This window comes from Alcanivorax sp. IL2 (genome assembly GCF_047495475.1).
GTDB lineage: Bacteria > Pseudomonadota > Gammaproteobacteria > Pseudomonadales > Alcanivoracaceae > Alcanivorax.
In genome coordinates this window covers 2052031-2108481 of the sequence record NZ_CP179932.1, presented here as the reverse complement: position 1 = coordinate 2108481, position 56451 = coordinate 2052031, and the positions used below count along the sequence as shown (strand labels likewise).

General features: G+C 59.6%; 56 protein-coding genes (1 of these 56 only partly in view). 16 read left to right on the top strand and 40 right to left on the bottom strand.

Translation table 11 applies throughout. The features are described 5' to 3' along the window. The 11 genes from tmk to ACMG4N_RS09820 all read right to left on the bottom strand — a co-directional run. On the bottom strand, positions 1 to 405 hold the 5' portion of the coding sequence (tmk, locus tag ACMG4N_RS09870; RefSeq protein ID WP_290498111.1) for a dTMP kinase. It extends 222 nt beyond the left edge of the window; the window shows 405 of its 627 coding nt (coding positions 1-405); the start codon lies at positions 403 to 405; its stop codon lies off the left edge, out of view. Beyond that, on the bottom strand, positions 402 to 1460 hold the full coding sequence (mltG, locus tag ACMG4N_RS09865; RefSeq protein ID WP_414431478.1) for an endolytic transglycosylase MltG: 1059 nt from the start codon (positions 1458 to 1460) through the stop codon (positions 402 to 404). Before mltG ends, tmk begins: the two co-directional genes overlap by 4 nt. A 163-nt stretch (positions 1461 to 1623) precedes the next feature. Then, positions 1624 to 2424 carry an aminodeoxychorismate lyase gene (gene pabC / locus ACMG4N_RS09860; protein WP_414431476.1) on the bottom strand — a complete coding sequence of 267 codons (801 nt, stop codon included), beginning with the start codon at positions 2422 to 2424 and terminating at the stop codon, positions 1624 to 1626. Next, entirely contained in the window at positions 2424 to 3662 is a 1239-nt protein-coding gene (gene fabF / locus ACMG4N_RS09855) for a beta-ketoacyl-ACP synthase II (protein ID WP_414431475.1), read from the bottom strand. The genes pabC and fabF overlap by 1 nt, the downstream gene beginning before the upstream one ends. Before the next feature lie 236 nt (positions 3663 to 3898). Beyond that, the gene (gene acpP, locus ACMG4N_RS09850) at positions 3899 to 4132 is read right to left on the bottom strand and encodes an acyl carrier protein (protein WP_035247337.1); all 234 of its coding nucleotides are present in this window, start codon (positions 4130 to 4132) and stop codon (positions 3899 to 3901) included. A gap of 186 nt (positions 4133 to 4318) precedes the next feature. Next, complete coding sequence (fabG, locus tag ACMG4N_RS09845; protein ID WP_035247334.1) at positions 4319 to 5050, bottom strand: 3-oxoacyl-ACP reductase FabG; 732 nt, start codon at positions 5048 to 5050, stop codon at positions 4319 to 4321. A gap of 2 nt (positions 5051 to 5052) precedes the next feature. Continuing rightward, positions 5053 to 5982: an ACP S-malonyltransferase gene (fabD, locus tag ACMG4N_RS09840; RefSeq protein ID WP_272963461.1), complete on the bottom strand. Its 930-nt coding sequence runs from the start codon at positions 5980 to 5982 to the stop codon at positions 5053 to 5055. Positions 5983 to 6072: 90 nt separating this feature from the next. Beyond that, entirely contained in the window at positions 6073 to 7098 is a 1026-nt protein-coding gene (gene plsX, locus ACMG4N_RS09835; RefSeq protein ID WP_272963460.1) for a phosphate acyltransferase PlsX, read from the bottom strand. A 165-nt stretch (positions 7099 to 7263) separates the two neighbouring features. Next, positions 7264 to 7452: a 50S ribosomal protein L32 gene (rpmF, locus tag ACMG4N_RS09830; RefSeq protein WP_035247326.1), complete on the bottom strand. Its 189-nt coding sequence runs from the start codon at positions 7450 to 7452 to the stop codon at positions 7264 to 7266. A gap of 33 nt (positions 7453 to 7485) precedes the next feature. Beyond that, complete coding sequence (locus tag ACMG4N_RS09825; protein WP_035247324.1) at positions 7486 to 8001, bottom strand: YceD family protein; 516 nt, start codon at positions 7999 to 8001, stop codon at positions 7486 to 7488. Positions 8002 to 8013: 12 nt separating this feature from the next. Then, on the bottom strand, positions 8014 to 8223 hold the full coding sequence (locus ACMG4N_RS09820) for a hypothetical protein (RefSeq protein WP_414431472.1): 210 nt from the start codon (positions 8221 to 8223) through the stop codon (positions 8014 to 8016). Here ACMG4N_RS09820 and ACMG4N_RS09815 point away from each other — a divergent pair. Continuing rightward, the gene (locus tag ACMG4N_RS09815; RefSeq protein ID WP_414431471.1) at positions 8222 to 8812 is read left to right on the top strand and encodes a Maf family protein; all 591 of its coding nucleotides are present in this window, start codon (positions 8222 to 8224) and stop codon (positions 8810 to 8812) included. The genes ACMG4N_RS09820 and ACMG4N_RS09815 overlap by 2 nt on opposite strands. Before the next feature lie 123 nt (positions 8813 to 8935). Here ACMG4N_RS09815 and sppA read toward each other — a convergent pair whose 3' ends face one another. Genes sppA through ACMG4N_RS09800 form a run of 3 tightly spaced genes read right to left on the bottom strand, consistent with a single transcriptional unit; the run spans position 8936 to position 11538 of the window. Next, positions 8936 to 9910 (bottom strand): signal peptide peptidase SppA, encoded by a 975-nt coding sequence (sppA, locus tag ACMG4N_RS09810; RefSeq protein ID WP_297762992.1) that lies wholly within the window; start codon positions 9908 to 9910, stop codon positions 8936 to 8938. Next, the gene (locus tag ACMG4N_RS09805) at positions 9911 to 10588 is read right to left on the bottom strand and encodes an HAD family hydrolase (RefSeq protein ID WP_414431470.1); all 678 of its coding nucleotides are present in this window, start codon (positions 10586 to 10588) and stop codon (positions 9911 to 9913) included. It abuts the gene before it with no gap. After that, positions 10585 to 11538, bottom strand: a complete 954-nt coding sequence (locus tag ACMG4N_RS09800; RefSeq protein ID WP_297762986.1) for an RluA family pseudouridine synthase — start codon at positions 11536 to 11538, stop codon at positions 10585 to 10587. Before ACMG4N_RS09800 ends, ACMG4N_RS09805 begins: the two co-directional genes overlap by 4 nt. A gap of 738 nt (positions 11539 to 12276) precedes the next feature. On the opposite strand from ACMG4N_RS09800, the gene rne reads away from it, so the two are divergent. Further along, the gene (rne, locus tag ACMG4N_RS09795) at positions 12277 to 15564 is read left to right on the top strand and encodes a ribonuclease E (RefSeq protein ID WP_414431469.1); all 3288 of its coding nucleotides are present in this window, start codon (positions 12277 to 12279) and stop codon (positions 15562 to 15564) included. Positions 15565 to 15845: 281 nt separating this feature from the next. Here rne and murB read toward each other — a convergent pair whose 3' ends face one another. From murB to ACMG4N_RS09755, 8 genes are all read right to left on the bottom strand, one after another. After that, positions 15846 to 16877: a UDP-N-acetylmuramate dehydrogenase gene (murB, locus tag ACMG4N_RS09790; protein ID WP_414431467.1), complete on the bottom strand. Its 1032-nt coding sequence runs from the start codon at positions 16875 to 16877 to the stop codon at positions 15846 to 15848. Beyond that, a complete protein-coding gene (locus tag ACMG4N_RS09785) occupies positions 16874 to 17347 on the bottom strand; it encodes a low molecular weight protein-tyrosine-phosphatase (protein ID WP_414431466.1) in 474 nt (157 codons plus the stop codon). Before ACMG4N_RS09785 ends, murB begins: the two co-directional genes overlap by 4 nt. Further along, on the bottom strand, positions 17344 to 18102 hold the full coding sequence (kdsB, locus tag ACMG4N_RS09780) for a 3-deoxy-manno-octulosonate cytidylyltransferase (protein ID WP_414431464.1): 759 nt from the start codon (positions 18100 to 18102) through the stop codon (positions 17344 to 17346). Before kdsB ends, ACMG4N_RS09785 begins: the two co-directional genes overlap by 4 nt. A 165-nt stretch (positions 18103 to 18267) precedes the next feature. Beyond that, positions 18268 to 19251 (bottom strand): tetraacyldisaccharide 4'-kinase, encoded by a 984-nt coding sequence (gene lpxK / locus ACMG4N_RS09775; RefSeq protein ID WP_414431462.1) that lies wholly within the window; start codon positions 19249 to 19251, stop codon positions 18268 to 18270. Positions 19252 to 19258: 7 nt separating this feature from the next. Next, a complete protein-coding gene (msbA, locus tag ACMG4N_RS09770; protein WP_414431461.1) occupies positions 19259 to 21001 on the bottom strand; it encodes a lipid A export permease/ATP-binding protein MsbA in 1743 nt (580 codons plus the stop codon). Continuing rightward, positions 20998 to 21423 (bottom strand): ExbD/TolR family protein, encoded by a 426-nt coding sequence (locus ACMG4N_RS09765; protein WP_035247299.1) that lies wholly within the window; start codon positions 21421 to 21423, stop codon positions 20998 to 21000. Before ACMG4N_RS09765 ends, msbA begins: the two co-directional genes overlap by 4 nt. Further along, positions 21420 to 22049 (bottom strand): MotA/TolQ/ExbB proton channel family protein, encoded by a 630-nt coding sequence (locus tag ACMG4N_RS09760; RefSeq protein WP_297762965.1) that lies wholly within the window; start codon positions 22047 to 22049, stop codon positions 21420 to 21422. Before ACMG4N_RS09760 ends, ACMG4N_RS09765 begins: the two co-directional genes overlap by 4 nt. 56 nt (positions 22050 to 22105) lie before the next feature. Continuing rightward, a complete protein-coding gene (locus tag ACMG4N_RS09755) occupies positions 22106 to 24331 on the bottom strand; it encodes a DNA internalization-related competence protein ComEC/Rec2 (protein WP_414431458.1) in 2226 nt (741 codons plus the stop codon). Between the two features lie 298 nt (positions 24332 to 24629). On the opposite strand from ACMG4N_RS09755, the gene ACMG4N_RS09750 reads away from it, so the two are divergent. After that, positions 24630 to 25208 carry a DUF2062 domain-containing protein gene (locus ACMG4N_RS09750; protein ID WP_297762960.1) on the top strand — a complete coding sequence of 193 codons (579 nt, stop codon included), beginning with the start codon at positions 24630 to 24632 and terminating at the stop codon, positions 25206 to 25208. On the opposite strand, the gene lolD is transcribed toward ACMG4N_RS09750, so the two are convergent. Continuing rightward, positions 25188 to 25895: a lipoprotein-releasing ABC transporter ATP-binding protein LolD gene (gene lolD / locus ACMG4N_RS09745; protein ID WP_414431457.1), complete on the bottom strand. Its 708-nt coding sequence runs from the start codon at positions 25893 to 25895 to the stop codon at positions 25188 to 25190. The two genes, ACMG4N_RS09750 and lolD, sit on opposite strands and share 21 nt — an antisense overlap. Next, entirely contained in the window at positions 25888 to 27123 is a 1236-nt protein-coding gene (locus tag ACMG4N_RS09740; RefSeq protein WP_414431456.1) for a lipoprotein-releasing ABC transporter permease subunit, read from the bottom strand. The genes lolD and ACMG4N_RS09740 overlap by 8 nt, the downstream gene beginning before the upstream one ends. Positions 27124 to 27292: 169 nt before the next feature. Here ACMG4N_RS09740 and ACMG4N_RS09735 point away from each other — a divergent pair, with 169 nt between their 5' ends. The 4 genes from ACMG4N_RS09735 (at position 27293) to yecR (ending at position 30608) form a co-directional block, all read left to right on the top strand. Continuing rightward, on the top strand, positions 27293 to 28219 hold the full coding sequence (locus ACMG4N_RS09735) for a hypothetical protein (RefSeq protein ID WP_414431455.1): 927 nt from the start codon (positions 27293 to 27295) through the stop codon (positions 28217 to 28219). A 42-nt stretch (positions 28220 to 28261) separates the two neighbouring features. Next, positions 28262 to 29269 carry an agmatine/peptidylarginine deiminase gene (locus tag ACMG4N_RS09730; RefSeq protein ID WP_297762950.1) on the top strand — a complete coding sequence of 336 codons (1008 nt, stop codon included), beginning with the start codon at positions 28262 to 28264 and terminating at the stop codon, positions 29267 to 29269. Positions 29270 to 29291: 22 nt separating this feature from the next. Then, positions 29292 to 30185 (top strand): carbon-nitrogen hydrolase, encoded by an 894-nt coding sequence (locus ACMG4N_RS09725; protein ID WP_414431453.1) that lies wholly within the window; start codon positions 29292 to 29294, stop codon positions 30183 to 30185. A gap of 96 nt (positions 30186 to 30281) precedes the next feature. Then, a complete protein-coding gene (yecR, locus tag ACMG4N_RS09720; RefSeq protein ID WP_297762946.1) occupies positions 30282 to 30608 on the top strand; it encodes a YecR family lipoprotein in 327 nt (108 codons plus the stop codon). Between the two features lie 149 nt (positions 30609 to 30757). Here yecR and ACMG4N_RS09715 read toward each other — a convergent pair whose 3' ends face one another. The 3 genes from ACMG4N_RS09715 to ACMG4N_RS09705 form a co-directional block, all read right to left on the bottom strand. Beyond that, positions 30758 to 31507, bottom strand: coding sequence for a polysaccharide deacetylase family protein (locus ACMG4N_RS09715; protein ID WP_414431451.1), 750 nt, complete (start codon positions 31505 to 31507; stop codon positions 30758 to 30760). Beyond that, on the bottom strand, positions 31488 to 32666 hold the full coding sequence (locus ACMG4N_RS09710) for a glycosyltransferase (protein ID WP_414431449.1): 1179 nt from the start codon (positions 32664 to 32666) through the stop codon (positions 31488 to 31490). The genes ACMG4N_RS09715 and ACMG4N_RS09710 overlap by 20 nt, the downstream gene beginning before the upstream one ends. Before the next feature lie 201 nt (positions 32667 to 32867). After that, complete coding sequence (locus ACMG4N_RS09705) at positions 32868 to 34022, bottom strand: sulfotransferase (RefSeq protein WP_414431448.1); 1155 nt, start codon at positions 34020 to 34022, stop codon at positions 32868 to 32870. Between the two features lie 134 nt (positions 34023 to 34156). Here ACMG4N_RS09705 and ACMG4N_RS09700 point away from each other — a divergent pair, with 134 nt between their 5' ends. Beyond that, positions 34157 to 34948 (top strand): glycerophosphodiester phosphodiesterase, encoded by a 792-nt coding sequence (locus tag ACMG4N_RS09700; RefSeq protein WP_297762933.1) that lies wholly within the window; start codon positions 34157 to 34159, stop codon positions 34946 to 34948. Here the strand turns inward: ACMG4N_RS09700 and ACMG4N_RS09695 are convergent. Beyond that, entirely contained in the window at positions 34912 to 36081 is a 1170-nt protein-coding gene (locus ACMG4N_RS09695; protein WP_297762931.1) for a patatin-like phospholipase family protein, read from the bottom strand. The two genes, ACMG4N_RS09700 and ACMG4N_RS09695, sit on opposite strands and share 37 nt — an antisense overlap. A gap of 120 nt (positions 36082 to 36201) precedes the next feature. On the opposite strand from ACMG4N_RS09695, the gene ACMG4N_RS09690 reads away from it, so the two are divergent. After that, the gene (locus ACMG4N_RS09690; RefSeq protein WP_414431446.1) at positions 36202 to 37299 is read left to right on the top strand and encodes a peptidase C39 family protein; all 1098 of its coding nucleotides are present in this window, start codon (positions 36202 to 36204) and stop codon (positions 37297 to 37299) included. A 234-nt stretch (positions 37300 to 37533) separates the two neighbouring features. Here the strand turns inward: ACMG4N_RS09690 and nqrM are convergent, their stop codons facing one another. From nqrM to tesB, 11 genes are all read right to left on the bottom strand, one after another. Further along, a complete protein-coding gene (gene nqrM, locus ACMG4N_RS09685; protein WP_198030647.1) occupies positions 37534 to 37770 on the bottom strand; it encodes a (Na+)-NQR maturation NqrM in 237 nt (78 codons plus the stop codon). Position 37771: 1 nt separating this feature from the next. After that, a complete protein-coding gene (locus ACMG4N_RS09680) occupies positions 37772 to 38782 on the bottom strand; it encodes an FAD:protein FMN transferase (protein ID WP_414431444.1) in 1011 nt (336 codons plus the stop codon). Between the two features lie 173 nt (positions 38783 to 38955). Beyond that, positions 38956 to 40185 carry an NADH:ubiquinone reductase (Na(+)-transporting) subunit F gene (nqrF, locus tag ACMG4N_RS09675; RefSeq protein WP_297762923.1) on the bottom strand — a complete coding sequence of 410 codons (1230 nt, stop codon included), beginning with the start codon at positions 40183 to 40185 and terminating at the stop codon, positions 38956 to 38958. Between the two features lie 16 nt (positions 40186 to 40201). After that, the gene (nqrE, locus tag ACMG4N_RS09670) at positions 40202 to 40822 is read right to left on the bottom strand and encodes an NADH:ubiquinone reductase (Na(+)-transporting) subunit E (RefSeq protein WP_297762920.1); all 621 of its coding nucleotides are present in this window, start codon (positions 40820 to 40822) and stop codon (positions 40202 to 40204) included. A 12-nt stretch (positions 40823 to 40834) separates the two neighbouring features. Beyond that, positions 40835 to 41500 carry an NADH:ubiquinone reductase (Na(+)-transporting) subunit D gene (locus ACMG4N_RS09665; RefSeq protein ID WP_297762918.1) on the bottom strand — a complete coding sequence of 222 codons (666 nt, stop codon included), beginning with the start codon at positions 41498 to 41500 and terminating at the stop codon, positions 40835 to 40837. Further along, positions 41500 to 42297 carry a Na(+)-translocating NADH-quinone reductase subunit C gene (locus tag ACMG4N_RS09660; RefSeq protein ID WP_035247256.1) on the bottom strand — a complete coding sequence of 266 codons (798 nt, stop codon included), beginning with the start codon at positions 42295 to 42297 and terminating at the stop codon, positions 41500 to 41502. The genes ACMG4N_RS09665 and ACMG4N_RS09660 overlap by 1 nt, the downstream gene beginning before the upstream one ends. Beyond that, a complete protein-coding gene (locus tag ACMG4N_RS09655) occupies positions 42298 to 43530 on the bottom strand; it encodes an NADH:ubiquinone reductase (Na(+)-transporting) subunit B (RefSeq protein WP_414431442.1) in 1233 nt (410 codons plus the stop codon). It lies immediately after the preceding gene. 2 nt (positions 43531 to 43532) lie between these two features. Beyond that, positions 43533 to 44879, bottom strand: coding sequence for a Na(+)-translocating NADH-quinone reductase subunit A (locus ACMG4N_RS09650; protein WP_297762913.1), 1347 nt, complete (start codon positions 44877 to 44879; stop codon positions 43533 to 43535). A 269-nt stretch (positions 44880 to 45148) separates the two neighbouring features. After that, on the bottom strand, positions 45149 to 46588 hold the full coding sequence (locus ACMG4N_RS09645; RefSeq protein WP_084573447.1) for a glyceraldehyde-3-phosphate dehydrogenase: 1440 nt from the start codon (positions 46586 to 46588) through the stop codon (positions 45149 to 45151). A 413-nt stretch (positions 46589 to 47001) separates the two neighbouring features. Beyond that, positions 47002 to 47589 carry a uracil-DNA glycosylase family protein gene (locus ACMG4N_RS09640; RefSeq protein WP_414431440.1) on the bottom strand — a complete coding sequence of 196 codons (588 nt, stop codon included), beginning with the start codon at positions 47587 to 47589 and terminating at the stop codon, positions 47002 to 47004. Next, positions 47586 to 48464 carry an acyl-CoA thioesterase II gene (tesB, locus tag ACMG4N_RS09635; protein WP_035247246.1) on the bottom strand — a complete coding sequence of 293 codons (879 nt, stop codon included), beginning with the start codon at positions 48462 to 48464 and terminating at the stop codon, positions 47586 to 47588. Before tesB ends, ACMG4N_RS09640 begins: the two co-directional genes overlap by 4 nt. A gap of 282 nt (positions 48465 to 48746) precedes the next feature. On the opposite strand from tesB, the gene ACMG4N_RS09630 reads away from it, so the two are divergent. From ACMG4N_RS09630 to ACMG4N_RS09605, 6 genes are read left to right on the top strand one after another with little or no spacing between them, the layout of a single operon-like run. Continuing rightward, positions 48747 to 49991 carry a hypothetical protein gene (locus ACMG4N_RS09630; protein ID WP_414431435.1) on the top strand — a complete coding sequence of 415 codons (1245 nt, stop codon included), beginning with the start codon at positions 48747 to 48749 and terminating at the stop codon, positions 49989 to 49991. Then, entirely contained in the window at positions 49991 to 50764 is a 774-nt protein-coding gene (locus tag ACMG4N_RS09625) for a hypothetical protein (RefSeq protein WP_414431434.1), read from the top strand. Before ACMG4N_RS09630 ends, ACMG4N_RS09625 begins: the two co-directional genes overlap by 1 nt. Before the next feature lie 7 nt (positions 50765 to 50771). Then, positions 50772 to 51185 (top strand): phage tail protein, encoded by a 414-nt coding sequence (locus ACMG4N_RS09620; RefSeq protein WP_035247242.1) that lies wholly within the window; start codon positions 50772 to 50774, stop codon positions 51183 to 51185. A 13-nt stretch (positions 51186 to 51198) separates the two neighbouring features. Next, the gene (locus ACMG4N_RS09615; protein WP_414431433.1) at positions 51199 to 51609 is read left to right on the top strand and encodes a phage tail protein; all 411 of its coding nucleotides are present in this window, start codon (positions 51199 to 51201) and stop codon (positions 51607 to 51609) included. A gap of 8 nt (positions 51610 to 51617) precedes the next feature. Beyond that, positions 51618 to 52034 (top strand): phage tail protein, encoded by a 417-nt coding sequence (locus tag ACMG4N_RS09610; RefSeq protein WP_035247238.1) that lies wholly within the window; start codon positions 51618 to 51620, stop codon positions 52032 to 52034. Continuing rightward, positions 52034 to 52507, top strand: coding sequence for a GNAT family N-acetyltransferase (locus ACMG4N_RS09605; protein ID WP_035247236.1), 474 nt, complete (start codon positions 52034 to 52036; stop codon positions 52505 to 52507). Before ACMG4N_RS09610 ends, ACMG4N_RS09605 begins: the two co-directional genes overlap by 1 nt. Here ACMG4N_RS09605 and ACMG4N_RS09600 read toward each other — a convergent pair. Continuing rightward, positions 52482 to 52769 carry a DUF6916 family protein gene (locus tag ACMG4N_RS09600; protein WP_414431431.1) on the bottom strand — a complete coding sequence of 96 codons (288 nt, stop codon included), beginning with the start codon at positions 52767 to 52769 and terminating at the stop codon, positions 52482 to 52484. The two genes, ACMG4N_RS09605 and ACMG4N_RS09600, sit on opposite strands and share 26 nt — an antisense overlap. A gap of 99 nt (positions 52770 to 52868) precedes the next feature. Between ACMG4N_RS09600 and mfd the strand changes: the two genes are divergently transcribed. Then, a complete protein-coding gene (mfd, locus tag ACMG4N_RS09595; RefSeq protein WP_297762896.1) occupies positions 52869 to 56360 on the top strand; it encodes a transcription-repair coupling factor in 3492 nt (1163 codons plus the stop codon). Positions 56361 to 56451: the final 91 nt, after the last annotated feature.

Genomic DNA, 56451 nt, shown 5'->3' with positions numbered 1-56451 from the left:
AAACAGCAACGTCATGTCGGGCTGGGTATCGCGAACCACCAGTTGCTCCAGACGGGCAATGGCGTCGCGATTGAGGCCTCGCCCTGCCCCCTGATAGGCCCAGGTGGCATCCACAAACCGGTCACTGAGCACCCAGTCGCCACGCTCCAGAGCCGGACGAATCTTTTCTGCCAGGTGCTGGGCCCGGGCCGCGAACACCAGCAGCAACTCGGTATCATCCGCCATTTTTTCATCGCTGGGCGCCAGCAGGACATTGCGAATGGATTCCGCCAGCGGCGTACCGCCCGGTTCACGGGTTACCAGCACGGTCTTGCCTGCCTCGCGCAAGCGGGTGGCAAGCCAGTCCAGGTTGCTGCTCTTGCCGGCGCCCTCGCCCCCTTCCAGGGTGATGAAACGGCCCCTCACTGTGAGCCCCCCGGCGAGGAGCGATACCCCTCGCGACGGCGTAACTGATAGTCACGAACGGCCTTGCGGTGTTGTGCCAGGGTTTTGGAGAAGTAATGACTGCCATCGCCCCGGGCAACAAAAAACAGGGACTCGGTTTCCGCCGGATTGACCGCCGCCTGAATCGCTTCACGCCCGGGCATGGCGATGGGGGTGGGAGGCAACCCGGAGATCGTATAGGTGTTGTAGGGGGTCGGTCGGCGCAGATCGGAACGGCGAATATTGCCATCATAGGCCTCGCCCATACCGTAGATCACGGTGGGATCGGTCTGCAGTCGCATACCTTTGCGCAAGCGGTTGGTAAAGACGCCGGCAATTTCCGGGCGCTCGTCCGGTACCCCGGTTTCCTTTTCAATGATGGAAGCCAGGATCAGCGCTTCATAAGGGCTATCAATGGGCAGGTCATCCGCTTTCTGTGACCAGGCCTCTTCCAGCAAGGCTTCCTGCCGTTCCAGCGCCCGGCGCAGGATGGTCAAGTCAGAGGTGCCACGGGTATAAAAGTAGGTTTCCGGCGCAAACCAGCCTTCCGGATGCAGGTCCGGGCGGCCCAGCTTTTCCATGATCTGGTCATCGGTGAGACTGTCCAGGCTATGGCTCAAGGTCTCCTGAGCCGCCAACCGCAGGCGCAGCTCACGGAAGTTCCAGCCTTCCACCAGCGTCAGGCTGCGCTGAATCACTTCACCACGATCCATTTTTTCCAGCAGGCTGAGCAGGGAGTCACCGGGCCGCAAGCGATACTCGCCCACATGCATGCGCCCGTCCATATCCGTCAGGCTGCTATAGAGCCGCGCCCCTACACGGCGAAAATCCGCCTGATAGCCTTCGCCCAGCAAGCCGCGTTTTTTCAGCGCATGCAGTACCTGACTCAACCCAGCACCACGGGGAACCTCAACCACACTGGGCTCTGTCAGCGGCAAGGGCTGGTGCAAGTAGCTGCTGACCCAGGCCGTCACCAAAGGAATGGCGACCACCAGCAACACCACCAGGAGTCCGAAAATTCGAATTTTTTTACGCATGAGAGAAATTGTAGGGCCTGTGTTGCGGAATGAAATAAATACTTTTCCAGAGCAGAACGATCACCCAGCGGGCGCGTGAGTCAGGGGAAAAACTCCACCTCTCAAGGCGCCAATCACCGGGTAGCTCAGGGATCCTGATGTCTCAGGCAGGTTGGCAGCGGTGTTACCGTGGCAGAAAAAGGGCATCCACAGAGTGCTGCAATTGCAGCACTGAATCCAGCACCGGCCACTGCCATTGCGCCAGTTTACGCACCGGGAGCACGCCGACAACACTGTTACACAAAAACAGCCCCTGAGCGTCAACAAGCTGTGACAGCGGCCGCAGATCGCAGACCACCCTCTCCCCTTGCTCCGTCAAGTGCTCATCAAGCCACTCACGCATCACCCCCGCCACGCCCGCCCGGGCCGCCTGCAGGTCCGGCGTCCACCAATAGCCATCAAACCGGGCGAACAGGTTCATCGAGGTGGCTTCCAGCGGTTGGCGACGGGGACTGAGCAACAGCCCTTCGTGCCAACCCTGGCGAGCCACTTCGCGGCGAGCCTGTACCTGGGGAAGACGATTGAGGTGCTTGAGCCCGGCCAGGGCCTCCGGGTGCAATGGCTCACCACACAGGCCCAGCACAATGCCCTGCTCACGCAGCGGGTGAGACCAGGCTGGCAGCGGACCGGCCTGCCATAACAACGTTGGCTGTGGGTTCGAGGGAGGCAGATAACCGCGCCCCCCCGGCCCCCGGGTCAAGGTCAGCTTGACTACACCGGGCTTTCCGCCCAGAGCGGCAACCCCTGCTTCAACAGCAGACAGATAACGGGTTTGCGGCAGGGATGGCAGCCCCAACGCCTTGGCACCGCGCAGCAGACGCCGCAGATGCCAGGGCCAGAGCGGCACTGCGCCATCCGCCGTCACCCTCAGGGTTTCAAACAGCCCGTCGCCATAGGCCAGTCCGCGATCACGGGGGTCGACCATCACACCTTCTTGAACAGCAGGGTACCGTTGGTACCGCCGAAACCGAAGGAGTTGGACAGCGCATAGTCGATATTGCACTGCTGGGCGGTGTTTGCCACCAGATTCAGATCACACCCCTCATCGGGTTCATCCAAGTTGATGGTGGGCGGCGCAATGGAGTCACGAATGGCCAGAATGGAGAAGATCGCCTCTACCGCACCGGCCGCTCCCAGCAGGTGACCGATCATGGACTTGGTGGAGCTCACCGCCAGTGTCCCGGCATGCTCGCCAAACAGGGACTTGATGGCAGCAATTTCCGCCAGGTCGCCCATCTGTGTGGAGGTGCCGTGGGCATTGATGTAATCCACTTCGTCCGCGGCCACTCCCGCATTGCGCAGCGCATTTTCCATGGCTTTCATGGCACCCACACCACCCTCTGCTGGTGCGGTGATGTGATAGGCATCATCACTCATGCCGAAACCTGCCAGCTCGGCGTAGATGGTAGCGCCACGGGCCTTGGCGTGTTCGTACTCTTCCAGCACCACCGCACCGGCACCATCGGCCAGCACAAAGCCATCACGGCCCTTGTCCCAGGGGCGGCTGGCGCCCTGAGGGTCATCATTACGCGTCGACAGCGCTCGCGCTGCAGCAAAGCCGCCCATGCCCAGCGGCGTGGAGCCTTTCTCGGAGCCCCCCGCTACCATCACGTCTGCCTGACCCAGCATGATCTGCTGGGCGGCAAAACCGATGTTATGGGTACCCGTGGTACAGGCTGTGGTGATGGCAAAGTTGGGCCCCTTCATGCCGTACATGATGGCCAGATTACCCGCGATCATGTTGATGATGGTGCCAGGCACGAAGAACGGGGACAGCTTGCGCGGGCCGGAATCCAGCATCTTGCGGTGGTTGTCTTCAATATTGGTCAGGCCACCGATTCCCGATCCGAACGCCGCACCTACACGGTCGGCATCTTCCTTCTCCATATCCAGACCGGCATCGCGGATGGCCTGAATCGCCGCCACCAGACCATACTGGATGAAGACATCCATCTTGCGGGCATCTTTCGGAGACAGGTAGTCGGCGATGTCGAATTCCGGCACAAGGCCTGCGAAACGCGTGGCGAAGGATTCCGTATCGAAATGCTCGATGTTACGGATGCCGCTCTTACCTGCTTTGATACCTTCCCAAGTGGAAGCCACATCCGCACCCAGCGGGGTCAACATTCCCAGACCTGTAATCACTACTCGACGTGACGTCACCCGAATACCTCCCATCCTTTATTGTTGGGGCACTACGCACAAGATTACTACAAAGAATCCCGATGCTCGTCGCCGTTGTGTAAGCAAAAATCAACGTTCAGCCATGAATTAGCTCGAAGAACACCCTTCACTTTGGCCACTCATGATGGCAAAGCCAGTGTGACTTCAGCGGCAACAAAAAAGCCGCAAGTTCATAGAACCTTGCGGCTTTCCTGGTACTGCTTCAACAACTGAAATCAGCTGTGGGCTTTGATGTAATCCACAGCGGACTGAACGGTGTTGATTTTCTCCGCTTCTTCGTCCGGAATTTCAGTTTCGAATTCTTCTTCGAGGGCCATCACCAGCTCAACGGTGTCCAGGGAGTCGGCACCCAGATCTTCAACGAAGGACGCTTCTGGTTTTACGTCTTCCGGCTTAACACCCAGTTGTTCAACGATGATTTTGTTTACGCGATCTTCGATGCTGCTCATGATCCTATAACTCTCCTGATTAATGGTGTGCTAGCACCTGTCAGCGGCTATTCTAGGTGAACGCTGTTTGCGCTTGCAACCCAACTGAGCCAGTGCCGTTACCTGAAGTTTTTCCAAATATTTTCTTCTGTAAAAACAGCGTATTAGACCGCTTTTTCAGAAACCCTCCGGTGCCCGTTTTTTGAGCTACCCGGTAAACATGCCGCCATTGACATGTAAAGTGGTCCCGGTGACGTAGCCGCCACCGTCGCTGGCAAGCCAGCCAACTGCACTGGCAATTTCCCCAGGCTGACCCAAACGACCCAGCGGAATACCCGCCAGAAGCGCCTCTTTCTGCGCCTCGGGCAGGGCCTCCGTCATGTCCGTCTGAATAAAGCCCGGCGCCACGGAATTCACTGTGATGTTACGTGAGCCGAGCTCCCGCGCCAATGCACGGGTGAAACCTTCTACTCCACCCTTGGCAGCGGCATAGTTCGCCTGGCCCGCGTTCCCCATGGTACCGACCACGGAGCTGATATTGATAATGCGCCCCCAACGGGCCTTGGTCATGCCTTTCAGACAGGCCTTGCTGACCCGATAGAGGGAATTCAGGTTGGTGTTGATGACATCTTCCCACTCGTCATCTTTCATCCGCAGCATGATGTTATCGCGGGTAATCCCTGCGTTATTCACCAAGACCAACGGGGCACCGAACTCGTCATTGATGCTCTTCACCGTGCTGGCCACGGATTCCTTGTCGGTCACGTTCAGCACCTTGCCGGCACCGTTGGCACCCAGTGCATCACCGATAGCCGCAGCGCCTTTTTCCGAGGTGGCAGTGCCAACCACGAAAAAGCCATCTGCCACCAGCTGCTCGGCAATGGCACGACCGATACCGCGACTAGCACCGGTAACCAGCGCGACTTTCTTTTCTGACATCCTTATTCTCCCTTCAGAGCTGCCTCGAAGGCCTCTCCGGTTTCCAGCGGCCGGGCAGCGATGTCCCGGTCAATCCGTTTGATCAGACCACTGAGCACCTTGCCCGGCCCGCATTCGTATACGTGGCTGACACCCTGCTCTTTCAGGGCCTGAATGGTTTCCACCCAGCGCACCGGCGAATAGAGCTGGCGAATCAGCGCTTCGCGGATCTGCTCCGGCGCGGTTTCCATGGCCACATCCACATTATTGATGACCGGCATTTCCGCTGCATGAAAGCTGGTGGCCTTGAGAGTCTCTGCCAGTTGATCCGCTGCCGGCTTCATCAGCGCACAGTGGGAAGGTACGCTGACCGGCAAAGGCATGGCGCGTTTGGCGCCGGCTTCCTTACAGGCGGCGATGGCACGCTCCACCGCGGCGGCTGAACCGGCAATGACTACCTGGCCTGGGGCATTGAAGTTCACCGCTTCAACCACATCGCCATCGGCGGCCTGCTCACAGGCCGCGCGGACCTGATCATCATCCAGACCCAGCACGGCTGCCATCTTGCCCTCACCGGCGGCCACGGCCTGCTGCATCAGCTGTCCACGGGTACGCACCAGACGCACCGCATCGCCCAGGGTGACCACACCGGCACAGGTCAGGGCGGTGTATTCACCCAGGCTGTGGCCAGCCAGCAGATTGGGGCGCGGACCACCGCTCTGCTCCCACAGCCGCCACAGGGCAACACCTGCCGTCAGCAACAGGGGCTGGGTATTTTCAGTCTGGTTCAGAGCTTCCTGAGGACCATCCTGACAGAGGGCCCAGATATCCAGGCCGAGGGCGCCGGACGCTTCTTGAAAGGTCTGCCTTACCGCCGGACGGTCGGCAAAGTCAGCGAGCATGCCAAGGCTCTGGGAACCCTGACCGGGAAAAATAAAAGCAGTTTTGGACATTCACTATCCCCTTAACAATGCAGGTCGCAGTATGCCGGCTTTGCCACTGGCTGTCCGGCCCACCCTGCAACAAAGTATTAATGTACTGTTTCAGGCGTCCGCGCTGCTGCCCACTGGTGCCAGGGCATCGCGGATCAGTGCCGGCACATTGCGGCGAGCTTCCAGTTCGGCCACTTCCAGGGCACTGGCGAAGCCTTCCACCGTGGTACCGCCATGGCTTTTCACCACCACACCGCGCAGACCAACCAGGCTGGCGCCGTTGTATCGGTCCGGGTCCATGCGCGATTTCAGACCGCGAAATACCGGCAGGGCCAGCAAGGCGGACAGTTTGCGCAGCCAGGAACGTTCCGCCTCTTCACGGATCATGTTCTTGAGCATCTTGGCCACGCCTTCCATGGTCTTCAGCGACACATTGCCCACGAAGCCATCGCAGACCACCACATCCGCTTCACCGGCAAAGATGCCATCACCCTCGATAAAGCCGGCGTAGTTAATGTTCGGGGCATCACGCAGCAGGCCGGCGGCCTCCTTGATCTGCTCATTGCCCTTGATGTCTTCCTCACCGATGTTGAGCAGGGCCACCCGGGGGTGGCGCACGCCATCCACCGCATTGACCAGCGCCTGCCCCATCAGGGCAAACTGCAACAGGTGTTCGGGTTCGGAATCCACATTGGCGCCCAGGTCCAGCATATGGCAGTGGCCAGACACGGTGGGAATGGCGGTACAGATGGCAGGACGATCCACCCCGGGCAGGGTCTTGAGCACGAAGCGGCTCACCGCCATCAGGGCACCGGTATTACCGGCACTGACCGCTGCCTGAGCGCGCCCTTCCTTGACCATATTGATGGCCACACGCATGGAGGAGTCTTTCTTCTGGCGCATCGCTACAGCCACAGAATCATCCATGGCCACCAGTTCGCTGGCGGGCTGGACTGTGATGCGGGCATGGCCATCGAGACCAGCCTTCTTTATGGCGTCCGCCAGCGGTTCAGGCTGGCCGACGAGAATGATGTGCAGATGTTCCTGGCGGGAAAGCATTGTTGCCACGGCGGGCACTGTCACGGCAAGACCGTGATCTCCCCCCATGGCATCCACCGCCAACGTCACAACCGACATGGGCTGTTTCCTTGTTATCAATTCAGCGGCGGCTATTCTGACAAATTTCCGCCCATGGAAACATGGTGGCTATCATCCACTTACAAAAAATCCTCCCGGAGGAGGATTTTCTGGGTGCCTACTACAGGCACACAGCAAAACGGGAGCCCGAGGCTCCCGCGTCACTTATTCGTCGTCGGTCTCGACCTGACGAATCACCTGGCGGCCACGGTACATGCCATCAGGGGAAATGTGGTGACGACGGTGAACTTCACCGGTATTGGTATCTTCGGTCAGCGCGGCAGAAGTCAGCGCGTCGTGAGAACGGCGCATGCCGCGCTTGGAACGGGTTTTACGGTTCTTCTGAACAGCCATTTCGAACTCCTCGGGCGTTTATTCAGCCTGAATTTACTTGCCTTGACCTTTTAATTTGGCCAGAACGGCAAAAGGGTTATCCGCGTTTTCCTGTTTCTCAGGTTTACCGCTTTCGTGCGGTAACACTGTCGGGCAAGAGTCATGCAGTGCCACCAACGGCATGGCCAGCAACAGCTCTTCTTCAAGCAGGTCGGTGAGTACCATGGGATCATCACCCACTAGCCAGGGATCCAGTCGCTGCGGCAAGGCTTTCGCCTGATCCTCGTTCCGTACCAGCGCCACATCAATGGTCGCGTGCACGTCACAAACTACTGGCTCCAGGCAGCGCTGACACGGCAGCACCAATTGCGTGCTGACCTCGCCCTCGATACGCCGATGCCCCTCTTCATCACGACCGAACGCCAGCGAAATTACTACTGGCTGGTCCAGACTTTCGCGGTAATCCTGCAGGCGAGGCAGGTCACTAACGGTAAGCCGGCCCTCAACGACGCGACCCTGATCCGCATATTTGCGGGGATCGAGGAACTGTGGCAGTTGCCCTGAAAACATAAGCGCGCAATTCTAGGGCCGCAAGGCCCGCCTGTCAAAGTTAATGTGGCCAGCTAAATCGCTGACAGCAAAAGAGTTTTTCGTATCCAGGAAAAAGATTACCGGGCTGAGTGCATAAATCAGGCCGAACCCGCTCATTTTGGCAGCTTTATCTGCCCTCAACCCTTCTTCCATCAAGGGAAAATCACTACACTCTGCCGCGCCAGAAGCGGAGATAATCATGACTGACACCCCTGCCCTGTTACTTGCCTCGTCCTCGCCCTTCCGTCGCCAGTTATTGGACAAACTGGGGCTGGATTTTATCCATCAGAGTCCGGATATCGATGAATCCCGCCTGGCGGGCGAATCCCCGGTGGCACTGGTAATGCGCCTGGCCAGGGAAAAAGCCGCCGCTCTGGCCGACTCACACCCGGATACCCTGATCATCGGCTCTGACCAGGTGGCAGTGATTGGCGACCAGGTGCTGGGCAAGCCCGGCACCCGGGAAAAGGCCATTGAACAGCTCAGCGCCGCCAGCGGCCAGCGGGTGACATTCCTCACCGGCCTGTGCCTGCTCAATACTGCCACCGGGCGCACCCAGGTGGCCTGCGACCCCTTCCATGTGCAATTTCGCACTCTTCGTCCCGCGCAGATAGAACGCTATGTGGATGCAGAACAGCCGCTCAACTGCGCCGGCAGCTTCAAATCTGAAGGACTGGGTATTGTCCTGTTCAAGGCCCTGGAAGGCCGGGACCCCAATACCCTGGTGGGCCTGCCATTGATTCTGCTGACCGAGTTTCTGGCAGCGGAAGGAGTCGCCCTGCCCCTTTAAAGGCAGGAGCGCGAGCTCCGAGAGCGATGCCGCTTTTCGGAACTCGTTTTTCTAGCTTCTAGCTTCTAGCTTCTAAGCTCGCAGCTCGCAGCTAGTAGCTAGTAGCTAGTAGCTGTCATTATCTCAACGAATTTCCGGCGCTGCGGAAAGACCCAGCTTATTAGCCACGCCCTCACCGATGGACACACCAAAACGGCGAACAAACTCTTCGAAGGGCGAGCGACTGACGGTGTAGTTCACCATCTCTTCCAGGCCGACTACATCCCTGGCCACATTACCGGGGCTCTTCAGGCCATCCACCAGGCCCAGTTCCATGGCCTTCTCGCCGGTCCAGAACAGGCCAGAGAAGATTTCCGGATGGGTGTCCGCTTTCAGACGATCACCGCGACCGTTTTTTACGGCCGTAATAAACTGCTGGTGGATTTCATCCAGCATCACCTGCATGTGTTTACGGTCTTCCGGGCTGATCGGGGAAAAGGGATCCATCACCGCCTTGTTTTCACCAGCGGTGAGCACGCGACGCTCTACACCCAGTTTCTCAGCGGCTTCCTCAAAACCGAAGCCGGCCATGATCACGCCGATGGACCCAACGATGCTGGCCGGGTCCGCGTAGATTTCATCAGCGGCTGAGGCGATATAGTAGGCGCCAGACGCCCCCAGATCGGTGATCGCAGCGTAGACCTTTTTCTCGGGATATTCGGCGCGCAGGCGTTTAATCGCGTTGTACACCTGATTGGACTGCACCGGGGAGCCACCCGGGCTATTGATTTTGAGAACAATCGCCTTGGTATTTTCCGCTTCGAAAGCCCGCGTCAGCCCGGTAACAATCATATCCGCACTGGCATCCTGATCCGGCGCGATCACACCGGAGACCGTCACGAAGCCCACATGCTCTTCAGTGACCTTCATGGTCTCTCCCGCCTTGCCCGGCAGCATGATAAATAGCAACACGAACAGGTAAACGAAGGTCAGAATCTTGAAGAAAATCCCCCAGCGACGGGATTTACGGTGTTCTTCCTGGGCCTGACCCAGCAGCTTCTCGATGAGTTTCCACTCACGCTCGTTCCCGGGACGGGATGAAGGGGGCTGATTTTCCATTTACAGACTCTCCGTAACCAGTTCAGTCGCTGCCAGCCCTAGCACTGGCAGCAGATGATGCAATCTATCAATGACAGCCAGAGGCTCACAAGGCAACAGTTTCTCTACCGGATGAGCGCCATAACTGACTGCCACACGGTCAACACCGGCGGCTCTGGCCATATCCAGATCAAAGGTGGTATCGCCGACGACAATGGCTCTTTGCGCTGGCACCGCCATCTCCTCAAGCAGCTCCAGCACCATGGCCGGGTGCGGCTTGGAGTGGCTCTCGTCGGCACAACGGGAGGCGTCAAAATAGCGATCAAGTCCGGTGTTGCCCCATACCCGTTGCAAGCCCTTGCGGCTCTTCCCCGTGGCCACCGCCAGCTTCATGCCCGCTTCCCGTAGTCCAGTCAGCAACGATTCGGCCCCCGGATAAAGTGCGCTGGGAGTGACTTCCGCCGCAATAAAGTGAAAGGCATAACGTTCGCGCATGGATTCGACACCCACACCGTCCAGTACCGGGTAAAGGGACCCAATGGCCTCCGGTAACCCCAAACCGATAATGCCGCGCACGGTTTCATCGGGCAATGAAGGCAGCCCCAGATCCACCGCCGCCAGCTGCATGCAGCTGACAATACGCCCGGTGGAGTCCATCACGGTGCCATCCCAATCAAAAATCACCAGATCGTAGTTCACCGGGCACCCCGCAGCGTCTTCAGGATGGCCTCGAAATCCTCATCCAGCGGCGCGGTGATGGTCAGCTTCTTGCCGGTATTGGGATGGGGAAAGACCAGAGTCCGGGCGTGCAGACACAGACGCTTGTGACCAATGCTGGCGAGTAACGCGGCCCCCTTGTCGGTGCCGTATTTATCGTCCCCGAGCAACGGAAAACCGCCAAACTGACTGTGAACGCGAATCTGATGGGTGCGGCCGGTTTCCAGGGTCGCCTCCACCAGCTGCACATCCGCCAGCCGCTCCAGCATGCGAAAATGGGTGACCGACGCCTTGCCCTCGCGGGACACCCGGACAATCCGCTCGTTGCCGTTCTGCATTTTCAGCAGTGGCGCGTCCATGGTGCGCTCTTTGCCCTTGAAGCCCTGACAGAGCAACCAGTAGCGCTTCTCTACCTCTCCTGCCTGCATCAGTCGCTGCATCTTGCGCAGGAAGGCACGCTTGCGAGCCACCATGATCAATCCACTGGTATCGCGGTCCAGCCGGTGGACCAGCTCCATCTCCTTTTCCGCCGGATGAATCACCCGCAGGGCCTCAATCAACCCCAGGCTTACTCCGCTGCCACCGTGCACCGCCAGACCGGCGGGCTTGTTGAAGATGAAAAGCTGATCATCCTCATAGATACAGGCCCGGCTGAGGCGCTCGGTGAGACCACTGCTGACCACCGGCGGGGCCTCGGATTCGCTGGTGCGGATTGGTGGAATACGCACCACATCTCCGGTGGCGAGCCGGGTGGTCTGCCGGGCGCGCCCTTTGTTCACCCGCACTTCCCCGGAACGAATGATCCGGTAGACACGGGATTTGGGCACCCCTTTGAGATGGGTGAAGAGAAAATTGTCCAGGCGTTGACCATGCCGGCCTTCGTCGATGGTCACGAAGCTGACACGGTCCGCTGCGGGGGTCTCGTCTGACATGGCGGCGATTCTATAGAAAAGCAGTTAATAGTGAACCGTTAACAGTGAATAGTTCCGCGCAAAAGTGCGTTCCCACCTAAAATGCCGCCAGCCCACGCCCAACTCACAAGCGCGGGCGCATGCCTATCAACAACACAGAATCGATACCGCGAAGCTATTAACTGTTAACTATTAACTATTCACTGCACTGTTCCTATCTGATTGATCCCCCTTGTCTTTTGCTGCTATAGTCAAGCGTCGACCTGAATATAGGCGACGGCGACGCGCAGCGAACATTCGCCGTCTGGCCCACTCCGGCATAGCCGAGAAGACAGAGCCCGCCTCAGGTCTACAATAAAGCGTTATCGCCCATTCGCAGATTGCAGTGTGGGCAAACGCTGCAGATGAACCCGTTTAAACAGCGTCCGATGACGGACCCTGAACATTAACGATGGTGGCTGCAGCGCCGGTCAAACGACCTGGAAAACAGACAGACAAGAGTTTACACATTGCTGTGTGACGACAAACCACGGCAATCGCGTGAAGCATTACAGGCTGGCCTATTGCCAGTACGATTACGCACTAAACATTGCACACAACTCGGAGAGCCGCTGACTCAGGCACTATAATCACCCAGGAAAGCGATTAAACACGCCCCGCGTGCGCCCTGCCCGTGACAAGCCTGCCAGCACTCCCCCTGGTCTGCTACCGGTTACATTCCGGCCCTGCCTCATGCCACCACAAACTTGTGGTAGCACCATGAAACGTATGCTTATTAACGCCACTCACCCTGAAGAGGTTCGGGTGGCACTGGTCGACGGCCAACGGCTGTATGACCTGGATATCGAACACAGAACCCGTGAACAGAAAAAAGCCAACATCTATAAAGGCAAGATCACCCGGGTGGAACCGTCCCTGGAAGCCGCGTTTGTAGACTTCGGCGCTGAGCGTCACGGCTTTCTTCCCCTCAAGGAAATTTCCCGCCAGTACTTCCAGAAAGACCCGAAAGACATCCAGGGTCGCATCAACATCAAGGAAGTGATCAAGGAAGGTCAGGAAGTCATCATCCAGGTGGCCAAGGAAGAGCGTGGTAACAAAGGCGCCGCCCTCACCACCTTCATCAGCCTGGCCGGTCGTTATCTGGTATTGATGCCCAACAACCCCCGTGCCGGTGGCATTTCCCGTCGCATTGAGGGCGAAGAACGCCAGCAGCTCAAGGAAGCCCTGGGCGCGCTGACCATCCCCGATGAAATGGGTGTGATCGTGCGTACCGCCGGGCTGGGCCGCAGCGCCGAGGAACTGCAGTGGGATCTTAACTACCTGCTCAAGCTGTGGAATTCCATTGACGATGCCTCCCAGGATCGCAAGGCACCCTTCCTGATCTATCAGGAATCCAACGTTATCATCCGTGCCATCCGCGACTACCTGCGCAAGGACATCGGCGAAGTCCTGATCGACTCCAAAAAAGTCTACGACGAAGCCCAGGGCTTCGTGCAGCAGGTGATGCAGGACTTCCAGCACAAGATCAAACTGTACAGCGACGAAACCCCGCTGTTCTCACGCTTCCAGATCGAATCCCAGATTGAGACCGCCTTTGAGCGTGAAGTGAAGCTGCCTTCCGGTGGCTCCATTGTTATCGACCCCACCGAAGCGCTGGTGTCCATCGACATCAACTCCTCCCGGGCCACCAAGGGCGCGGACATCGAGGAAACCGCCCTGAACACCAACCTGGAAGCGGCAGATGAAATCGCCCGCCAGTTGCGGTTGCGCGATATCGGCGGCCTGATCGTAGTGGACTTCATCGACATGGGTCCGGCCCGCAACCAGCGGGACGTGGAAAATCGCATGCGCGATGCCCTGGAGGCCGACCGCGCCCGCATCCAGCTGGGTCGCATTTCCCGCTTCGGTCTGCTCGAGCTGTCCCGTCAGCGGCTGCGCCCGAGCCTGGGGGAAACCTCCAGCATTGTCTGCCCGCGCTGTAACGGTCAGGGCCACATTCGTGATGTGAAATCCCTGGCTCTGAGCATCCTGCGCCTCATCGAAGAAGAGGTAATGAAAGAGCGCACTGGCGAGATCCAGGCCCAGGTGCCGGTGGCAGTCGCCACCTACCTGCTCAACGAAAAACGCGAGCCCCTGCGCGCCATCGAAGATGCGCACAATGTTCGCGTGGTCATCATCCCCAACCAGAATCTGGAAACCCCGCATTTCGAGGTAGAACGGATTCGTGATGATCAGACCATCGCCCAGCCCAGCCATGAACTGGAACTGCTGGAAGGGAACAAGGATGCGGATATCGCCTCCGCCCAGGACACCGAAATCAAGACCCAGGAGCCGGCCGTCAAACTGATGGCGCCGGACACCGCCCCGCCACCACCGAAACCGGCTCCGGCACCCGCGGCTACCACGACAGAAAACCTGGGCATCCTGGCCCGTTTCTTCACCTGGCTCGCGCAGATCTTTACCAGCGAGCCCAAGCAGCCCAAGGCCAAGAAACCCCAGCCCCAGGGCAAGAGTAGCCCGCGCCAGCAGAACACCCGCGGTGGTCGCGGTGGCAACAACCGCAACCGTAACGACAACCGTAACAAGCAGGATGCCAGCAAGAGTGGCGGCAAGGGTGGCGATAACGATAATCGCAACCCGCGCAACAAACGCCAGAACGACAAGGACGGTGGCAATCGCAAGAGCGACAACCGCCAGTCTGATAATCGTGGCGACAACCGTTCTGCAGAGCGCTCCGGCGACAACAAGGACGACAACCGCAACGAGCGTCGCGGCCGTAACGACAATCGTCGTAACCGCAACGACAACCGTGGCGGCGACAACCGTAACGACGGTCGTAACAATGAAGGCCGCAATGACGGTCGCAACGACAACAAGGGCGACAAGAGCGATGGCGGCAACAAGCCACGTAACAAGAAGCCCCAGCAGCAGGACATCACCGAAGGCAACAGCGACAGCAAGGGTCCCAAGGCGCCCCGTCGCAACGAGGCCAAGGATGACCGTCCGCTGCGCGAACGTCAGCGTCCAGCAAAATCCGCAGCCAATGGCGACAAGCCCGCTGGCGAGCAGAAGGCCCAGCCGGCCCGCAACGTAAAGCAGGACGACAAGCCGCAATCGACTCGCGCCCCTGCCCAGCCAACGGTGATGGACAACGAAGGCCACCCGCCGGCGAAGCTGGTTCCGGCACAGGAACCAACTGCTGGTGAGCAGCCTCAGGCAGCCACCAAGGTTGAGAAAACCGAGAAAGCTCAGACTGAAAGCGCTGCCAAGCCGGAACAGCCGCAAGAAACGGCCAAAGCCGAAACGGTAGAGAAAGACGCCAACGCGCAAACAGCAGAGCAGCCTGCCGCCCCGGCCCCGGTTGCGGAAAAGCCGCAAGCGCCGAAAGCAGAGCCGCAACCCGAGCAGCAGGTAAACGAAGAGCCGCCAGTAAAAGCTCAGGCGGAACCGCAAGCTGAAGCGCCCGAGAAGCGGGAAGAAAAACCGGCAGCGCCAGCGCCTGCTGCAGAGAAACCCGCCCAGGAAGCTGACGCTCACCAGGCCGAAACACCGAAAGCCGACGAGCCCAAAGCAGAGCAGCCCGCAGCTGCACCGCAACCGGCCGCAGCCAAGGCACCTGAGCAACCTGAGCCGCAGCAAACGCAGGACACGGCCAAGGCAAACACTCCAGCCGAGCCGTCAGCTGCACAAGCCCCTGCTCCGGCTAAAGCGGAAGACAAGCCTGCTGCCAGCGAACCAGTGGCAGAAGAAAGCGCCGCCGAGGAGGATGCCACGGTCAGAGCCAGCAATGATCCGCGTCAACCGGGCTACCAGCGCACCGCGCCGGCTCCCCGTGAAGCGGAACAGCCGAAAGAGGCCCCCAAGCCGGAAGCCAATGAGCTACCCAGCCGGGCCACCGAGGTGAAAGCGGTACGTGCCGAAGCCAAACCCGCCGCCGCAGAAATGGGCCGGGCCAGCAACGACCCGCGCCAGCGCCGCCGGCAGCAGCAGGCAGAAGCGGCAGCCGCCGCCAAAGCTGCAGAAGAGGACGCTTCCTCGGAATCCTGAGGCAAGCTGATACTTCGCCCATAAAAAAAGCCCCGCTCTTTAGCGGGGCTTTTTTTATGGGTACTGCTCCCAGCATCTTTCCAAGACGTAGGGTGCACTGAGCCTAAGGCGAACTGCACCAACCCGGCGTTTGAATGGTGCAGTTCGCTTTAGGCTCAGTGCACCCTACGCAATCTGTGACGGCAGGGAGGAATTCAGTATCTGACGTTCCGTTGCAGGAGGGAGCCTGCAGCCGAACCTTTCCCTGCAAGCAGCTGCTTCAGCGGCTTAGTTGCGCGCTTCTACGGTAGCAGGATCGGTTCCTGCTCCAAGTTGACACCAAAACGCTCCCACACATCCCGACGCACGGCAGACGCCAGTGCCAGCACATCCTCGCTGGTAGCGCCGCCATGATTGACCAGCACCAGGGCTTGCTCACTATGCATGCCCACGGGACCCAACCTGCGACCCTTCCAACCAGCCTGCTCGATCAGCCAGCCAGCGGCCAGCTTGATGCCCTCGGGCTGCTCGTAGCCCACCAGACCCGGAAAGCTCTTTTTCAGTTGCCCCGCCTTGTCGATACTCACCACCGGGTTCTTGAAAAAACTGCCGGCATTGGCCAGTACCGCGGGGTCGGGCAATTTGCTCTGGCGCACGGCAATCACCCGCTCTCGCACCACTGCCGGCAACACATCCTCCACGGGTAGATGGCCAAAGTGATCCTTGAGGGGGCCATAACTCACATTGCATGCCGGCACCTTGTTAAGGCGCAACTCGATACCGGTAATCACATAGCGGCCCCGGTCGCGGCTCTTGAAGCGGCTGTCCCGGTAAGCGAATTCACAGTCTCCAGCGGCAAAGTGCGTCACCCGGCCGGTGGCCACTTCCATTACCGTGACCTGTTCCAGCACCTGGGACAGCTCCACCCCATAGGCACCAATATTCTGGAATGGTGCCGCCCCGGCAGTGCCGGGAATCAGCGACAGGTTTTCCAGCCCCTGCCAGCCCTGCTCCACCGTCCAGGCCACCAGGTCATCCCAGTGCACCCCGGCCCCAGCGGCGACCCAGACGAACTGCGCGTCCTCTTTCACCCAGGCCATACCGTCCATGGCCGGACACAGCGTAAGACCGGGCAAATCGTCATTGATAACCAGATTGCTGCCCTCGCCGATCACCTGTAACGGCTCGGCCGGGTCACGCTCGGCCAGCACCTGTTCCAGGGCATCCAGGGTCGCCGGCCTGGCCAGTCGTCGGGCACGGGCAGGCAGGCGCAGGGTATTGAGTGCGCTCAGATCCGCATCCGCTTCCACTAACGGTGGCTGGGGCTGACTCATAGGCGCCCTCGCAGTGCATCCAGCAGTCCGTCGGCACCGCCTTCAATCAAATCCAGCACCCGGTCAAAGCCGTCCTCGCCCCCATAGTAGGGGTCCGGCACTTCACGCACTGACGCCCCGCTGGAGTAGTCCAGAAAGCGCCCCAGGGTCACGGTCACATCCGATGGCTGCATGGCCTGCAGGTCCGCCAGATTGGCATTGTCCATGGCCAGCACCACGTCGAACTCATAGAAATCCTGCGGGCTCACCTGACGGGCACGCAGGGCATCCATCTGGTAGCCCCGGCGGGCCGCCGCTTCCCGGGTACGAGGATCCGGGGCGCGACCGATATGCCAGTCTCCGGTGCCGGCGCTGTCGATACGGATTTGCTCTTCCAGGCCGGCGGCAATGACACGCTCACGAAAGACGGCTTCAGCGGTGGGCGAGCGGCAGATATTACCGAGACAGACAAAAAGCACAGAAACCGTCATGCCTGCCCTCCCAGCGCCGCGCGCAGACGTTCCAGATCCGCTTGCGTATCCACACCACCCGGTACGGCCTCAATGGCCGGTGCCACATGAATGGCAACACCATTGGCCATGGCCCGCAGCTGCTCCAGGGATTCCAGTTGTTCCAGTTTGGCCGGGGGCCACTGCACATACTGGTGCAAGAAAGACACCCGATAGGCATAGATGCCGATATGCCGCCACCATTGGCCGCCACTGATATCCCGGCCGCCTTCGGCAAAGGCATCGCGATGCCAGGGAATCGGCGCCCGGGAAAAATACAGCGCGCGACCATGGTCATCGAATACCACTTTCACCACGTTGGGATTGAACAGGTGGTCCGCGTCGTCGATGGGCTCGCAAAGCGTGGCCATCTGGCAGGAGGGATTGGCGGCCAGGTTGGCAGCCACCTGGTTAATCACCGACGGCGGGATCAGAGGCTCGTCACCCTGCACATTGACGATGATGTCATCGTCCGCGAGCTCCAGTTTGGCAGCCACTTCCTGCAGGCGGTCGGTGCCGGAGGGGTGATCCTCCCGGGTCATCACCACCGGCACCTGCCCCTCCAGCGCATCCGCTATGCGGCTATCATCGGTGGCGACATAGACCTGCCCCGCCTTACTTTGCTGGCACCGCTCGGCCACCCGTACCACCATGGGCTTGCCGGCAATATCGGCCAGCGGCTTGCCTGGCAAGCGGGTCGATGCATAACGGGCAGGCACCACCACATAAAAACTCATCAGAAAACCTCATTCAGTAAAGCTTCAAGCTACAAGCCGCAAGCTACAACGCGAACAAAAGGTTGTTGTTTCTGAAACGCATCAGCCGCGGCCAGAGATTAAGCGCGGCCAGCAACACTCAAAATAAAACAAACCCCATTCCGCGTTGTAGCTTGCAGCTTGTAGCTATTCCTTTCCCAGCGCCCGGTCCAGCATCTGCTCCAGCAACCCGTCCGGCAGACTGGCCGTCACCGGCAGGTACCACCAGTGCGGCTCGGCGAAGGGGGCGCATTTTACCGCATCCTTTTCGGTCATCAGCACCGGCAGACCATCGGCAAACGCCAGATCCGCAGGCTGGAAAGCATGATGATCCGGGAACACATGGGGGGTGGCGCTCAGGCCGAGAATGCTGAGCAGATTGAAAAACCGCTTGGGGTTGCCGATGCCGGCCACCGCGTGGACCTGGGGATGCTCGCGCAGGAATGTCTGATGATCCAGTGTTTCGCCCGTGGCCAGGGAGGTGATGTCTGCAGGGCGCATGATCATCGGGTGCGCACCACTCCAGCCGCCACCGGTGCTGACCACGAAATCCACTTCCTTGAGGCGGGTAGCCGGCTCTCGAAGTGGGCCTTCCGGCAGGCAGCGGCCATTGCCCAGGCCTCGCTGTCCATCCACCACGACAATTTCTGCGCTGCGCGGCAAGGCGTAATGTTGCAGCCCGTCATCACTGATCACCAGATCCGGAGCGTGATCGCGGATGGCCACGTCCAGTGCATTGCGACGATCCGGGTCCAGAATCACCGGCACGCCGGTGCGGCGGGCGATCAACACCGGCTCATCCCCCACATCGAGGGCATCGCTGTCGCCAGTAACCAGACAGGGGTATTGATCGGTCTTGCCGCCGAACCCCCGGGACACCACCGCCACCTTCAAGCCACGGGCAACGGCGGCCTGCGCCAGGGCAATCACCAACGGCGTCTTGCCAGTACCGCCCACGGTAATATTGCCGACCACCAGCACCGGCACCGGCGGCGACGGCTTGTCCTTGCGAAACCGTTGCAGACGCCGTTTCGCTTCCAGGGACACCAGCATGGAGAGCGGCCGCAGCGGCACCAGCCAGGGGCTACCCTTATACCAGCCCTGTTGAATCCATTCGCTCAATGAGCCCATGGCCGACTTACTCCTCGGCAAAATCCATGCGGTACAGCTGGGTGTAAAGGCCATTCTTGTCCAGCAGTTCCTGGTGTGATCCCTGCTCGATCAACTGGCCCTGGTCCAGTACCAGGATCCGGTCGGCCTTCTCGATGGTGGACAGGCGATGGGCGATCACCAGGGTGGTGCGCCCGGCCATGACCTGTTCCAGCGCCTGCTGGATATGATGCTCGGATTCCGTATCCAGGGCACTGGTGGCTTCATCCAGAATCAGGATCGGCGCGTCTTTCAGCAACGCCCTGGCAATAGCGATACGCTGGCGCTGACCACCGGAAAGCTGAACACCATCCTGCCCAAGCCGGGTATCCAGGCCATGCTCCAGCTGCTCGATAAAGCGCCAGGCATGAGCGTCACGGGCGGCCTGTTCAATCGCTGCATCATCCACGCCACGAAGCTCACCATAGGCGATGTTGTTGCGCACGGTATCGTTGAACAGCACTACCCGCTGACTGACCATGGCAATCTGGTGACGCAGGTCGGTAAGCTGGATTTCCGGCAGCGGTACGCCATCAAGCAGAATGCGGCCCTGATCCGGATCGAAGAAGCGGGGCAGCATGGCACTGATGGTGCTCTTCCCTGCCCCGGATCGCCCGACCAGTGCCACGGTTTCACCGGACTTGATGGAGAAACTCAGATTTCTGAGAACCGGTTGCGCCGGATCATAACCATAGGTGACGCCGTCAAACTCGATATCCCCACGTGCCTTGGTTGGCAGTACATAGGTACCGGCATCCTCTTCCTGTTCGGTATCCAGCAATTCGAACAGACTGGACGCACCGGTCACCCCACGCTGCACTTTCACGTTCACATCCGTGAGCTGCTTGAGCGGTTTCTGGATCATGCCGGCAGCGGCGATATAGGACAGAAACCCACCCACGGAAAGATCTTCGCCCATCAGGTTTATGTAGAGAAAGGTGATCGCACCGATGCCCACCGCCACAAACAACTGCACGATCACCGTGCTGGCAATCTTGCTGGCGTTGAGTTTCACATTCTGCTTGGCAAAGCTGCGGCTGACGCCGTGAAAACGATCGGCTTCCTGCTCCTGGGCACCAAAGATTTTCACTTCCCCACTGCCCTCGATAGCTTCGCCGAGAAAATGGGTAATGTTGGCCATGGAAGACTGGATACGACGACTGATCTTGCGAAAGCGCTTGCTGGTGACATTCACCACCAGAGCAATCAATGGCGCCACTGCCACCAGGATCAGAGTCAGCTTCCAGTTCTGCCAGAGCAAAAAGGAGGTCAGCCCAATCACCGTAAGCCCTTCGCGGATAATCACGATGATGGCATCGGTACCGGCACTGGTGACCTGCTGGGCGTCGAAAATGATTTTCGACATGATGCGCCCGGACGCATTGCGATGATATTCCGACTGAGGCAAACGCAGCACATGGCCAAACACGTCATTGCGTAATACATACACCAGCTGCTGGGCCACCCAGTTCATGGAGTAGCTGCCCATGAACTGGCCCAGACCCTGGAAAATCACCAGTACCAGTGGCGCGATAGATACCAGTAAAACCCGGGTCTCAGTGGGCTCGACAATGGTTTCACCAAGGAAGCCGGCAAGCTGGGCAGCGCCGGCCTGAGTCGCCGCGTAGAGCGCATAACCAATGACGCTGATGACCAGCATCAACCAGTACGGTCGAACATAACTGAGCAGCCGCTTGTAGGTCGGCCACACGTCCACAGAGGATTGACTCATTGTGCCTCGTTGGGAGATTCGCGAGTAGTGAGCGACAGCTTAACAAAACCCAGCTGTCCGGCCACGTCATAAACGCGAACCACCGACTGATAGGCCACATTGGCATCCGCATAGATTTGCAACGGCAAGTCGGTTTTTTCCTGCCCCAGTTTCAGCAGCGCGGTGCGCAGCGTCTTGCTATCACTGGCCGCCAGCTTTTCGCCATTGACCAGATAATCGCCGGTCGACGTGATCGTCACCTCCACCTGGTCCGAAGACTGCGCCAGCGGCGCCGCTTCAGCCTCCGGCAACGTGATGGACAACTGGGTCTTGTCATCAAACGTGGTAGAAACCATGAAAAAAATCAGCAGCAGGAACACCACATCAATCAGTGGTGTCAGGTTAACGCTGATTTCCTCCTGGCTGGGCCGGGGAAACTTCACGCCTTGCCCCCCGGATCCGCCTCACGATCACCGTGTACCAGATCCACCACATGTACGGCGCTTTGCTCCAGTTCCATGGTGATTTCTTCCACGCGACGAACAAAGAAACGGTGGAAGAAAATGGCAGGAATCGCCACCACCAGGCCAGCAGCAGTAGTCAGCAGCGCCTGGGAAATGCCGCCGGCCAACTGGGCCGCATCACCGGTGCCGTGCATCATGATGGCGGCAAACACATCGATCATGCCGATCACTGTGCCCAGCAAGCCAAGCAGCGGCGTGATCGCCGCGATGGAGCCCAGAGTGCTGAGAAACTTTTCCAGCTCATGCACCACGCTGGTAGCACTTTCCTGGATACTTTCTTTCATGATGTCGCGACCATGGCGGGCATTGGCTAACCCGGTAGCCAGAATGCGACCCAGCGGCGAGCTGTCACGCAGCTTGACCAGATTGCCCTCGTTGAGAAGACCCCGCTTGAGCAGCGTCTGCACCTGCGGCACGGTATCTGCCGGCGCCAACTTGCTCGGACGCAGGGTCCAGAAACGTTCCACCACAATGGCAAGAGCCACCACCGAACAGATCAAGATCGGGAGCATCATCCAACCCCCGGACTGCACAAGATCCTGCACCTTAACTTCTCCCCTCACTCACGGCGTCGCTTTAAGAGCGCGCGTCGGGTTAATCGTTACCAGAAACGCCAGGCCGCTGGCCGATGCCAGGGTCTTTCACGAAATTGGCGCCATGTTGTTATAAGCGGCACATTATCAGCGGCACCCCAGCGAAACACAATCATGCCATCCCGGTCGGTGCGTAGAACTGTGACCCCGGCATTGCCCAGCCGTTGCAGCACCTGCGGGTGCGGGTGATGAAAACGATTCCGATAACCGGCACTGACCAGCGCATAGGCGGGCCGCACCTGTCGCAACAGGGCTGCACTGGTACTGCTGTTGCTGCCATGGTGCGCCACCACCAGCAAATCCGTGCGCGGCAGCGAACCCAGCAATCGATATTCACTCTGTTTGCCAATATCACCCGGGATCAGCAACGATCTCCCTGCGCCGGACACCTGCAATACACAGCTTGACTCGTTGCCCGGCACCTCCTTCGGCCCGGGCCACAGCAGCGTAAACGTCACGCCATCCCAGCCCCACTGCTGCCCCGCCCTACATGCCTCGCTATTCGGCACACGTTGCGGCTCACCACTCAACACCGGCGCCATACCGGCTAACACCTTCATGCCACCGGCATGATCATTGTCCCCGTGGCTGATAATAATGCGATCCGGCGTCAGTCCCTGGCGGGCCAGCCACGGCAGGATAATGCGCCGGGCCATACTGTCACCGGGCCATGAAGCCCCGGTATCGTAAATCAGTAGATGCTCCCGGGTGCGCACCGCCAACGCCAGCCCCTGCCCCACATCAAACGCCACCAACTGCCACTCCCCCTCGGGTAATGACGCGGGTCTGTGACACAACCAGGGCAACAACAGGATCGGCAGCAACCGCCGTGGAAACGGCACTGCCGGCACCAGCAGCAGAGCCAGTGCCACCATCGCAAACAGCCCACTGGTTGCCGTTGGCAACGGTAACCGCCAGGCACTGGTCGAGGACGCCAGCGATGCCATCAGCCACGCAGACAACTCCGTGCCAGTGGCCGCCCCCTGCACAAGCCAGCCCTGCTGCAACAGGCTACCCAGCAAGGCCAGCGGCACCACGATGCAGGTATACAAGGGGATCAGAACCAGGTTGGCCAGTGGCGCACTGATTGACCATTGCTGAAATAGAATGGCACCTAGCATGGCCATCATCACCGGCAGCAGCACCAGTAACCAGCGGGCCCCATGACTGGTCACCAGCATGGCAATGGCGGCCACGGCGCCGAACGACAACCACAGGCTTTCCGAAAGCGCCGACAAAGGGAACAGCAGTAGCACCATCAGCAGCGCCACCCCGAGGCTCTTCCACAATGGCACTGATACGCGGGCACACTGCGCCACCGCCACCACCGCCAACATGATCACCGCGCGTACTGTGGGCAGGCTGAATCCGGCCAGGGCGGCATAACCCAGAGCCGCCAGCAGTGCCGGCCCCCAGGCCAGTTGCTGCAAGGTAAAAGCGGATAAAGCCGGACTCAGCCGCTGCGCCACCGGCCCCAGCAACCAGCGACCCAACCACCAGAACCAACCGGCCACAATGGCGATATGCAGCCCGGAAATGGCCAGCAAGTGGGCACCACCGGTGAGCTGAAATTGTTGCCATAGCTGGCTGGACAACCTCGACCGATCACCCACCACCAGGGCCGGCAGGATCGCTCTGCCCGCCGGCGACACGGATACCTGCTCTACCACCCAGTCCGACAACCACTGTCGCCAACGATCCAGCCCCTTATCACTACCTTGCACGGTCCACGACTGCACCGTTCCCCGTGCATCAATGCCCGCAGCCAGGTCCCGCCGGGCCGCATCCACCCCGGTGACATTGTAGACGCCACGGGGGGCCTTCAGCTTCACCATCAGTGCAAGCCGCTGATCTGCCGTCACCTGCACCGGCAGCTCATAGGCATTCACCCGAATACGGTGGATCCCGGGCCAGCGGCTTGAGCCCCAAACATGCAGCGTCAGCGTCTGGCGATATCGCCAACGGCCGAAACGAAACTCGTTAATCGTGGCCGGCAGCCCCACCACCTCGCCTTGCATGGCCAGGGTTTCCCCTTCCAGGGAAGCAGGCAACCTTGCTGACACGCCACTGTGCAGTTGCACCACGCCGTAACACCACAGCAGCGGCAACCATACCAGCCAACGCCGCCCGCGCCGCCAACCCAGAACCGCTACTACCAACAGTACCGGCAGCGGCCACAACACGCCCAACCAGCATGCTGTCGCCAGCGCTGCCGATAAACACCACAATCGCATCCCTGCTCCCGTGGAAAATAGTCGCTTTATTCACGGTCACCCTTTGTATGATGCTCAGGAGACACAAAGGCCCGTGTAGGTGTATGCCTTTTTTTCCGATCCGGGCATAATAGCCAGCCGCGGGGTGCAGCCAGGTAAGTTTCTGACGCTATCTCATGCCCGCCATGCGCCATGAAACCTCTGACGAGGCTTCCAACGCATAACACAAGTCGGGTGGTACCCCGCCTGCCGGGCACCTACGCTGATACCGACACGACATTTACGGGATTTTCCCGACACGGTCTGCAGACGTGAGTTCATGCCAAAACGGATCTTCCGAAAATACCTGCCAAAACCGGATCGCCTGCGCGAACACAAAGCGTTGAGCTTTCTGGGTGAGGTATTGGCCGATCCGAACCTGTGGCATATCAACCGGCGCTCACTGGCCGGTGCCGCCTTTATCGGGGTCTTTACTGCCCTGCTGCCCATTCCCTTGCAGATGGGCCTGGCCGCCCTGCTCGCTGTGCGCTTCCACTGCAACCTGCCGCTATCGGTGGTGCTGGTGTGGATCTCCAATCCGGTCACCTACGTACCGATTTTCTATTTCACCTACCGCATTGGCGCCTGGATGCTGGGCATGCCGCCCCATACCGGCGAAGGCATCACCGTGGCCTGGTTTGTGGAGCAGCTGGTGCCGCTATGGCTGGGGTCAGTGATTTGCGCGATGGTATTTGGCGGGCTTGCCTACGCCGCCGTGAAAGTGGCCTGGCGACTAGCCGTGGTACGCAGCTGGAATCTGCGTGCCCACCGACGCGCCAGAGTGCTGCGACGGGAAGCGCGCAAACAGGAAGAAGAAAAAACGACAGAGGGCGACGACTCAGTCGAGCCGCCGCAGTAAGCCATCATGCAGCTCGTATTGCTGCGGGCAACGGGAAGCAAATTCCCGGTCGTGGGTAACGATCATGAACGCGGTACCCAGAGTGTCGTTGAGCTCCAACATCAGTGCCTGCACCTGGGCAGCGGTTCGCTCATCCAGATTGCCGGTGGGCTCGTCCGCCATCACCAGGGCCGGCTCCGTCACCAGAGCCCGGGCAATGGCTACCCGCTGACGCTCCCCGCCACTCAGTGCCGACGGCTTGTGCTTGAGACGATGCTCCAGCCCTACCTTCTCCAGAGTGGCCGCCGCCTTCTCCTGGCAGCTTGCCGGGCTGTCACCACGAATCAGCAGTGGCATGGCCACGTTCTCCAACGCAGTGAATTCCGGCAACAGGTGATGAAACTGGTAGACGAACCCCAGATAGCGATTGCGCAGCTTGCCAGTGTCACGATCACTCATGGTCGCCAGCGCATTGCCAGCAATGGAGACACTGCCACGGGTTGCCCGATCCAGGCCCCCCAGTAGATTCAGCAAGGTGGACTTGCCCGAGCCGGAAGTGCCAATGATCGCCAGGATATCTCCCTGAGTCACGGTCAGATCCACACCGCTGAGCACTTCCAGCTCGTTGTTGCCTTCGTCGTAGCTCTTCACCAGTTTCTCGGCTTGCAGCACGACACCGGTGCCGGTGGCATTGCGGGAATCATTCATAACGCAGGGCCTCCGCCGGTTGCACCCGGCTGGCACGCCAGGATGGGTAAAGGGTGGCAGAAAAGCTGATCACCAGGGCAATGGAGACGATAGTGATCACATCCGACCACTGCAGCTCCGAAGGAAGATAGTTCACAAAATAGGCGTCAAACAGGCGGGTATTGAAAGTCTTCTCCACCCACTCAGCCAGCTTGCTCACATTGGTGGCCAACAGCACACCAAGGCCAGTGCCCAGCAAGGTACCGGCAAAGCCGATCACGGTGCCCTGCACCATGAAAATTCGCATGATGGTACCCGGCGAAGCCCCCAGGGTACGCAACACTGCAATATTGCCGCGCTTTTCGGTGACCAGCATCACCTGACTGGAAATGATATTGAACGCCGCCACCGCCACGATAAAGCTGAGCAGCAGCGTCATCATGGTCTTTTCCATCTTGATAGCCTGGAACAGATTACCGTGGCTGCGGGTCCAGTCCCGAGTGTAGTAATTGGGGCCCAGTTCCTGCTGCAGCGTCCAGCCCATGGCCGGGGCGCTGAACAGGTCATCAAGCTTCAGCCGCACGCCCTGCACGGTACCCGCCTGGCGTGCCAGCTTGGCAGCGTCCTGCACATTGACGTAGGCATACAGAGAATCCACTTCCGCCCGCACCCGGAATATCCCGGTGACGGTAAAACGTTTGAAACGGGGCATCACCCCGGCAGGGGAAATGGTGGCTTCCGGCAGTACCAGGGTAATCTTGTCCCCCAGTTCGGCGCCAAGACGACGGGCCAGGCCATAGCCGAGCACCATGCCAAACTCACCGGGCTCCAGCTTCTCCAGCTCGCCCTGCTCCATGAAATCGCCAACGATGGATACCTTGCGCTCGGCCCGGGGCTCGATGCCGTTGATCATGGCACCGGCAACATTGCCACGATGGCTGAGCATGCCCTCCAGCTCCACAAAAGGCGCCACGGCTTCAATCTCATCGTGATGCCCCAGCCGGTTGGCCAGCGCCTGCCAGTCCTGGACCGGCTCGCGCCCCTGCACGGACAAATGGGTCACCATGCCAAGAATGCGCGTCTGCAATTCCCGGTCAAAACCATTCATAACGGAAAGGACCGTGATCAGTACGGCAACCCCCAGCATCAGACCCAATGCGGAAATCAGCGTAATCACGGATATAAAACTGTTGCGGGCGCGGGCGCCGGTGTAGCGCAGCCCCACATAAAAGGATAGAGGTCGAAACATGGAGCGCATTTAACCCGAAACCCGGGACAAATACCACGGGTCTGGAAAACTGCTACATTACTCATTCTGCTTTGTGAACAGTGTCCGCGCTCATGATCTAGCAAAATGGTTGAATAAGCGTCTGTAACTTTCTAATATCGAAAGAAAATACATCTCGCCGGGGGAAAAAATGAAGATAAGAATAATGACGCTGCTGGCCTCGGCAGCGCTGGCCATGCCGGTTACAACCCAGGCCGCAGAGGCTCCCCAGCGCGGCATGTCAGAAGCGCAGGTACGGGCAGACTTCGGTTCACCCGCCTCCGTCCGGGGCCCGGTGGGCTCACCGGCCATTACCCGCTGGAACTACGACGGCTTCACCGTCTACTTCGAAAACGGCATCAGCCTGCATACTGTGGTCGACCGCCCGGCTAGTGCCGCACCGGATGTGGTGTCCGGCACTCGGGAACTGCCTGCTATTGAGGAAACCCCAGCCGACACCGAACAGGAACAGCAAGCAGCGCCGGAGAGCGCCGCCCCGCCCATGTTCGATCCGGTAACCGGCAGCTTTGTTGGAGCGGAAACGGAACAAGACGCCCCGGCCAAGCCAGAACCTGCCACCAGCAAGACTGCAGAACCAGAAGCCTCGCAACAGGCCCCTGAACCGGCGCCAGAGTCCGAACCGACTCCCAAGCCACAAGCCAAGGTTACAGAGGATGCGCCAGAGGCGGTGACAGAACCGGCCACCCCACCCCAATCCACAGAGCACCCCCCGGCCGACGGCGAATTTCGCTTTGACCCGGTTACCGGTCGCATCATCATCGCCGGCGAAGTGACTCCCGAGCAGGCTGCCGCCAAAAAGCAGCAACAGGCCGAAGAAACCGCTGAGGCAGCAAAAGCCGAAGCCAAGCAGGTAGAAGCAAAAGCGGCTGACGCGACTGCTGATGCCGAGCAACAGACCGACCAGGCCGCCGCTGACGCAGAGCAAAAGGTCAACGAAGCCGAACAACAGGTAAAGGCCGACGTACAGGAACAGGCTGACGAGGCCGAGCAGAAGGTCGAGGAAGTGGAGGAAGAATCGCAAGGCGGCTTCTCTATTGACTGGGATGCACGCCGGTAGCAAACTCGCGCGCATCGCCCCCTCCCAGCGGACTTCCCGAGCATGCGCCGACTTCTTCCTGAATGGCACCCCCAATGGGGGGTGCTGCTGGCCTGGCCCGACACCCACACCGATTGGGTGAATCATCTGGCCGACGCCGAACACTGTTATCTGGATCTACTCGCCGCCCTGCTGGACCATCAACAGGTGCGGCTGGTATGCCGTGATACTGCCAGCGAACAACGCGTCAACACCCTCGTCGCCGATCGCGGCCTGGATACTGCCCGCCTTGAACTGATCATTGCCGATTACAACGATACCTGGGCCCGGGATTTCGGCCCTATTGCAGTGGAAGATAACGGCAACGTTGAGCTGCTGGATTACACCTTTACAGGCTGGGGCGGCAAGTTTGACGCCGACATGGACAATACCCTGAACCGTCGCCTGCCCTGGCAGCTACCACTGCACAGCCCCTCGCTGGTATTGGAAGGCGGCGCCATCGACACCGACGGCCAGGGCAATCTGCTGACCACCCGCCACTGCCTGCGCAATCCCAACCGCAACCCGGACCTGTCCGAGGCAGAACTGGTCGCATTGCTCAAGGAACAACTGGGCGTTACCGATATCTGGTGGCTGGATCACGGTGAGCTGGAAGGCGACGACACGGACGCGCATGTGGACACGCTGGCCCGCTTCGTGGATACCCGCACCATCGCCTATGTGCAATGCCGGAACCAGGCAGACAGCCACTACGCCAGCCTGGCCGCCATGGAGCACGAGCTACAGACACTGGCCCGGCAACACAACCTGACACTGGTGCCCCTGCCCCTGCCCACCCCGCAGTTCAACCGGGAAGGCGAGCGACTGCCGGCCACCTATGCCAACTTCCTTATTACCAATGAGAAAATCCTGCTGCCCATTTATGGCTGCGATACGGATCAGCAGGCCATTGATGCCTTGCAGAGCGTATCCGGTGACCGCCAGGTGACTCCGGTAAACTGTCGGGTATTGATCGAACAACACGGCAGCCTGCATTGTGTCACCATGCAACTGCCCCGTGGCGCGGTCTGAACAAGGTTTTTAGGAGATACTCATGCGCGTGGCCGTTATCCAGCAGAAAAACCACAGTGATCTGCAAGCCAACCTGGATCATTCCCTGGCATTGGTTCGCGAGGCCGCTGACAAGGGGGCCGAGCTGGTACTTCTGCAGGAATTGCATCGCAGCCTGTATTTCTGCCAGACCGAAGACACCGCCGTGTTTGATCTGGCAGAAACCATCCCCGGCCCCAGCACCGACACGCTGGGAGCGCTGGCCAAGGAACTGGGCATTGTCATCGTCGGCAGCCTGTTCGAAAAGCGAGCCACCGGCCTCTATCACAACACCGCCGTTGTGCTGGAAAAGGACGGCAGCCTGGCGGGGATCTATCGCAAGATGCACATCCCCGATGATCCGGGCTTCTACGAGAAGTTCTACTTCACCCCGGGGGATGCAGATTTCAACGATGGCCGTAGCGGCTTCAGCCCTATCGAAACCAGTGTCGGCAAACTGGGCCTGCTGGTCTGCTGGGATCAGTGGTACCCGGAAGCCGCGCGGCTGATGGCCCTGGCCGGTGCCGACCTGCTGCTCTACCCCACCGCTATCGGTTGGGACCCCAGTGACGATGACGGGGAAAAACACCGTCAGCTCAACGCCTGGATCACCATCCAGCGCGCCCACGGCATCGCCAATGGATTGCCAGTACTGGTCGCCAATCGCACCGGTTTCGAACAAAGCCCTGAAGATGACGGTGGCATCCAGTTCTGGGGTAACAGCTTTGTTTGCGGTCCCCAGGGCGAGTTCCTGGCCCAGGCAGACAATGATAGCGAACAGGTGCTACTCGCCGACGTGGACATGCAGCGCAGCGAGTCCGTACGCCGCATCTGGCCCTATCTGCGTGACCGGCGAGTGGATGCCTACAGCGATCTGACCAAACGGTATCGGGATTGACCCGACCCGGTCGACAACATTACAGAAAGCCCCTTGAGGCCAATGCTCACGGAAAGTACTTTTCCCGTTTTTCCGCTATTTCATATGGAGCGCACAATGACACGCCTATCCGTTCTCTTCGCTGCCGCCTTGCTCGCCGGCTGCGCCGCCCCCTCTGCCATGATGGTCAGCGATGGCAACCAGTCCGAAGGCACCGTGGTCATGTCCTATGACTACAGCCTGATGCAAAGCCCCAAGGTGGACTGGCAACAGGGCCTGCAGAAAGCCAGCGCACAGTGCCAGAGCTGGGGTTACAACGGCGCTCTGCCCTCTGACACACCCAGCAAATCCTGCAAGACAGAAACCCAGGATGGCGATTGTATCGCCTGGACCCTGAGCACTACCTTCCAGTGCACGGCCAAGGCCCAGCAATCCCAGCAGTAAGCGTTTTCAACAAGGCCAAAGCCTGTTGATGCGGCCCAGGAGGCTGAAAGCCTCCTGGTTGTTTCGAAAATAAGTGACAGCAAAAAACGAAACCGGGGTCGCCCTTTATTTCCGCACGCTCACAGCGCCGCAGACATTTATCAGAGTTATTAAAGAAGGCGGGGGTCTCTTTGCAGGTCCACCGCGTCCCCGTAGGTCAGACTGGCGGATACCGACTGCGCCATCGGAATGACCTGATTGCGCAACCGCAAGGAAAGATCCTGGGGATGAATACCAATGCGCAGTGGCTGATCCGAGTGACTTGCCCTGCGCCAATTGAGATGATTAAAACCGCGCAGCAACCACTCCCGTAACGGGGTATCGGCTTCAAAGCCCACCAGCGGTAGCGGATGCATCTTTTGCGCTTGCGCATCGTAAACACCGCTCAGGGTTTCGAATAGCCGAAACGGCATGTCCGCCAGTTGTTGGCGATGAATCGCGCCCATCGCCCAGGCCGGGGGTACGTACAGCTCGCAGGGTTGCAGCCCCTGATCCACAAACCATTGGTGGCAATTGCGTATCAACGCCTCGATACCACTGGCCGACAGGGAAAGATGCTCCGCCACCCGCCGCGACAGCAGCAGGCTGTGCAGGCGGTGATAGAGACTGATGGGTGGGTCGCAGCGATGCAGCCAACCATGGCCGGCCAGCGGGTATCCCTGCTGCTGAAGCTGGTGCAGCCAGTCCAGATCCGCTGTTTGCCAATCCCGCCCCGGCACCACCAGCAGGGTCACCGCCTGCGGAGCCTGGGGCAGCAGAGACAGAATCTGGCTGACCTGCTGGCGGGTTTCCGGCATCACATCGTGGATGGAGACCAGAGCGCGTGGTGCCGGTAGCGGCTCAGAGGGCGCTGCGGGCATAGTTACTGCTCAAGCGGCGCAGCAGCGCCAGGGTCGGGGAAGGCAGGGAACGATTGGCAGCGGGTACCATCTGGGCACACTGGCCCAGCACTCCGGCCCAATGTTCGATGGCATCCCGGTTCATGGCCAGTGCCGCCTGCCGGGCCTGTTTTGCTTTCAGGTCACGCACTACCGGGCTCAACGACTGCAATCGGTCCAGGGTCTGGTTCAGGCTTTCCTGGGGCTCCATGATCCACAACCCCGCTGCCAGGGCGGGCCATTCGTTGATGCCACAGGCCGGTGTGGTGATTACCAACCGAGCACGGGCCATGGCTTCCAGCGCCACGGTACCGAACGCTTCCACCGATGAGGGCAACACCAGCACCTGACAGCGGTCGAGAATGTCCACTACCTGCTGACGGCTACACCAGCCATGAAAGGTCAGGTTGGCGGATGCCTTGCAAGCCTGTTCCACCTTGCTGCGTAGTGGCCCGTCGCCGGCCACTTCGAATTGCAGGTCTGGCCGCGACGCCGCCAGTGCCAGGAAAGACTCGATATTCTTTTCCGCCGCCAGCCGGCCCACATAACAGACCCGCCTTACGCTGTCATGCAACCGGGTGACCGGCGTGTTCACAAACTCCCGGGCCAGCGGTGTGCCCACCAACTGCGGATTGCGGGCGCCGGCGGCGCGGGCCTGGGCGATCATGGATTCACAGATGGTGGCGGCGGTTTCACTGCCCTGGAACAGGGTGCGGTTGACCCAGTTGAGCAGCCCGCCGGCCAGCCTGGCCAGGCGGCGCCCCCAGTACAATTCCACCAGCCTGTTGTAATCGGTCTGGAAGGTGACGCAGACCGGGATGCCCCACTTGCGGGCGATCCAGTAACCGATCATGGAAAAAATACCGGGGCCGGGAATCACGATAACGTGGGGTTTCATCTCCCAGACCAGGGCGCTCAATTCACGCACCTTGGGAAAGAAGAGTCGCTGGGTGGGGTCGCCGGGGATTGGCATGGAGGCACCCTGACAGGGATGCGGTTCCTCCATGCAGGGCTGCACCAGTTCCACCTGGGCCACATGGTCCTTGAGATGCGAGACCAGGTCCTGGAAGTAGGCGCCAACGCCATTCCGACCCTTGATCGCATCCACCACAAACAGTATGCGTAGCTCTTTGGTATCCATGGGCGCCAGTATCAGCGCCACTCATGTCGATAATGTGACAGCATTGCCGCGCTATGACGGTGTAATTGCGACAAGATGTAACAGGCGTAAGAAAAAAGAATTTTTACCACAGAGGGCACAGAGTTCACCGAGGAAAAACATGGATTCACTCTGTGTTCTCGTTGCGCTCTGTGGTGAAAAAGGGTTTTCTTTCGGTATCGCTCAGTCTCGTGGCGAAAGCGCAAAACCAAAGCGTTCGTAAACCCAACCAAAGGTTTGCAGCAACTCCTCACCACTGACACCCAGGGCGTCCAGTGAGTAGTGATGGCCGCTGCGGTACTGTTTTGCCTTGCGGTCTTGCGCGTCAAGTCGCTGGCGAAAAGCCGTGCCGGGTTGCCAGCCAAAGCGCTGATAAAACGCCAACACGGTGTCCGCCGGCGCCGGGGCCAGTTGTTCCATTACCGACAGCACCTGGCGTTCCGGCGGCAGGCTTGCCAGTACCTCAAGCACATGGCGATAGTAATAATCGAGCATGGCCATAAAGCCCTGGCGCCAGTACTCGGTGGTATCGCGACCATCAAACAGGCGCGCGCCAATCAGGATGGAATTGATCTGGGATGGCACCGCCGCGCTGGGGTTACGAATACAGCCGATAAAGCGGGCATCCGGGAAGGCCTCTGCGAGCGTTGCCATCCAGGGCGTGAAAGACGGGTTCTTGGACAGCAGTTGTTTATGGCTACCATGAAAATAAAGATGCCTCTGCACAAAGCGCCGGTACGCCGCGACCAGCCTCTCCTTTTCCTTGTCGGTGCCATCCCGGTCCAGATAGGTAAGACGCCACAGGGCCGGCACCGGCACGGCGAGCACCAGCAGGAAACAGCCCCACACCGGCATCAATGCCAGGTAATCTTCCTCCGGGTCCAGCAGCCCGGTCTTGTGCACGCCATCCAGGCCGCCGAGCAGGCGCCGTTCGATCCATAACAGCAAGCGCCCCGCAGGCCGACCTATCCATCCATCAAGACGGGCAATAGCGGTCCAGAAATAGCGCTGGGTAATCGACGGAGCAAACAGCAGCTCCCACAGGGCCGTGGTGGTAAAGCGTTCGTCCATGGCCAGCAGGCGATGCAGGAAGGTGGTACCGCTGCGGGGCACGCCCACCACAAAAAGCGGCTCACGCACCTGGACGCGACGAAAATCAGGAAACAGTAAATAATCCAGCAGCAGGCCCAGGCCATTGATGGCCTGCACCAGCAGGAACAGTGGCCAGAACAGCGTCATGACCAGCAGCCGCTGCAGGGAAAACCGCTCTGCCCGACCATCGTAGGCCGGCAGCCAGCTCATCACAAAAAACTGCACATAGCGTTTCAGTACTGCCAAACCGTTCTCCCGGCTATTCCATGCAGCGTGCACGCTACGCCTCACCCATGTCATAAAAATGACAATTTTCCCTCTTGTCTCCAGGTCATCGCGCTGTCATCTTTCACCAAAACAATAGTGGTATGACTATCGCGATGACAGCACCCAGCACAGCCCCTCGCCACCCGACACTGGTCGGCCATCGGGGCGCACGCGGCGAAGCCCCGGAAAATACCCTGGCCAGCTTTCAGGTGGCACTGGAGGCCGGTGTCACGGAAATGGAACTGGATGTGCGGCTCTCCGCCGACGGCCATCTGATCGTGCTGCACGACAGCGACGTCACTCGCACCACAGGCATGCGCGGCGATGTGCGCCAGTACACCCGCTCGCAACTGGGCACCATGGATGCCCGTCGTAATACCCCCGGCTGGCACAGCCCCACGGGCATTCCTTCTCTACAGGAAGTGGTGGAACTGTGTGGCCCGGCCATGCGTTTTCAGTTCGAGGTAAAAGGCGCGGATCGGGTGGTGCTGCATCAGCTGGCCCATCACCTCACTCACATGATCCATGAGCAGCAGCTGCAATCGCGGGTGGTGGTGACCTCCAGCCATACCGGTTTTCTGCGCATGATCGGCACAATGGCGCCGGATGTGGAGAGGGGTTATGTGTGTCAGTACCGCTACCTGCAACCCACCCGCCGGGCCCACGGCCTGGGCTGCAACTGGCTGATGCCCCACTATTCGCTGGTGACCCCGGCGTTAATGCGCCGGGCGCGCAAACGGGGTCTGAAGGTGTCAGTGTGGACGGTGAATGATCTCACCGAAGCGGACCGCCTTGCCCAACTGCAGGTGGATGGCATCATCACCGACTACCCCACCAGCTTTGTCAGCCATTTCCGTCGCAGCCCCCGTTATTCCTCCTCGGAAACCGCCGCACTGAGCGGCTGATCCGCGAAGAACGCCAGAATTTCTTCCTTGCGCGCCATGGCATCCTTGCGGCCCATCTCGATCAGGCTGCGGGTAAAGCCGGGCTCGAAGAGCAGATAACTCATGGCACTGGCCCCCGGCGACCGGGTGGCACCGGAGCCCCGCAGGAAGAAACGTAGCGCCCGGGGCAATTCCTTGATGTGTTCGGCGGCAATTTCGTCAATGGGCCGAGATGGGTAGATCTTCAGCACATCCACCTGTCGCAGCTGGATACCATGCTTGCGCCGGGAACGCTCACTCATGGCAGACAAGGTACGGTTGATCCGTTCCAGGCGCTCAACATCCCCTTCCAGGGTGTCCACAAAGACGCTGTTGAGCACATGGCCGAGCACCTGGGCCATGGACGGATAACCGCTTAGCTGGCGCTGATGCCCCGCACTCATGTTGCCGGACACCCCGATCACCAGCAGCCGGGACGCGCCCAGATGCAGCGCCGGGCTCAATGGCGCCAGTTGCCGCAGGGCGCCATCACCGTAATAGGCACCGTCTACCTTGCTGGCGGGAAACAGGATAGGGATGGCCGCAGACCCCAGCAGATGCTGCACATCGATGTCAGAGCGCTTACCCTTGCGACGGGCTCGCACCCATTCCGGCAATTCACTGTCACCCTGGAAAAAACTCACCGACTCACCACTGGCATAACCGGAAGCGGTGATCGCCAGCGCGCGCAAATGGCCCTGATCCAGGTTCTCGCGAATACGGCGAAAATTGATCACCAGGGTAAGCAAGCGCTGCAACGGCATATTGTCCAGCAGTGCACTGCGTTCCGGCGTCTTGCCGGTGGTGACGCCGGAAAACAGCCAGCGCACCACGGCTTTCAGCAGCGCATAGGTATCCGTGCGGTACACCTGTTCGGCGGTAATATTGGCCCAGACGCGCTCCAGCCCGCGAATCGCCGTGCGAAAATTACCGGCATTGGCGGCCAGTGACGCCGCGTTGATCGCCCCTGCGGAAGTTCCGCAGATAATCGGAAACGGATTTGGCTCCCCGCGAGGCAGCAATTCAGCAATCGCTGCCAGCACCCCGACCTGATAGGCGCCACGGGCGCCGCCCCCGGACAATATCAACCCACGAACCGGGTCCTGTTTCTGCATTTCCACCCTCCAAATTTCCACCAGTATGCCGTGGCAGACATTCTGTCACCACAGCCGCAATACCACTGGCGATCTGCCGGTTCCCTGCCTTATGCTGGGGCATCTTCTGGAACCCGCTTTATGTACCGCTTTCAGCTACGCCCCGCCACCACCGATGACCTGGACGCCCTCACCGCGCTGGAACAGCGCTGTTTCTCATCGGACCGTCTTTCCCGACGCAGCTTTCGTAAATGGCTCAAACGCCAACACAGCGGCCTGATTATCGCCGTTGATGATGACAATGCGCTGGCAGGCTATGTGCTGGTGCTGTTGCAACCGGGCACCCGCCTGGCGCGACTCTACTCCATCGCCGTGGATCCGCAGCAACGGGGACGCAATCTGGGGGAAAAACTGATGGAAGCTGCAGAAGACTACGCCCTGCTACAGCGCCGCCCCTACCTGCGTCTGGAAGTGCGCAAGGATAACGCTGCCGCTATCGCCCTGTACGAAAAGCGCGGCTACCGCCTTTTTGCCCAGACCCCGGATTACTACGAAGACCACCAGGATGCCCTGCGCTACCAGAAGCGCCTCCTCTTCCTGCCCGATAACGCGGAACGGCTGCATTTGCCCTGGGTGCAGCAGACCACGCCATTCACCTGCGGGCCGGCCTGTCTGATGATGGCTCTGGCGGCGCTCAAGCAGCAACCACCCAGCACCACCGAAGAACTGTTGCTGTGGCGCGAAGCCACTACCATCTTCATGACCGCCGGTCACGGTGGTTGCCACCCCATGGGGTTGGCCCTGGCCGCTCGTCTGCGAGGCCTCGAAGCGCGTGTCTGGTGCAATCAGACCGGCCCGCTGTTTGTCGATTCGGTCCGTGACCCTGAAAAGAAGGCGGTGATCACCACCCTGCACAACTATTTCGTGGAGGCCTGCAAGGCTCAATCCCTGCCGGTCTGTTACGAGGATTTCAGTGCCGCGGACCTGGACGACGCCATCACCGCCGGCAACATCGTGCTGGTGCTGATCAGCACCTGGCGCCTGGATGGCCGCAAGGCCCCGCACTGGGTCGCCATCAGTGGCAGCGATGAGGAATGCTTTTATATTCACGACCCGGACCCGGGCGAGGACCAGGTCCCCCTGGACTGCCAGCATGTGCCGATCACCCGGGAAAAGTTCGACCAGATGCGCAAGTACGGCCAGGCCAAACTGCGCACGGCGGTGGTGTTGAGTGTTTAGCCTGGTGTTGGGGGGTATGGTTTTTACCACAGAGGGCACAGAGTCACAGAGGTAAAACCTGATCCCTCCTGCGGCGCGTTAGCATGAAATAATTCTTCCCACGAACTTCAACCCTAGTGTTTTCTTTTTCTCAGTGAAATCTGTGCCCTCTGTGATAAAAAATGTTTTTCCTGCCCCAAAGAGGCAGACACAAAAAAGCCCGCGCAAGGCGGGCTTTTTGCCGGAAGGCGTGAATCACATCTTCATCACGTCCTTGCCCAGGGCAGCGGCTTTTTCACCGTCCACCTTCTGAGTGTTTTCCTCACACTTGCCTCGGTCACCACCGCAGATTTCGCAGCCTTCTTTCATACCCAGAGTGGCCAGGCCACCACAGGAGCCCTTGATCGGCTTGTTGGAGAGAATCACGCCGACCGCCATGGCCGAGAAAAGCAGGCCGATAAAAATCACTGCGGCCATAATGGTCATCAACATGTTATTTCTCCTCCACGATTGCATCGAAGGCAGGCGTGGAAATTTCTTCTACGCCCTCACCTTTTCTGACAATAAAAAACACGGCCAGTTCGTGCTGTTTGGCAAACGCCATACCTGCCTCCGGGCCCAGCACGGTCATGGCAGTGGACAGACCGTCCGCCATCATGGCGCTTTCGTGCAGCACCGACACCGATGCCAGCATATGATCCACAGGATAACCGGTTCTCGGATCCAGGGTATGTGAATACAGTTGCCCATCCGATTCGAAGAAGTTGCGGTAATCGCCACTAGTGGCCACGGCCATGTCTTTGAGAACCACGACCTGTTCCACTTCCCGCACACCGGCAATCGGGCGCTCCACGGCTACCCGCCAGGGCTGACCATAGGGCTTTTTACCACTACCGCGCAACTCGCCACCCACTTCCACCAGATAGTTTTTCAGCCCCTGGCTTTCCAGCAGTTCTGCCACCTTGTCCACGGCAAAACCTTTGGCAATGGAGGACAGGTCCACATACGCCTCACCAGGCTGCAGCAGCTCATTGTCATTCAACAACAACTGTTGCCAGCCAACGCGCGCCATGGCGGCGTTGATTTCGTCCGCTGACGGCGGCTCAAAACGGTCCGGGTCCGGGCCAAATCCCCACAGATTGACCAGTGGCCCCACCGTTACGTCATAGGCCCCGCCAGTTTTTGCAGAAATACTGAACGCCGCAGACAGAACCTTGACCGTATCCTCCGGCAACGCCATCAGCGTGCCGGCGTCAGCCGCATTGAAACGACTCAGATTAGAGTCCGGCCGATAGGTGCTCATTTCTGCGTTGACCTGCTCCAGGGCGGCTTCGATATCCGCTTTCAGATCGTCTATGCCTTCCTTCGGCGTACCGCTGAACTTCACACTCCAGGTAGTACCCATGGTCGGGCCGCTGAGAACAGACAGGCGATTTTTGCTGTCGTCACAGGCGGTGAGCAGTGCAACGGAAAGAACGACAAAAGCAAAAACGAGACGGGCCATACCTGTAATCCAAGGGAATTCAACGTTCTGCAGGAAACACTCTGGCAAAGGCCAACGTGAGGCGAACCTCACTACTCGGAACTTGCCGTCCCGTTAGCCATGCAAGCATAGCTCCTACATAATAAAAAAGGCTTAACAACAAAACGCCGACCCGCAGGTCGGCGTTTTTGGTGTTATCCGCCGAAGTCATCCAGCAGGATGTTTTCCGGTTCTACACCCAGGTCATCAAGCATCTTGATTACCGAGGCGTTCATCATCGGCGGCCCACACATGTAGTACTCGCAGTCTTCAGGGGCCGGATGGTCCTTCAGATACTGCTCGTACAGCACGTTATGGATAAAGCCGGTGAGTCCGTCCCAGTTATCTTCGGGCTGGGGATCAGACAACGCCAAATGCCATTCGAAGTTGTCGTTCTCGTCGGCCAACAGGTCATATTCATCGTTGTAGAACGTCTCACGCCAGCTACGGGCACCGTACCAGAAGCTGATCTTGCGCTTGGAATTCAAACGCTTGAGCTGATCGAAGATATGGCTGCGCATGGGCGCCATGCCGGCACCACCACCGATGAAGACCATTTCCGCATCGGTCTTCTTGGCAAAGAACTCGCCGAAGGGACCGAACACGGTGATCTTGTCACCCGGTTTCAGGTTGAAGACGTAGGAGCTCATGATCCCGGGCTGGATATCCTTGGAACCCGGAGGCGGAGTGGCGATCCGGATATTGAACTTGAGGATGCCCTTCTCTTCCGGATAGTTCGCCATGGAATAGGCGCGAATCACTTCCTCGTTGTTCTTGCAGTTCAGATCGAAGAAGTTAAAACGCTCCCAGTCACCGCGGTACTCTTCGCTGATATCGAAATCAGCGAATTTCACGTCGAACGGCGGCGCTTCCAGCTGTACATAACCACCAGCGCGGAAGTCCACGTTCTCGCCTTCCGGCAGCTTCAGCGTCAGCTCTTTAATGAAAGTGGCTACGTTATCGTTAGCGATAACCTCACACTCCCATTTCTTCACACCGAAGAACTCTTCCGGCACTTCGATCTTCATGTCCTGCTTCACGTTCACCTGGCAACTCAGGCGCCAGCCGTCGCGAATCTCGCCCTTGGTGAAATGCCCCTCTTCGGTAGGCAGGATATCACCACCACCTTCCAGAACCTGACACTTACACTGGGCACAGGTGCCACCACCGCCACAGGCGGAAGACAGAAAGATACCCTGGTTGGCCAGGGTACCCAGCAGCTTGGCGCCAGCCGGGGCGTCGATGGATTTTTCTTCATCACTGTTGATGTTGATGTGCACGTTCCCGCTGGCTACCAGCCGGGAGCGCGCCACCAGGATCACCGCCACCAGTGCCAGCACAATGGCGGTGAACATGACCACACCGAGAATAATCTCAAAACTCATGATTCAACCCCTTCGCTTACAGCTGCACGCCGGAAAAAGACATGAAGCCCAGAGACATCAGCCCCACGGTGATGAAGGTGATGCCCAGACCTTTCAGGCCGTCCGGCACGTCGCTGTACTTCAGCTTCTCGCGAATACCGGCCAGCAGCGTAATCGCCAGCGCCCAGCCAACCCCGGCACCCACGCCATAAACCATGGACTCCCCAAAGCTGTAGTCCCGCTCCACCATGAACAGTGACGCACCCAGAATGGCGCAGTTCACGGTAATCAGCGGCAGGAAGATACCCAGGGCGTTGTAGAGACTGGGCACATATTTATCCAGGGTCATCTCCAGGATCTGCACCAGCGCGGCGATAACGCCGATGTAGCTGAGCAGGCCCAGGAAACGCAGGTCCAGGCTGGCCAGGGATTCAATCCCGGTCCACGCCAGGGCGTTCTCGTCCAGCAGGTAGGTAAGGATCAGGTTATTCACGGGCACGGTGATGGTCAGTACCACTACCACCGCAACCCCCAGACCGATCGCGGTCTGGATCTTCTTGGACACGGCAATAAAGGTACACATGCCCAGGAAGAAGGCCAGCGCCATGTTTTCAACAAAGACGGCGCGGACGAACAGGCTCAGATAATGTTCAAACATTACTCGTCTCCGTTAAAACGCGTCGCTGACACGGGTGTGTGGCTTCATTTTGAAGGTATCTTCTTCTACCTGCTCAGGCTTCCAGACCCGGATCGCCCAGATGAACAGACCGATCAGGAAGAAGGCGCTGGGCGGCAACAACATCATGCCGTTGGTCACGAACCAACCGCCGTCAGCGGCCTTGGTCAGGATCTGGTGTCCGAACAGGCTGCCGGCGCCCAGCAGTTCACGAATGAAGCCCAGACCCAGCAGGATCACCGAGTAACCCAGACCATTACCCACACCATCCAGGAAGGACGGGATCGGCGGGTTCTTCATGGCGAAGGCTTCCGCCCGGCCCATCACGATACAGTTGGTGATGATCAGCCCCACGAACACCGACAGCTGCTTGGAAATGCCGTAAGCGTAGGCTTTCAGGAACTGGTCCACCACGATTACCAGCGAGGCAATAATGGTCATCTGCACAATGATGCGGATGCTGGACGGAATGTAATTGCGAATCGAGCTGACGAAAAAGTTCGAGAACGCGGTGACGGTGGTCAATGCAATACACATCGTCACCGTCGTGCTCAGGTTACTGGTTACCGCCAGGGCGGAGCAGATACCGAGGATCTGCAGCGCGATGGGGTTGTTGTCGAAAATCGGACCTAAAAGGATGTCCTTCGTTTTCTCCGCCATTACGCGTCTCCTTCCTGCTGTTCGACCACTTCACCTTGCTGCATGCGCTTGAGGTAAGGACCGAAACCGTTTTCACCGACCCAAAAGCGCAGCAGGTTACTGACACCGTTGCTGGTCAGGGTCGCGCCGGCAAGGCCATCCACCTTGTGTTCGGCGTTCGGCGTCTTGCTGTCCACGGCGCCTTTGACCACCTGGATTTCTACTTCACCCTGCTCACCATAAAGCTTTTTACCTTCCCACAGGGCTTTCCATTTCGGGTTGTCCACTTCGCCGCCGAGGCCAGGGGTTTCGCCGTGTTCATAGAAACCCAGACCGGAAACGGTGTTGGCATCCGGCTCCAGGGCCAGGAAACCATACAAGGTGGACCACAGGCCATAGCCATGCACCGGGAGGATGATGCGGCTCAGGTCACCGTTATCACCGCGGGCAAGGAACACTTCTGCAACGTTCGCCTGGGATTTGATACCGGCAATATCCTCTTTCCCGCTGAGGCGTTCGGACCGCTGGGGGTCCTTGGCTGCCTTGCGCTGGTCATAGGATTCCGGCATCTCTACGTATTCACCGGTGTCGATGTCAACAAAGCGGCGTTCAATGCTTTTGAATACCTCGTTCACATCCACACCGGGCTGGTACAGACCAGCGGCCTGCAGGATGTTCATGCGTTTGTCCAGCAGCTGGTTCTTGCTCTGTACCGGTCGCAGGCTTACCGCAGCGGTGGCAACCACCACACCGCAAACCACACAGACCAGAAAGGCAACCAGCAGCGTTTTGCCGACACTTTCTTTATTTGCTGACATTTACACTTCTCCCCCGGTCCGGCGCAGGCGGCGACGAACATTCGCCTGCACAACAAAGTGGTCGATCAACGGCGCACACAGGTTGGAGAACAGGATGGCCATCATCACGCCCTCCGGGAACGCCGGGTTCACCACCCGGATCAATACGATCATGACACCGATCAGCGCACCGAAGATGTACTTGCCCACATTGGTCATGGAGGCCGACACAGGGTCAGTGGCCATGTAGATCATGCCGAAGGCAAAGCTGCCCACGGTCAGGTGCCAGTACCAGGGCATGGCGAACATGGGGTTGGTAGCTGAGCCCACCGCATTCAGCAGAGTGCTGAGCGCCACCATGCCAAGGAATACACCCAGTACGATGCGCCAGGAGGCCACTTTGGTGAGCAGCAGCGCCGCGCCACCAATCAGAATCGCCAGCGTTGATGTCTCACCGATGGAGCCCTGAATACCGCCCAGGAAGGTCTGCATCCAGCTGATGTTGGCACCGGCATCGGCAGTCAGATTGCTGGCAAAGTCCAGTTGACCGGCAGCGGCCAACGCCAGTGGCGTCGCCCCGGAGAAGTTATCCACCGCGGTCCATACCGCATCCCCGGACATTTCTGCCGGATAGGCGAAGAACAGGAACGCCCGCCCGACCAACGCCGGGTTGAGGAAGTTCTTGCCGGTACCCCCGAACACTTCCTTACCGATGACCACACCGAAGGAAATCCCCAGGAACACCTGCCACAGCGGGATAGACGGCGGCAGAATCAGGGTAAACAGGATACCCGTCACGAAGAAACCTTCGTTCACTTCGTGGCCGCGCTTCCAGGCAAACAGCCCTTCCCAGATGAAACCACCCAGATAGACCACAAGCAGAATAGGCACGTAATAGACCATGCCGTGAAGAAGGTTGGACCATAAACTGGCCGCATCAAACCCTGCCAGGGCCATCACCAGATCACTGCGCCAGCCGGGAATCGGGCTGAAGCCTTCAGCGATTTGCAGGTTGGCCTGATAACCGGTGTTCCACAGCCCGAACAGAATCGCCGGGAAGGCGCAGAACCACACCGTCATCATGATCCGTTTCAGATCGATACCATCACGTACATGCGCAGAGGACCGGGTCACCGAATCCGGGGTGTACAGCATGGTGTCGAACATTTCGTAGAAGGTGTAATACTTCTCGAACTTGCCACCCTCGTGGAAATGCGGGGCGACCTTGTTGTCCAGAAAACTTCTCATGCCCATGCTCAGCTCTCCGCTTCAATGGTGGTGAGATTGTCGCGCAGAATCGGACCGTACTCGTATTTGCCCGGGCACACGAAGGTACACAGGGCCAGGTCTTCTTCCACCAGCTCGAGCGCGCCCAGTGCCGTGGCACTGTCGGTATCACCAACGATCAGCGCACGCAGCAACTGAGTCGGCAGGATATCCAGCGGCATCACTTCCTCGTAGGCCCCCACCGGCACCATGGCCCGCTCGGAACCGTTGGTGGTAGTGGTGAAGTTGAAACGCTTGCCCGGCATCAGCTTGGACAGGTAGATGTTCAGCACCGAGAAGCGATTCACGCCCGGGGAGATGTACCCCAGCAATTCGCGTTTATGGCCTTCGCACAGCGCCGTTACCTGGTTACCGGTGCGGCTCAGGAAAGCCACCGGCCCCTGGGCATTATGGCCGCCAAAGACGGAGCCACTGATCAGGCGGTTGTCACCTTCTTTCAGCTCACCCTGGGCGAAGTCGTCGGTGCTGGCACCCACACGGGTACGCAGGGAACGAGGCGTTTTCACCTGTGGGCCGGCCAGAGCCACTACCCGGGAGGAGTAGATCTTGCCTTCGGTGAATAATTTCCCGATGGCAATCACGTCCTGATAACCCACAGACCAGACGATCTTTTTCAGGCTAACCGGATCCAGGTGATGAATGTGTGTACCCACATTGCCCGCCGGATGTTTGCCGGCAAAGGCTTCTTCACGGACCTGGCCGCCGGCGAAGCTCGGCAGATCGGTGTTGGCGCCACGACATACCCATACCGGGCCATCGGTAAGACGGCTCAACACGGCAAGACCGTGACGGAAAGCCTGTTCGTTTTCCTTGATCACCAGTGCCGGCTCCTGGGCCAGCGGGTTGGTATCGAGAATGGAAACGAAAATGGAATTCGGGGTGCTACCCGGTGCCGGTACCTTGCCGAAGGGGCGAGTCCGCAACAAGGTCCACTCGCCAGAGTCCACCAGCTGCTGCTGAACCGCTTCACGGTCCAGGCCGGCTAGCTGATCGGCGCTGAAGGAATCAAAGGTGACTTCGTCTTCCTGCTCGGCCACTTCAATCACTACCGATTGAAGGACGCGCTTGTGGCCACGGTTGATAGCCACCACCTTGCCAGCGGCAGGAGCGGTGTATTTCACACCCTCGGTTTTCTTGTCCGTGAAGATCAACTGGCCTTTCTTGACCACGTCTCCCTCGCGGACCTCCATGGTGGGTTTCATGCCCACATAGTCACCGCCGAGCACGGCAACAGAACGAACCTGGTGGCCTTCCTCAATCGCCTGGCGCGGTGCACCAGTGATGGGCAGATCCAGGCCCTTCCTGACTTTAATCATAGTTTCTCGCCCACGTTGCGTGTTGCTGAAGTCGAGGCACATCCGCCTGCAAGCCCCGAAAAGCGGGAAATGCCGTGGATGTTCGCTAAAACCGGAATTTGCACTTGGGAGCCGGCAACAAGCCGGCGGCGCCATTATAAAGACGCACCTGCCCGTTCGCCAGCACCGTGCGACCCGTCTTTCGTCGCACAGAACCACTTTGGTGCAAAAGAAAACCCGGTGATGCACCGAAAAAAAGCCCGCAGCGCGGGCTTCTTTTCAAACGCAGTTCAGTCTTTCGGGTACGCCGGGTATTCCACTCCGGAGATCTGCTGCAGGATACGCAGTACCTGGCAGCTGTAACCGAACTCGTTGTCGTACCACACGTACAGTACGCAATGACGCCCACTGACAATGGTAGCCTCCGCATCAATCACGGAAGCGTGACGGGAACCCACGAAGTCGGTGGATACCGCATCCGGGCTGCTCACGAAGTCCACCTGACGCTGCAGCGGAGAGTGCAGGCTCACCCAACGCAGGTACTCGTTGAGCTCTTCCAGGGTAGTTTCTTTGCCCAGGGTCAGGTTGAGGATCGCCATGGACACGTTCGGCGTCGGCACCCGGATGGAGTTGCCGGTGAGCTTGCCCTGCAGGGACGGCAGCGCCTTGGCAGCAGCCGTCGCCGCACCGGTTTCGGTCAGCACCATGTTCAGGGGAGCGGAGCGACCACGACGAGGACCTTTGTGGAAGTTATCCAGCAGGTTCTGGTCGTTGGTGTAGGAGTGCACGGTTTCCACGTGGCCGTATTCGATGCCGAACTTGTCTTCCAGGGCTTTCAGTGGCGGCACGATGGCGTTGGTGGTGCAGCTGGCAGCGGAAATGATCTTGTCGCTGTCTTCGATCATGTCATTGTTCACGCCATGAACAATGTTTTTCATATCACCCTTACCCGGTGCAGTCAGCATCACACGGGCAACGCCCTTGCACTGCAGATGCTGGGAAAGGCCTTCAGAATCACGCCACTTACCGGTGTTGTCGATCACCACGGCATTGTTGATGCCGTACTCGGTGTAATCGATGGAAGACGGATCGCTGGAGTAGATCACCTTGATGAAGTTGCCGTTGGCGATGATGGCGTTTTCGTCTTCATCCACGGCGATGGTGCCGGCAAACGGGCCGTGCACGGAGTCACGACGCAGCAGGCTGGCACGCTTTTGCAGGTCGCCCTTGCCAGATTCGCGCACCACGATGGCCTTCAGGCGAAGACCATCGCCGGAACCCGCTTTCTCGATCAGCAGACGGGCCAGGATACGGCCGATACGGCCAAAACCGTACAGCACCACGTCCGTGGAGCTGGGCTCTGGCCCCTTGTTATTGACCGCTTCAGCCAGCTCTTCACGGACATAGTCCTCAATGGACAGGCCGCGATTATCTTTCTTGTACTCTACCGCCAGTTTGCCGATATCAATGCGGCAGGGGCCCAGGTCCAGCTTGTTCACTTCCTGCAGAACCGGGAAGGAATCCACCACAGACAGCTCGGAATCTTCGACCTGCTTGACGAAACGATGGGCTTTCAGGATCTGGATAACAGACTTGTTGACCAGGGAGCGGCTGTAAACTGTAGTAGTGATGTTCTTTTCGCGATGCAGCTTGCCGATCATCGGGATCATGGCTTCTGCGATTTCTTCGCGGTTCTTCCAGCGTCCGAAGTGGTCTTCCAGTTTGTTCACGGAGATGCCCCTCTCAGGTTGGGTTCGGGTGAAGAAAACCGTGGCTGGCACCGAAATGCCCGGTTTCTACGTTCACCGGCGGTGGAGTTTGGGGCGCGAATAATATCGCCAAACGCCGCGTTTATCCACCCAAATGGCGGGGATATTACGGTTTCACGGACATGGGAGTCTCTGCACAACCCCTTGCATGCTCAGTCTTTCAGGCTGGCCCGTACTCGTCGTTGCGCTTTTGAAGGTGTATGTCCATCCATCGAAAAAGCGCAACGACGAGTACGGGCCAGCCTGGAAGACCCGGAGGGCGTGTCCTGAAGCGCACATCTGCTGCGCCTTGCCTCTAGGAAAGGAAACCACCCTGCCCGTCGAGACAAGACACAACATCTGCACGCTTCAGGCCACGCTGAGTACGCAAGGGGTTATGCAGAGACTCCCAAAGCTTTCACACGTTCACGCAACACCGGCAACACCTCCTCCTCGAACCAGGGCCGCTGGCGCAGCCATAACCGGTTTCGCGGGCTCGGATGAGGCAGGGGGAAGTAGCCATGCTGCAGGGCCCGGGCGAAATCACGAACATTGTCAGACAGGGTCTTGCCCGGCTCCGGCAGGTAGTACTTCTGGGCGTACTGCCCCACCAGCAGGGTCAGCTGCAGATCCGGCAGCTCCGCCAGCAACTGTTCATGCCACTGGGGGGCACATTCCGGGCGGGGCGGCAGATCGCCCCCCTTGCCGCGGCCCGGATAACAGAACCCCATGGGAATAATGGCAATGCGGTTTTCGTCATAGAAGGCCTCCCGGTCCATTTGCAGCCAGTCGCGCAGCCGGTCCCCGGAAGGATCATTCCAGGGAATGCCGGTTTCATGGACCCTAGTGCCTGGCGCCTGCCCCACGATCAGCAGCCGGGCCCCCTCCCCGGCCCGCACCACCGGGCGCGGCCCCAGGGGCAGATGGGCCTCACACAGCCGGCAGGCCCTCACCTCCTCCAATAAAGGAAGCAGCCGGCTCATGCCGCCGGGCTGTCCGAGCGGTGCAGACGCATCAACCCTTCCTGGGCCACCGAGGCCACCAGGGTGCCATCTTGGCGATAGATGGATCCGAAGTTCATGCCCCGGGAGCCGCCAGCAAAGGGGCTCTCGCTGCGATAGAGCAGCCATTCATCAATGCGGAAATCTCCGTGGAACCACATGGCGTGGTCGATGCTGGCGCACTGCACATGGGGCTGCCAGAAATTCATGCCGTGGGGCAGCATGGCCGTGCCCATCAGCCCGAAATCCGAGCAATAGGCCAACAAGGCACGCTGGGTCATGGGGTCGGCGTCCACCGAATCGACCACCTTAAACCAGACCTCCCGCAACGGCGGTTCCGGCTGGGAAGAAATCGGATCACGGGGTGTCACCGGGCGGAACTCTACCGGCCGGTCTTGCAGAAACGCCTCGCGATACTGTTCCGGCAACCGGGCCACCAGCTTCTGTCGGGCTGCCTCGTCATTCTCCAGACCTTCCGGACCGGCCACCTCCGGCATGGGCACCTGATGGGCAACGCCCTCTTCTTCAACCTGATACGACGCCGCCAGCGAGAAAATCGGCCGGCCATGCTGGATAGCGTTGACCCGGCGGGTAGTAAAACTCCTGCCGTCTCGAATGCGGTCCACGTCATAGACAATGGGTTTGGTGAAATCCCCGGCCCGCAGAAAATAGGCATGAAGAGAGTGCACCGACCGGTCCGTCGGCACGGTTTTCGAGGCCGCCAGCAACGCCTGCCCGGCCACCAGGCCGCCAAACACACTCTGCTGGCCATTGGCCTGGCTCTGACCTCTAAACAAATTATTCTCGAGCTGTTCCAGATCAAACAGCGTCATCAGCTCCCGAACCGATGCATTCATAGACGTATCCTCAGCGCAAAACACAATCAATAACGGATCATGGTAACCGCAAGCCCGCTAAAATTTGAGGTCAAATCACGAATCGGCTCAACCTGCCGGGGTTCTGCGCGGGCGCAGAGGCAGCCCAGGGAATTAACAACACCATTGTGGTCTCGTCCCCCTGCTTGCCACAACGCCAGAGAAAACATCACTTTTAGCGCTTGTTTGAACTGAGTCACACTGTTTACTATATGCACAAATAGACAAAGGGGGCGCCTAGATCGCCTTCGGGGGGACAATTCGATGTTTCAGCTTCTTCGCGGTGGCCTGGCGGCCATGGCGCTCTGCATGTTGCTTTTCTCTCAGGCCGTGCAAGCCACCGTTCCATCACGCCTGGTCATACAAGGCTATCTCAGCGATCGCTCCAGCCAGTTGCCCCTGCATGGCACCTACACGCTGACCACAACCCTTTACGATCTATCCGGGCGGACGACCGACTACCAGAATGATGGAGGGACCAACACCGATCCCCTCGGTCTTGGCGCAGTCCTCTGGACCGAAGACATGACCGTCAGCGTTGAGAACGGCCGATACAGCCTGGTGTTGGGTGATAGCGACAGCAACCCCCTGCCCGATGACCTGCTGGAAAGCAATCAGGTAGAACTGGGGCTGGCGATTAATGGCGACAGTGAAATGTCTCCGCGCCTTGTCGTCACCACCGGCAGCGTGCCCTATGCCCTGCAGGCCCGCGAAGCCGAGCAGGTCAACGGGGATATCACTCCGCGCACGGTAAGCGTCGCCGATCAGCTTTTGATCAATGAAAATGGTGAGTGGGTAGGCCCGGACAGCGGCTTGGTCGGCCCCAAAGGTGACACTGGTGAAGCCGGCCCCACTGGGCCCCAGGGTGAAGCTGGACCACAAGGCATCGCCGGCCCCATTGGCCCCAAAGGCGAGACTGGCAGCCAGGGCCCCATCGGTCCTATCGGCCCCAAAGGGGATACCGGTAATACAGGCCCACAAGGCGCAGTCGGACCGCAAGGTATCGCTGGGCCCACTGGTCCTAAAGGCAACACTGGAGACCAAGGCCCCGTTGGACCTATCGGCCCCAAGGGCGATACCGGCAATCAAGGACCTCAGGGTGAAACCGGCCCGCAAGGCATCGCCGGCCCCGCTGGACCCATCGGCCCCAAGGGCGATACCGGTGATCAAGGACCTCAGGGTGAAGCCGGACCGCAAGGCATCGCCGGTCCCGCAGGACCCAAAGGCGACACAGGTAACCAGGGCCCTATAGGGCTCACCGGCATGACCGGCCCAGCCGGCACATTCAGTACCAGCAATGTAGCCCAGAAGGCCTGCACCAGTGCGACAAGCTGCCAATGTGACAGTGGCGTGGTACTGGCCGGTGGCGTTCAGTGTGCCAGCAATAGCTACATTACCAACAGCTACCCCAGTGCCGCCGGCGCCTGGAGCGGCAGTTGCGAAACCTGGCAGACTGGCGCGGCCGCCACGCCTACCGCCATTACCATCACTTGCGCGGTAGCCAACTAATGGCTATCACGCGACGGCAGTTTATCGCGGCAGGCGGCGCGGCCGGGATACTGCTCAGCACACCCTTGGTCGCCGGCACCACGGCAGCCCGCGTGGAACTGGTCAGTGCAGCGCGGGCGATTGCCCTCGGCGAGAACCAGCGGCTGCAGATCACCGACCATGGCCGCCAAGCCCAGTGGTATCGCAACGGCAGCACCATCAGTCTAGACACCGGCGCTCCCCACGAAACCCGCATCGTTGCCGCGGCCCTGGATGGGGATAACGCTGTCCTGCTGGACCGCAGCCAGCGCCGGCTAAGCTGGTTCCGGCCCGACGGTAGCCAGGCCCGCCATATTGATCTGACCGATCTGCAGGAACCTGCCGACTTTGTGCTCCATGGTGACCACGCTGTGATCGCGGATGTACACGGCCATCGCCTGATGCGACTGCATCTGCGCAATGAAGCCAGAGTCTGGCTGCAAAGCGACCGGCCCCTGAATGGTCCCACCTCTCTGGCCAAAACCGCAGAGCGCATCACCCTGCTCACCCTCGGCGATCGGCGGCTGCATCACTTCAACCTGGCAGGCGACAGCCTGGGCAGTGAAGTCAGCACATTAACCATGCCCAGCGGTTTGACCGCCGTGAACGACCAGCTATTGATCATGGATCGTTGCCAGAAGCAGCTCTGCTGGGCTGACCGAGCTACACCGGTACTGGCACTCCCCCAAACCAGCGCCCAGCAGCTGGCTCATCTGAGCTGGCAACCGGGCAGTAACCTGCTGATCAGCGTGTGAGGCCACTATGAGCGAACCTTTTATTGCTGAAATTCGCATCTTTGCGGGTAATTTCGCCCCTCGCAGCTGGGCCTTTTGCAACGGGCAACTCTTGCCTATCAGCCAGAATACCGCCCTGTTCAGCCTGATCGGCACCACTTATGGCGGGGATGGTCGTACCACAGTGGCCTTACCCAATCTGCAAGGCCGAGCGCCCGCACATCCCGGCAGAGGCCCCGGACTGCCAAGTTATCGCCTTGGTCAGGTGGCCGAGAACAACCCGGTAGAGGTTGTACAGAACGTCACGCCCGACCGTAACCTGGGCAATAGCCAGACCACCCGCACTATCGCCGCCAAAATACCCGCTGGCGATCAGCGCCATCCTTATCTGGGTCTGAATTTCATCATTGCTCTGCAAGGGCTATACCCATCCAGAGGCTAGGAGTCTTTTACTGATGAGCGAACCCTTTCTCGCCGAAATCCGCATTTACGGCTTCAACTTTGCGCCCCGCGGTTGGGCCTTCTGCGATGGACAAATCTTGCCGATCAATCAGAACCAGTCCCTTTATTCTCTGCTGGGCGCTACCTACGGTGGCGACGGTAGAACCAGCTTTGCGCTTCCGGACCTGCGCGGCCGCACGCCCATGCATCCGGGAGCGGGTAGCATCAATCAGGGCACTAAAGGGGGAACGGCGAACACAAGCGGGCCTGCCGATGATGGAGACACCCTGGACAGCCTGACCCTGGATCGCAATCTGGGCAGCACCTTGAATAGCACCCAGGTCGCTACTAACGGTGCGCAGATGGATTCTATCGCGCTTAACTTTGCCATTGCCCTGCAAGGGCTTTTCCCAAGCAGAAGCTAGAGGCTCCTATGTCAGAACCCTTTGTAGGCGAAATTCGCATGTTTGCGGGCAATTTTGCTCCGCGAGGCTGGGCACTCTGCGATGGCCAACTATTGGCCGTATCACAGAATGATGCCCTGTTTTCCCTGTTTGGCACCATTTATGGCGGTGATGGCAGAACCACATTCGGTCTACCGGATTGTCGTGGACGCTCTCCGGTACACGCCGGCACGGGTCCGGGACTTCCTCAGGCTCGTCTGGGCGCCAAAAGTGGCAGCAATGCCAGTGGTGCCGTTGCTGCCACTACCAGCGTCAGCATTGATCGCGGCCTGGGGAAAACCCAACAAACCTGGCAGGCGCATTCGAACAACCAGGAATCGCTGACCCCCCAGCTCTTTGTGCACTTCATTGTGGCCCTGTTCGGCATTTACCCTTCCCGCTCGTAATGCACAGCTACCGTTTACGCCCGGCCAGTGACAGCGACACACCGATGTTACTGGCCATCTACACCAGCACCCGCCAGGAAGAAGTGGCGCAGACCGGCTGGCCCCAGGGGCAGCAGGATGCCTTTTTGGCCATGCAGGCCAAGGCGCAGCACGAACACTACCTGCTGCATTATCCGGAAGCGGAGCGTCATCTGATTGAGTTAAGCGGGGAGACAGCCGGGCGGCTGTACCTGTCCGATTGGGAGCAGGAAATCCGCATCGTGGATATTGCCCTGCTGCCGGCCTTTCGTGGCAGCGGCCTGGGGTCACAGGTTCTCGCCGCCCTGCAGGCCCGGGCTCGCCGGGCCGGCAAGCCCCTGACTATTCACGTGGAAACCAATAACCCGGCACGACGGCTCTATGAGCGGCTGGGCTTTGTGGAACAGGCAGACAAGGGTGTCTACCTGCTTATGCGCTGGCAACCTGACGATTGAACACCGCTTCGAAATGGTAGGTACCATCACTGGCGCCCAACGGCCCCACCGGTACCAGAAACACTGATGTCTCACCAAGCACGTCGTTACGCATGACAGTGGCGCCCTGCTCCAACTGCACCTGCCCCGCAAACAACAGGGAGAAACATTCCCACCCCTCCGGCGAGATCGGCATCGTCACTTCCGCCAAGGTCAGGCTATCGCCATTTTCCAGCGTAAACGCCTGTCCTTCACAATCTTTCCATTGTTGTAATGTAATCATGCATCCTCCCCAATCAGACCGGCAGTCTAGCCGGCACTGACGGCACCGTCACCCTTGGCTACAATACGCACCCACCGAACACGCAGGACACGGGCTTTAATGAAGTTACTCCCCGACAGCAGCCTCTTCCCCACCGGCCGCGAGCACTATAAAGACTGGGCCGGGCTGGACAGCGGTAGCATGGCCGCCGTGCTGGCCGAACTGGCGCGCAGCCAGGATCACTTGTTTGTGGTGCTGGCTCCCAACAGTAGTCGCGCACAACACCTTGCCGACTCGCTGGAGTTCTACCTGACCGGTAGCGGGGATCAGGGCAACGATACGCCGGTGATGCTGTTTCCGGACTGGGAGACCCTGCCCTACGACCTGTTCAGCCCTCACCAGGACATCATCAGCGATCGCATCCGCGTGTTGCACCAGCTGCCCAGCAGTCACAAGGGCATCCTGGTGGTGCCAGTGAATACCCTGATGCAGCGGCTGGCCCCGCCACTGCACATCACCGGCAACAGCTTCCTGCTCAAGGTGGGCGACACCTTCGATATGGAAGCCACCCGCAGCCGCCTGGTGTCCTGCGGCTACCGACAGCGGGATAACGTTTATGAACACGGCGAATTCGCCGTGCGCGGCGCCATCATGGATATCTTCCCCATGGGCGCCGATCAACCCTTCCGCATTGAGCTGTTCGACGACGAGATCGAATCCCTGCGCCTGTTCGACGCGGAAAGCCAACGCTCCACCGGCAAAGTGGATGACATCACCCTGCTGCCAGCGGCGGAATACCCGCTCAGCGCCGACGGCATCAGCCGTTTCCGCACCGCCTTTCGCGACACCTTCGACGTGGACACCCGTGGTGTACCGCTCTATCAGGATGTGTCCGACGGCCTGTCTGCACCCGGTCTGGAGTACTACCTGCCGCTGTTCTTCGAGAACATGGCCACGCTGTTCGACTACCTGCCCGACGATGTGCGGCTGGTGGAACTGGCCGAATGCCAAAGCGCCATAGAGCATTTCTGGGCCGATGTGGAGCAACGCTACGAATCCCGACGCCACGATATCCACCGGCCCATCCTGGCCCCCTGGAAACTGTATCTGCGCCCGGAAGAGCTGGCGGCGGCCCTCAAGCAGCATCCCCGGGCTCGCCAGGCAGACAGCACCACCCCCAGCAGTAACGCTATCCAGTTCGATGTGACCCGGATGCCGCCGCTCACTGCGGATGTGCGTGCCAGCAACCCTCTGGCCCTGCTGCACACCTTCTCCGACGCCCATCCGGACACCCGCATTCTGCTCTGTGCGGAAACCGCCGGCCGCCGGGAAGCCCTGCTGGAACTGATGCAGAAAATCGGCATCCAGCCGGCCCTGAAAGACAACTGGCCGGACTTCATCGCCCAGCCAGAGCGCTGGAGCCTGACCCGCGGCGAGCTGGATGCGGGCTTCTACGCCCCCGAACACGAGCTGCTGGTGGTCACCGAGAACGACCTGTATGGCGAGCGCGTACTGCAACGCCGGCGCCGTAAATCCAGCAGCGACGACGGCGCCGCCGAACAGGCCTTCCGCTCCCTGGGCGAACTGACCGAGGGCGCTCCGGTGGTACACATGGAGCATGGCGTGGGCCGTTATCTTGGCCTGATCCACATGGAGGTGGACCGCCAGCAACACGAGTTCCTGCTGCTGGAATATGCCGGCGGCGACAAACTCTACGTGCCGGTGTCCTCCCTGCACCTGATCAGCCGCTACGGCGGTGGCGATAGCGCCCCGCTCAACCGGCTGGGCACAGAGCAGTGGAGCAAGGCACGGCAGAAGGCCGCGGAAAAGATCCACGACGTGGCCGCTGAACTGCTCAACACCTACGCCCGCCGCGAAGCCCGCCAGGGCAAGCAGTTCGACGTGGACATGAACGATTACGAACGCTTCAGTGCCGGCTTTCCCTTCGAGGAAACCCCGGACCAGCAGGCTGCCATTGCCTCAGTCATTGCCGACATGCAGTCCAGCCAGCCCATGGATCGGCTGGTGTGCGGCGATGTGGGTTTCGGCAAGACCGAAGTGGCCATGCGCGCCGCCTTTGTGGCCGTGGAAAACCAGACCCAGGTGGCGGTACTGGTGCCCACCACCCTGCTCGCCCAGCAGCATTACGAATCCTTCACCGACCGCTTTGCCGACTGGCCGGTAAACATCGAAGTGCTGTCGCGCTTCCGCAGCGCCAAGGACAAGACCCAGGTGTTGCAGCGCCTGAAAGAAGGCAAGGTGGATATCCTGGTGGGCACCCACCAGTTACTGCAGGAAACCGTGTCTTTCAGCGATCTGGGCCTGATCATCGTGGACGAGGAACACCGCTTCGGGGTACGCCACAAGGAACGCCTCAAGCAGATGCGCGCCGAGTGTGACATCCTCACCCTCACCGCCACACCGATCCCCCGAACCCTCAACATGGCCTTCAGCGGCATGCGCGACATTTCCATCATCGCCACCCCGCCGCAGAAACGCCTGTCGGTGAAAACCTTTGTGCAGCAGCACAATGACACCACCATCAAGGAAGCCCTGCTCCGCGAGCTGCTTCGGGGTGGCCAGGTGTACTACCTGCACAACGATATCGACACCATGGAACGGACAGCTGCCGACATCCGCAAACTGGTGCCCGATGCCCGCATCGGCATTGCCCACGGGCAGATGCGCGAGCGGGAACTGGAAGCGGTGATGAGCGACTTCTATCACCGGCGCTTCAATGTGCTGGTCTGTTCCACCATCATCGAAACCGGTATCGACGTGCCCAGTGCCAACACCATCGTCATCGACCGGGCCGACAAGCTCGGCCTGGCTCAGCTGCATCAGCTGCGCGGCCGCGTGGGCCGCAGCCATCATCAGGCCTACGCCTATCTGATTACCCCCAGCCCCAAGGCGATGAGCAAGGATGCGCTCAAGCGACTGGAGGCCATCGAACAGGCCACCGACCTGGGTGCCGGCTTCATGCTGGCCAGTCAGGATCTGGAAATCCGTGGTGCCGGGGAGCTGCTCGGCGAAGAGCAACACGGCAACATCCACACCATCGGTTTCAGCCTCTACATGGAAATGCTGGAGCAGGCGGTGGAAGCCCTGAAACGGGGCGAACAACCGGACGTGGAAAAACCGCTCAGCGGTGGCCCGGAACTCAACCTGCGCATCCCCGCGCTGATCCCCGAGGATTACCTGCCGGACGTGTTCGGCCGCCTGACCCTCTACAAGCGCATTGCCGGCTGCAAGACCCGCAATGGCCTGAAAGAACTGCAGGTAGAGATGATCGACCGCTTCGGCCTGCTGCCGGAACCGGTGAAAAACCTGTTCGCAGTCACCGAACTGCGCCAGCAGGCGGAAAGACTGGGCATCACCCGACTCGATGCTCACGCCGGTGGCGGCAAGCTGGAGTTCGGCGAGCGTACCCCGGTGGACCCGCTGACCATCGTCAAGCTGGTCCAGTCCGGCCCCAACCGCTACAAGCTGGAGGGTGCCAATGCACTGCGTTTTGTGGAAGACAGTGAAACGCCCGAGGAACGCATCGAGGTAGTAGACGCCCTGCTCAAGCGCCTGGCAGCCCAGAGCATCAAGCAGGACACAGGCAGCTAATTCGTGAAAAACGACCGGCCAGGTGGTTAATCGTGAATTGGCGGTGTGAACTGGTTATAGTCGTTGAAATAAAAAATGACGTGGGTGCAAT

What these genes read in the sequence shown, in the direction of transcription:
- mfd (WP_297762896.1), top strand. Translation starts at nt 52,869, where the DNA reads ATGAAGTTACTCCCCGACAGCAGCCTCTTCCCCACCGGCCGCGAGCAC.
- rpmF (WP_035247326.1), bottom strand. Translation starts at nt 7,452, where the DNA reads ATGGCTGTTCAGAAGAACCGTAAAACCCGTTCCAAGCGCGGCATGCGC.
- nqrF (WP_297762923.1), bottom strand. Translation starts at nt 40,185, where the DNA reads ATGAGTTTTGAGATTATTCTCGGTGTGGTCATGTTCACCGCCATTGTG.
- ACMG4N_RS09655 (WP_414431442.1), bottom strand. Translation starts at nt 43,530, where the DNA reads ATGGGCATGAGAAGTTTTCTGGACAACAAGGTCGCCCCGCATTTCCAC.
- ACMG4N_RS09660 (WP_035247256.1), bottom strand. Translation starts at nt 42,297, where the DNA reads ATGTCAGCAAATAAAGAAAGTGTCGGCAAAACGCTGCTGGTTGCCTTT.
- ACMG4N_RS09820 (WP_414431472.1), bottom strand. Translation starts at nt 8,223, where the DNA reads ATGATTATCTCCGCTTCTGGCGCGGCAGAGTGTAGTGATTTTCCCTTG.
- ACMG4N_RS09800 (WP_297762986.1), bottom strand. Translation starts at nt 11,538, where the DNA reads ATGTCAGACGAGACCCCCGCAGCGGACCGTGTCAGCTTCGTGACCATC.
- lpxK (WP_414431462.1), bottom strand. Translation starts at nt 19,251, where the DNA reads ATGGGCTCATTGAGCGAATGGATTCAACAGGGCTGGTATAAGGGTAGC.
- rne (WP_414431469.1), top strand. Translation starts at nt 12,277, where the DNA reads ATGAAACGTATGCTTATTAACGCCACTCACCCTGAAGAGGTTCGGGTG.
- acpP (WP_035247337.1), bottom strand. Translation starts at nt 4,132, where the DNA reads ATGAGCAGCATCGAAGATCGCGTAAACAAAATCATCGTTGAACAACTG.
- ACMG4N_RS09825 (WP_035247324.1), bottom strand. Translation starts at nt 8,001, where the DNA reads ATGTTTTCAGGGCAACTGCCACAGTTCCTCGATCCCCGCAAATATGCG.
- pabC (WP_414431476.1), bottom strand. Translation starts at nt 2,424, where the DNA reads ATGGTCGACCCCCGTGATCGCGGACTGGCCTATGGCGACGGGCTGTTT.
- murB (WP_414431467.1), bottom strand. Translation starts at nt 16,877, where the DNA reads ATGAGTCAGCCCCAGCCACCGTTAGTGGAAGCGGATGCGGATCTGAGC.
- nqrE (WP_297762920.1), bottom strand. Translation starts at nt 40,822, where the DNA reads ATGTTTGAACATTATCTGAGCCTGTTCGTCCGCGCCGTCTTTGTTGAA.
- ACMG4N_RS09710 (WP_414431449.1), bottom strand. Translation starts at nt 32,666, where the DNA reads ATGGATACCAAAGAGCTACGCATACTGTTTGTGGTGGATGCGATCAAG.
- ACMG4N_RS09630 (WP_414431435.1), top strand. Translation starts at nt 48,747, where the DNA reads ATGTTTCAGCTTCTTCGCGGTGGCCTGGCGGCCATGGCGCTCTGCATG.
- ACMG4N_RS09690 (WP_414431446.1), top strand. Translation starts at nt 36,202, where the DNA reads ATGTACCGCTTTCAGCTACGCCCCGCCACCACCGATGACCTGGACGCC.
- sppA (WP_297762992.1), bottom strand. Translation starts at nt 9,910, where the DNA reads ATGGAAAATCAGCCCCCTTCATCCCGTCCCGGGAACGAGCGTGAGTGG.
- msbA (WP_414431461.1), bottom strand. Translation starts at nt 21,001, where the DNA reads ATGAGTCAATCCTCTGTGGACGTGTGGCCGACCTACAAGCGGCTGCTC.
- fabG (WP_035247334.1), bottom strand. Translation starts at nt 5,050, where the DNA reads ATGTCAGAAAAGAAAGTCGCGCTGGTTACCGGTGCTAGTCGCGGTATC.
- ACMG4N_RS09650 (WP_297762913.1), bottom strand. Translation starts at nt 44,879, where the DNA reads ATGATTAAAGTCAGGAAGGGCCTGGATCTGCCCATCACTGGTGCACCG.
- ACMG4N_RS09620 (WP_035247242.1), top strand. Translation starts at nt 50,772, where the DNA reads ATGAGCGAACCTTTTATTGCTGAAATTCGCATCTTTGCGGGTAATTTC.
- ACMG4N_RS09615 (WP_414431433.1), top strand. Translation starts at nt 51,199, where the DNA reads ATGAGCGAACCCTTTCTCGCCGAAATCCGCATTTACGGCTTCAACTTT.
- tesB (WP_035247246.1), bottom strand. Translation starts at nt 48,464, where the DNA reads ATGAATGCATCGGTTCGGGAGCTGATGACGCTGTTTGATCTGGAACAG.
- ACMG4N_RS09640 (WP_414431440.1), bottom strand. Translation starts at nt 47,589, where the DNA reads ATGAGCCGGCTGCTTCCTTTATTGGAGGAGGTGAGGGCCTGCCGGCTG.
- ACMG4N_RS09725 (WP_414431453.1), top strand. Translation starts at nt 29,292, where the DNA reads ATGCGCGTGGCCGTTATCCAGCAGAAAAACCACAGTGATCTGCAAGCC.
- ACMG4N_RS09700 (WP_297762933.1), top strand. Translation starts at nt 34,157, where the DNA reads ATGACAGCACCCAGCACAGCCCCTCGCCACCCGACACTGGTCGGCCAT.
- ACMG4N_RS09680 (WP_414431444.1), bottom strand. Translation starts at nt 38,782, where the DNA reads ATGGCCCGTCTCGTTTTTGCTTTTGTCGTTCTTTCCGTTGCACTGCTC.
- kdsB (WP_414431464.1), bottom strand. Translation starts at nt 18,102, where the DNA reads ATGAGTTTTTATGTGGTGGTGCCTGCCCGTTATGCATCGACCCGCTTG.
- ACMG4N_RS09740 (WP_414431456.1), bottom strand. Translation starts at nt 27,123, where the DNA reads ATGTTTCGACCTCTATCCTTTTATGTGGGGCTGCGCTACACCGGCGCC.
- ACMG4N_RS09665 (WP_297762918.1), bottom strand. Translation starts at nt 41,500, where the DNA reads ATGGCGGAGAAAACGAAGGACATCCTTTTAGGTCCGATTTTCGACAAC.
- ACMG4N_RS09815 (WP_414431471.1), top strand. Translation starts at nt 8,222, where the DNA reads ATGACTGACACCCCTGCCCTGTTACTTGCCTCGTCCTCGCCCTTCCGT.
- ACMG4N_RS09735 (WP_414431455.1), top strand. Translation starts at nt 27,293, where the DNA reads ATGAAGATAAGAATAATGACGCTGCTGGCCTCGGCAGCGCTGGCCATG.
- ACMG4N_RS09610 (WP_035247238.1), top strand. Translation starts at nt 51,618, where the DNA reads ATGTCAGAACCCTTTGTAGGCGAAATTCGCATGTTTGCGGGCAATTTT.
- plsX (WP_272963460.1), bottom strand. Translation starts at nt 7,098, where the DNA reads ATGTCGGTTGTGACGTTGGCGGTGGATGCCATGGGGGGAGATCACGGT.
- ACMG4N_RS09750 (WP_297762960.1), top strand. Translation starts at nt 24,630, where the DNA reads ATGCCAAAACGGATCTTCCGAAAATACCTGCCAAAACCGGATCGCCTG.
- ACMG4N_RS09600 (WP_414431431.1), bottom strand. Translation starts at nt 52,769, where the DNA reads ATGATTACATTACAACAATGGAAAGATTGTGAAGGACAGGCGTTTACG.
- ACMG4N_RS09785 (WP_414431466.1), bottom strand. Translation starts at nt 17,347, where the DNA reads ATGACGGTTTCTGTGCTTTTTGTCTGTCTCGGTAATATCTGCCGCTCG.
- lolD (WP_414431457.1), bottom strand. Translation starts at nt 25,895, where the DNA reads ATGAATGATTCCCGCAATGCCACCGGCACCGGTGTCGTGCTGCAAGCC.
- ACMG4N_RS09625 (WP_414431434.1), top strand. Translation starts at nt 49,991, where the DNA reads ATGGCTATCACGCGACGGCAGTTTATCGCGGCAGGCGGCGCGGCCGGG.
- fabD (WP_272963461.1), bottom strand. Translation starts at nt 5,982, where the DNA reads ATGTCCAAAACTGCTTTTATTTTTCCCGGTCAGGGTTCCCAGAGCCTT.
- mltG (WP_414431478.1), bottom strand. Translation starts at nt 1,460, where the DNA reads ATGCGTAAAAAAATTCGAATTTTCGGACTCCTGGTGGTGTTGCTGGTG.
- ACMG4N_RS09730 (WP_297762950.1), top strand. Translation starts at nt 28,262, where the DNA reads ATGCGCCGACTTCTTCCTGAATGGCACCCCCAATGGGGGGTGCTGCTG.
- ACMG4N_RS09695 (WP_297762931.1), bottom strand. Translation starts at nt 36,081, where the DNA reads ATGCAGAAACAGGACCCGGTTCGTGGGTTGATATTGTCCGGGGGCGGC.
- nqrM (WP_198030647.1), bottom strand. Translation starts at nt 37,770, where the DNA reads ATGTTGATGACCATTATGGCCGCAGTGATTTTTATCGGCCTGCTTTTC.
- ACMG4N_RS09755 (WP_414431458.1), bottom strand. Translation starts at nt 24,331, where the DNA reads ATGCGATTGTGGTGTTTATCGGCAGCGCTGGCGACAGCATGCTGGTTG.
- ACMG4N_RS09605 (WP_035247236.1), top strand. Translation starts at nt 52,034, where the DNA reads ATGCACAGCTACCGTTTACGCCCGGCCAGTGACAGCGACACACCGATG.
- ACMG4N_RS09715 (WP_414431451.1), bottom strand. Translation starts at nt 31,507, where the DNA reads ATGCCCGCAGCGCCCTCTGAGCCGCTACCGGCACCACGCGCTCTGGTC.
- yecR (WP_297762946.1), top strand. Translation starts at nt 30,282, where the DNA reads ATGACACGCCTATCCGTTCTCTTCGCTGCCGCCTTGCTCGCCGGCTGC.